The 55,801-nt window shown below is 68.3% G+C and carries 53 protein-coding genes and 1 pseudogene (2 of these 54 cut by a window edge); 28 read left to right on the top strand and 26 right to left on the bottom strand.

Features of this window, described 5'->3' with window-relative positions; all coding sequences use genetic code 11:
* The 12 genes from Q9R17_RS14610 to Q9R17_RS14555 form a co-directional block, all read left to right on the top strand.
* Positions 1 to 1,095, top strand: the final stretch of a protein-coding gene (locus tag Q9R17_RS14610) for a TonB-dependent siderophore receptor (protein WP_308155321.1). The gene continues 1,113 nt to the left of window position 1, outside the view; only the last 1,095 of its 2,208 coding nucleotides appear in the window; its start codon lies off the left edge, out of view; it ends in the stop codon at positions 1,093 to 1,095.
* A gap of 126 nt (positions 1,096 to 1,221) precedes the next feature.
* The gene (locus Q9R17_RS14605; RefSeq protein ID WP_308155320.1) at positions 1,222 to 2,340 is read left to right on the top strand and encodes a metallophosphoesterase; all 1,119 of its coding nucleotides are present in this window, start codon (positions 1,222 to 1,224) and stop codon (positions 2,338 to 2,340) included.
* 124 nt (positions 2,341 to 2,464) lie between these two features.
* Positions 2,465 to 3,136: a response regulator gene (locus Q9R17_RS14600; RefSeq protein WP_308155319.1), complete on the top strand. Its 672-nt coding sequence runs from the start codon at positions 2,465 to 2,467 to the stop codon at positions 3,134 to 3,136.
* Complete coding sequence (locus tag Q9R17_RS14595; protein WP_308155318.1) at positions 3,133 to 4,509, top strand: sensor histidine kinase; 1,377 nt, start codon at positions 3,133 to 3,135, stop codon at positions 4,507 to 4,509. Before Q9R17_RS14600 ends, Q9R17_RS14595 begins: the two co-directional genes overlap by 4 nt.
* Positions 4,510 to 4,589: 80 nt before the next feature.
* A complete protein-coding gene (locus Q9R17_RS14590) occupies positions 4,590 to 5,426 on the top strand; it encodes an alpha/beta fold hydrolase (protein ID WP_308155317.1) in 837 nt (278 codons plus the stop codon).
* The gene (locus Q9R17_RS14585; protein ID WP_308155316.1) at positions 5,426 to 5,785 is read left to right on the top strand and encodes an EamA family transporter; all 360 of its coding nucleotides are present in this window, start codon (positions 5,426 to 5,428) and stop codon (positions 5,783 to 5,785) included. Before Q9R17_RS14590 ends, Q9R17_RS14585 begins: the two co-directional genes overlap by 1 nt.
* Positions 5,782 to 6,180, top strand: a complete 399-nt coding sequence (locus Q9R17_RS14580) for a DMT family transporter (protein ID WP_308155315.1) — start codon at positions 5,782 to 5,784, stop codon at positions 6,178 to 6,180. The genes Q9R17_RS14585 and Q9R17_RS14580 overlap by 4 nt, the downstream gene beginning before the upstream one ends.
* Positions 6,177 to 7,382, top strand: a complete 1,206-nt coding sequence (locus Q9R17_RS14575) for a DegT/DnrJ/EryC1/StrS family aminotransferase (RefSeq protein WP_308155314.1) — start codon at positions 6,177 to 6,179, stop codon at positions 7,380 to 7,382. Before Q9R17_RS14580 ends, Q9R17_RS14575 begins: the two co-directional genes overlap by 4 nt.
* Before the next feature lie 432 nt (positions 7,383 to 7,814).
* A complete protein-coding gene (locus Q9R17_RS14570) occupies positions 7,815 to 8,501 on the top strand; it encodes an MtnX-like HAD-IB family phosphatase (protein WP_308155313.1) in 687 nt (228 codons plus the stop codon).
* A gap of 45 nt (positions 8,502 to 8,546) precedes the next feature.
* Positions 8,547 to 9,950, top strand: a complete 1,404-nt coding sequence (locus Q9R17_RS14565) for an aminotransferase class III-fold pyridoxal phosphate-dependent enzyme (protein ID WP_308155312.1) — start codon at positions 8,547 to 8,549, stop codon at positions 9,948 to 9,950.
* Positions 9,951 to 10,086: 136 nt separating this feature from the next.
* Positions 10,087 to 11,139 (top strand): GNAT family N-acetyltransferase, encoded by a 1,053-nt coding sequence (locus Q9R17_RS14560; protein ID WP_308155311.1) that lies wholly within the window; start codon positions 10,087 to 10,089, stop codon positions 11,137 to 11,139.
* A gap of 3 nt (positions 11,140 to 11,142) precedes the next feature.
* Positions 11,143 to 12,027 carry an arginase family protein gene (locus tag Q9R17_RS14555; RefSeq protein WP_308155310.1) on the top strand — a complete coding sequence of 295 codons (885 nt, stop codon included), beginning with the start codon at positions 11,143 to 11,145 and terminating at the stop codon, positions 12,025 to 12,027.
* A 55-nt stretch (positions 12,028 to 12,082) separates the two neighbouring features.
* Here the strand turns inward: Q9R17_RS14555 and Q9R17_RS14550 are convergent, their stop codons facing one another.
* Positions 12,083 to 12,700 carry a LysE family transporter gene (locus Q9R17_RS14550; RefSeq protein ID WP_308155309.1) on the bottom strand — a complete coding sequence of 206 codons (618 nt, stop codon included), beginning with the start codon at positions 12,698 to 12,700 and terminating at the stop codon, positions 12,083 to 12,085.
* 106 nt (positions 12,701 to 12,806) lie between these two features.
* Between Q9R17_RS14550 and Q9R17_RS14545 the strand changes: the two genes are divergently transcribed.
* The 7 genes from Q9R17_RS14545 (at position 12,807) to Q9R17_RS14515 (ending at position 20,172) form a co-directional block, all read left to right on the top strand.
* Positions 12,807 to 13,700, top strand: coding sequence for a LysR family transcriptional regulator ArgP (locus tag Q9R17_RS14545; RefSeq protein WP_308155308.1), 894 nt, complete (start codon positions 12,807 to 12,809; stop codon positions 13,698 to 13,700).
* An 88-nt stretch (positions 13,701 to 13,788) separates the two neighbouring features.
* Positions 13,789 to 14,277: a LuxR family transcriptional regulator gene (locus Q9R17_RS14540; protein WP_308155307.1), complete on the top strand. Its 489-nt coding sequence runs from the start codon at positions 13,789 to 13,791 to the stop codon at positions 14,275 to 14,277.
* Between the two features lie 43 nt (positions 14,278 to 14,320).
* Positions 14,321 to 15,382 carry a beta-eliminating lyase-related protein gene (locus Q9R17_RS14535; protein ID WP_308155306.1) on the top strand — a complete coding sequence of 354 codons (1,062 nt, stop codon included), beginning with the start codon at positions 14,321 to 14,323 and terminating at the stop codon, positions 15,380 to 15,382.
* A gap of 162 nt (positions 15,383 to 15,544) precedes the next feature.
* Complete coding sequence (locus Q9R17_RS14530) at positions 15,545 to 16,891, top strand: TolC family protein (protein WP_308158353.1); 1,347 nt, start codon at positions 15,545 to 15,547, stop codon at positions 16,889 to 16,891.
* Complete coding sequence (locus Q9R17_RS14525) at positions 16,884 to 17,897, top strand: efflux RND transporter periplasmic adaptor subunit (protein ID WP_308155305.1); 1,014 nt, start codon at positions 16,884 to 16,886, stop codon at positions 17,895 to 17,897. The genes Q9R17_RS14530 and Q9R17_RS14525 overlap by 8 nt, the downstream gene beginning before the upstream one ends.
* A complete protein-coding gene (locus tag Q9R17_RS14520; protein WP_308155304.1) occupies positions 17,882 to 19,066 on the top strand; it encodes an ABC transporter permease in 1,185 nt (394 codons plus the stop codon). The genes Q9R17_RS14525 and Q9R17_RS14520 overlap by 16 nt, the downstream gene beginning before the upstream one ends.
* Positions 19,063 to 20,172, top strand: coding sequence for an ABC transporter permease (locus tag Q9R17_RS14515; RefSeq protein ID WP_308155303.1), 1,110 nt, complete (start codon positions 19,063 to 19,065; stop codon positions 20,170 to 20,172). The genes Q9R17_RS14520 and Q9R17_RS14515 overlap by 4 nt, the downstream gene beginning before the upstream one ends.
* A 475-nt stretch (positions 20,173 to 20,647) precedes the next feature.
* Here the strand turns inward: Q9R17_RS14515 and Q9R17_RS14510 are convergent, their stop codons facing one another.
* The 3 genes from Q9R17_RS14510 to Q9R17_RS14500 all read right to left on the bottom strand — a co-directional run bounded on the left by Q9R17_RS14510 (position 20,648) and on the right by Q9R17_RS14500 (position 24,185).
* Complete coding sequence (locus Q9R17_RS14510) at positions 20,648 to 22,039, bottom strand: hypothetical protein (protein ID WP_308155302.1); 1,392 nt, start codon at positions 22,037 to 22,039, stop codon at positions 20,648 to 20,650.
* 138 nt (positions 22,040 to 22,177) lie between these two features.
* Positions 22,178 to 22,540 (bottom strand): glycine zipper 2TM domain-containing protein, encoded by a 363-nt coding sequence (locus Q9R17_RS14505; protein WP_308155301.1) that lies wholly within the window; start codon positions 22,538 to 22,540, stop codon positions 22,178 to 22,180.
* 97 nt (positions 22,541 to 22,637) lie between these two features.
* On the bottom strand, positions 22,638 to 24,185 hold the full coding sequence (locus Q9R17_RS14500; RefSeq protein WP_308158352.1) for an FAD-dependent monooxygenase: 1,548 nt from the start codon (positions 24,183 to 24,185) through the stop codon (positions 22,638 to 22,640).
* Positions 24,186 to 24,274: 89 nt separating this feature from the next.
* Between Q9R17_RS14500 and Q9R17_RS14495 the strand changes: the two genes are divergently transcribed.
* A complete protein-coding gene (locus tag Q9R17_RS14495; RefSeq protein ID WP_308155300.1) occupies positions 24,275 to 24,907 on the top strand; it encodes a TetR/AcrR family transcriptional regulator in 633 nt (210 codons plus the stop codon).
* 42 nt (positions 24,908 to 24,949) lie between these two features.
* On the opposite strand, the gene Q9R17_RS14490 is transcribed toward Q9R17_RS14495, so the two are convergent.
* The gene (locus tag Q9R17_RS14490) at positions 24,950 to 26,011 is read right to left on the bottom strand and encodes a TraB/GumN family protein (protein WP_308155299.1); all 1,062 of its coding nucleotides are present in this window, start codon (positions 26,009 to 26,011) and stop codon (positions 24,950 to 24,952) included.
* A gap of 122 nt (positions 26,012 to 26,133) precedes the next feature.
* On the opposite strand from Q9R17_RS14490, the gene Q9R17_RS14485 reads away from it, so the two are divergent.
* Complete coding sequence (locus Q9R17_RS14485; protein ID WP_308155298.1) at positions 26,134 to 26,796, top strand: HAD-IA family hydrolase; 663 nt, start codon at positions 26,134 to 26,136, stop codon at positions 26,794 to 26,796.
* A gap of 18 nt (positions 26,797 to 26,814) precedes the next feature.
* Here Q9R17_RS14485 and Q9R17_RS14480 read toward each other — a convergent pair whose 3' ends face one another.
* The gene (locus Q9R17_RS14480; protein WP_308155297.1) at positions 26,815 to 27,549 is read right to left on the bottom strand and encodes a DOPA 4,5-dioxygenase family protein; all 735 of its coding nucleotides are present in this window, start codon (positions 27,547 to 27,549) and stop codon (positions 26,815 to 26,817) included.
* Between the two features lie 109 nt (positions 27,550 to 27,658).
* Positions 27,659 to 28,057 carry a helix-turn-helix domain-containing protein gene (locus Q9R17_RS14475; protein WP_308155296.1) on the bottom strand — a complete coding sequence of 133 codons (399 nt, stop codon included), beginning with the start codon at positions 28,055 to 28,057 and terminating at the stop codon, positions 27,659 to 27,661.
* 100 nt (positions 28,058 to 28,157) lie between these two features.
* Here Q9R17_RS14475 and Q9R17_RS14470 point away from each other — a divergent pair, with 100 nt between their 5' ends.
* Positions 28,158 to 28,904 (top strand): SDR family oxidoreductase, encoded by a 747-nt coding sequence (locus Q9R17_RS14470; RefSeq protein WP_308155295.1) that lies wholly within the window; start codon positions 28,158 to 28,160, stop codon positions 28,902 to 28,904.
* Positions 28,905 to 29,081: 177 nt separating this feature from the next.
* Here Q9R17_RS14470 and Q9R17_RS14465 read toward each other — a convergent pair whose 3' ends face one another.
* Positions 29,082 to 29,405 (bottom strand): hypothetical protein, encoded by a 324-nt coding sequence (locus tag Q9R17_RS14465; RefSeq protein ID WP_308155294.1) that lies wholly within the window; start codon positions 29,403 to 29,405, stop codon positions 29,082 to 29,084.
* 390 nt (positions 29,406 to 29,795) lie between these two features.
* On the opposite strand from Q9R17_RS14465, the gene mutS reads away from it, so the two are divergent.
* From mutS to katG, 3 genes are all read left to right on the top strand, one after another.
* Entirely contained in the window at positions 29,796 to 32,432 is a 2,637-nt protein-coding gene (gene mutS, locus Q9R17_RS14460) for a DNA mismatch repair protein MutS (RefSeq protein WP_308155293.1), read from the top strand.
* A 138-nt stretch (positions 32,433 to 32,570) separates the two neighbouring features.
* On the top strand, positions 32,571 to 33,182 hold the full coding sequence (locus Q9R17_RS14455; protein WP_308155292.1) for a DUF937 domain-containing protein: 612 nt from the start codon (positions 32,571 to 32,573) through the stop codon (positions 33,180 to 33,182).
* Positions 33,183 to 33,325: 143 nt separating this feature from the next.
* Positions 33,326 to 35,563: a catalase/peroxidase HPI gene (gene katG, locus Q9R17_RS14450; RefSeq protein ID WP_308155291.1), complete on the top strand. Its 2,238-nt coding sequence runs from the start codon at positions 33,326 to 33,328 to the stop codon at positions 35,561 to 35,563.
* 488 nt (positions 35,564 to 36,051) lie between these two features.
* Here the strand turns inward: katG and Q9R17_RS14445 are convergent, their stop codons facing one another.
* The 3 genes from Q9R17_RS14445 to Q9R17_RS14435 all read right to left on the bottom strand — a co-directional run bounded on the left by Q9R17_RS14445 (position 36,052) and on the right by Q9R17_RS14435 (position 38,005).
* Positions 36,052 to 37,245, bottom strand: a complete 1,194-nt coding sequence (locus Q9R17_RS14445; RefSeq protein WP_308155290.1) for a cellulase family glycosylhydrolase — start codon at positions 37,243 to 37,245, stop codon at positions 36,052 to 36,054.
* A 109-nt stretch (positions 37,246 to 37,354) separates the two neighbouring features.
* On the bottom strand, positions 37,355 to 37,762 hold the full coding sequence (locus Q9R17_RS14440) for an RNA-binding S4 domain-containing protein (protein WP_308155289.1): 408 nt from the start codon (positions 37,760 to 37,762) through the stop codon (positions 37,355 to 37,357).
* A gap of 9 nt (positions 37,763 to 37,771) precedes the next feature.
* Entirely contained in the window at positions 37,772 to 38,005 is a 234-nt protein-coding gene (locus Q9R17_RS14435) for a hypothetical protein (RefSeq protein ID WP_308155288.1), read from the bottom strand.
* Positions 38,006 to 38,067: 62 nt separating this feature from the next.
* On the opposite strand from Q9R17_RS14435, the gene Q9R17_RS14430 reads away from it, so the two are divergent.
* Positions 38,068 to 39,540, top strand: a complete 1,473-nt coding sequence (locus Q9R17_RS14430) for an MATE family efflux transporter (protein WP_308155287.1) — start codon at positions 38,068 to 38,070, stop codon at positions 39,538 to 39,540.
* 66 nt (positions 39,541 to 39,606) lie between these two features.
* On the opposite strand, the gene Q9R17_RS14425 is transcribed toward Q9R17_RS14430, so the two are convergent.
* The 10 genes and pseudogenes from Q9R17_RS14425 to ffh form a co-directional block, all read right to left on the bottom strand.
* Positions 39,607 to 40,002, bottom strand: coding sequence for a DUF1801 domain-containing protein (locus Q9R17_RS14425; protein ID WP_308155286.1), 396 nt, complete (start codon positions 40,000 to 40,002; stop codon positions 39,607 to 39,609).
* Positions 40,003 to 40,082: 80 nt separating this feature from the next.
* Positions 40,083 to 40,463, bottom strand: a complete 381-nt coding sequence (locus Q9R17_RS14420; RefSeq protein ID WP_308155285.1) for a DUF6404 family protein — start codon at positions 40,461 to 40,463, stop codon at positions 40,083 to 40,085.
* Positions 40,464 to 40,554: 91 nt separating this feature from the next.
* Complete coding sequence (rplS, locus tag Q9R17_RS14415; RefSeq protein ID WP_308155284.1) at positions 40,555 to 40,962, bottom strand: 50S ribosomal protein L19; 408 nt, start codon at positions 40,960 to 40,962, stop codon at positions 40,555 to 40,557.
* Positions 40,963 to 41,118: 156 nt separating this feature from the next.
* Positions 41,119 to 41,877 (bottom strand): tRNA (guanosine(37)-N1)-methyltransferase TrmD, encoded by a 759-nt coding sequence (gene trmD, locus Q9R17_RS14410; RefSeq protein ID WP_308155283.1) that lies wholly within the window; start codon positions 41,875 to 41,877, stop codon positions 41,119 to 41,121.
* 8 nt (positions 41,878 to 41,885) lie between these two features.
* Entirely contained in the window at positions 41,886 to 42,398 is a 513-nt protein-coding gene (rimM, locus tag Q9R17_RS14405; protein WP_308155282.1) for a ribosome maturation factor RimM, read from the bottom strand.
* A 44-nt stretch (positions 42,399 to 42,442) separates the two neighbouring features.
* The gene (gene rpsP, locus Q9R17_RS14400; protein ID WP_005415733.1) at positions 42,443 to 42,703 is read right to left on the bottom strand and encodes a 30S ribosomal protein S16; all 261 of its coding nucleotides are present in this window, start codon (positions 42,701 to 42,703) and stop codon (positions 42,443 to 42,445) included.
* Between the two features lie 135 nt (positions 42,704 to 42,838).
* A complete protein-coding gene (locus Q9R17_RS14395) occupies positions 42,839 to 43,621 on the bottom strand; it encodes an aminotransferase class IV family protein (RefSeq protein WP_308155281.1) in 783 nt (260 codons plus the stop codon).
* Positions 43,622 to 43,677: 56 nt separating this feature from the next.
* Positions 43,678 to 43,803 (bottom strand): annotated as a pseudogene (locus Q9R17_RS14390) (nitronate monooxygenase); the annotation flags it as partial.
* 80 nt (positions 43,804 to 43,883) lie between these two features.
* Complete coding sequence (locus tag Q9R17_RS14385; protein ID WP_308155280.1) at positions 43,884 to 44,318, bottom strand: hypothetical protein; 435 nt, start codon at positions 44,316 to 44,318, stop codon at positions 43,884 to 43,886.
* A gap of 94 nt (positions 44,319 to 44,412) precedes the next feature.
* Entirely contained in the window at positions 44,413 to 45,792 is a 1,380-nt protein-coding gene (ffh, locus tag Q9R17_RS14380; protein WP_308155279.1) for a signal recognition particle protein, read from the bottom strand.
* Positions 45,793 to 45,913: 121 nt separating this feature from the next.
* On the opposite strand from ffh, the gene ccsA reads away from it, so the two are divergent.
* A complete protein-coding gene (gene ccsA / locus Q9R17_RS14375) occupies positions 45,914 to 46,708 on the top strand; it encodes a cytochrome c biogenesis protein CcsA (protein WP_308155278.1) in 795 nt (264 codons plus the stop codon).
* Between the two features lie 122 nt (positions 46,709 to 46,830).
* Here the strand turns inward: ccsA and Q9R17_RS14370 are convergent, their stop codons facing one another.
* The 3 genes from Q9R17_RS14370 to radA all read right to left on the bottom strand — a co-directional run bounded on the left by Q9R17_RS14370 (position 46,831) and on the right by radA (position 52,529).
* A complete protein-coding gene (locus tag Q9R17_RS14370; protein ID WP_308155277.1) occupies positions 46,831 to 49,143 on the bottom strand; it encodes a hypothetical protein in 2,313 nt (770 codons plus the stop codon).
* Positions 49,144 to 49,186: 43 nt separating this feature from the next.
* Positions 49,187 to 51,043 (bottom strand): ATP-binding protein, encoded by a 1,857-nt coding sequence (locus Q9R17_RS14365; protein ID WP_308155276.1) that lies wholly within the window; start codon positions 51,041 to 51,043, stop codon positions 49,187 to 49,189.
* A gap of 109 nt (positions 51,044 to 51,152) precedes the next feature.
* Positions 51,153 to 52,529 (bottom strand): DNA repair protein RadA, encoded by a 1,377-nt coding sequence (radA, locus tag Q9R17_RS14360; protein ID WP_308155275.1) that lies wholly within the window; start codon positions 52,527 to 52,529, stop codon positions 51,153 to 51,155.
* A gap of 146 nt (positions 52,530 to 52,675) precedes the next feature.
* On the opposite strand from radA, the gene Q9R17_RS14355 reads away from it, so the two are divergent.
* Positions 52,676 to 54,733 (top strand): bifunctional diguanylate cyclase/phosphodiesterase, encoded by a 2,058-nt coding sequence (locus tag Q9R17_RS14355; RefSeq protein ID WP_308155274.1) that lies wholly within the window; start codon positions 52,676 to 52,678, stop codon positions 54,731 to 54,733.
* Between the two features lie 181 nt (positions 54,734 to 54,914).
* Here the strand turns inward: Q9R17_RS14355 and cyoD are convergent, their stop codons facing one another.
* A complete protein-coding gene (gene cyoD, locus Q9R17_RS14350) occupies positions 54,915 to 55,256 on the bottom strand; it encodes a cytochrome o ubiquinol oxidase subunit IV (RefSeq protein ID WP_308155273.1) in 342 nt (113 codons plus the stop codon).
* Positions 55,256 to 55,801: the 3' portion of a cytochrome o ubiquinol oxidase subunit III gene (gene cyoC / locus Q9R17_RS14345; protein ID WP_308155272.1), read on the bottom strand. 93 nt of this gene lie beyond the right edge of the window; 546 of the gene's 639 nt are visible here — the last part of the coding sequence; its start codon lies beyond the right edge, outside the window; it ends in the stop codon at positions 55,256 to 55,258. The genes cyoD and cyoC overlap by 1 nt, the downstream gene beginning before the upstream one ends.

Below are 55,801 nucleotides of genomic sequence, written 5' to 3'. Positions count from 1 at the left end.
TTCGGCCGCAGCCACGAGCTGGTGCTGGGCATCAACCACTACGACCGCGACCTGGACACGATCCGCGCCGGTATCACCTCGCGCCCGTACAACCTCAACGCCTTCCCCAGCATCTACAGCTGGGACGGTGAGATCGGCCGGCCCACCACCTACAACGCGGGCATTCCGCTCAACACGGCCAACACCACCGAAACCGGCTACTACGCCGCCGTGCGCCTGAACCCGATCGACCCGCTGAAGATCATCGCCGGTGCCCGCTATTCCGATTACCGCACCGCCACCGACAATTTCGATGCCAACGGCGTGCTGACCAGCCGCAACGCACGCAGCACCGCCCACGAACTGACGCCGTATGTGGGCGTGCTGTATGACCTGTCCGGCAGCATCACCGCCTTTGCCAGCTATTCGGATGTGTTCCAGGCCACCGCCCGCCGCGACATCAACAACCAGCTGCTGGACCCGACCACCGGCGGCAACTACGAATACGGGTTGAAGGGCGAATTCTTCGGCGGCCGCCTGTACGCCTCGCTCAACGGCTTCTACATGAAGCAGGACAACGTGAGCACCGAAGACCCGGCAGGTGCCGGCATCAGGCTGCCCGATGGCAGCGTGCCGTACATCGCCAGCCGCGGCATCACCACCCAGGGGGGCGAGTTCGAGGTGTCCGGTTCGATCACCGACCGCTGGAGCATGACCGGTGGCTACACCTATGCCTACAGCAGCAATCCTGATGGCAGCCGCTTTGCCAGCACCAGCCCGATGCACCTGGCCCGCTTCAACACCACCTACCGCTGGGGCGACTGGACGCTTGGCGGTGGCTTCACCGTGCAGAGCGAAATCTTCCAGATGCAGCCCATTCCCACCGGGCGCTTCAACAGCAACGGCACGCCGGTCACCGCCGTCGGCAAGATGGGCCAGGGCGGCTACGTGCTGTTCGACCTGATGGGCCGCTACCGCATCAACGACACCTTCAGCGTCGGTGTCACGGTGACCAATCTGTTCGACAAGGTCTACTACCGCAACGTGGGTTTCTTCAATGCGGGTTACTGGGGCGAACCGCGCCGGGTCCTGTTCAACCTGCGCGCACGCTTCTGAACGGCCATGGCGCCTGACTCGGCAAAGCCGGGCCCACCTTCGGCCCATGCCGGGGCGCGCAGGCCGGCGTAGCATCACGGGCGGGCCTGCGGGCCCGCCCTTTTCATTGCCCCGAGGAACCCGCCGATGCTGCGCCGTGCCCTGCCCCTTTCCGCCGCCCTGCTGCTGGCATCACCGGCGGTGGATGCCCGCGAGGTGGCCGAACCGGCCGCGCACGTGGCCAGCGACGGCCCCTATGTCTTCCGCGAGGGCGACCAGCTGCGCGCGCAGTGGATCTGCAACGATGAGGTAACGACCCGCAGGGTCACCGCCCAGGCCGGGGGCACCGATCTGGCACCGCTGCCGGACTGCGGCTATGGCCACGCCCTGCACCTGCTGCCGGCGGCGGTGCCGGCACCGGCCGTGCTGCCGGCCGCCCGCCGCATCGTGGCCCTGTCCGACATCCACGGCCAGTACGGCCTGATGGTGCAGCTGCTGCGTGCCAACAAGGTCATCGACGCGCAGGACCGCTGGGCGCTGGGCAGCGACACGCTGATCATCGCCGGCGATGTCTTTGATCGCGGTCCGCAGGTGACCGAGGCCTTCTGGCTGCTGTACAGCCTGCAGCAGCAGGCGGCCGCAGCGGGCGGTGCGGTGCACTTCGTGCTGGGCAACCACGAAACCATGGTGCTCTACGACGACCTGCGCTACGTCAACCCGAAGTACCTGCGCAGTGCGCAGCTGCTGGGCCGCAGCTATCCGCAGCTGTACGGCGCCGATTCGGTGATCGGCCAGTGGCTGCGGACCCGCCCGGTGCTGCTGCGTATCGGCGATACCCTGTTCCTGCACGGCGGCATCTCGCCCGAAGCGGTGGAACTGGCCCTGGACCCGGCGCGCACCGATGCCGCCTACCAGGCCTCGCTGGGCACGCCCAAGGCCGAGGTGAAGGCCAACCCGGCCACCGCGCCGCTCTATGACGGCAAGACCAGCCCGATCTGGTACCGCGGCTACTTCGATGGCCGCCTGGACACGGCCGGCGTGCAGGCCATCCTGGACCGCCTGCAGCTCAAGCGCATCGTGGTCGGCCACACCTCGATGCCGCACGTCAGCACCTTCCATGGCGACCGGGTCATCGCCATCGACAGCAGCATCAAAAACGGCCAGAACGGCGAACTGCTGTTCATCGAGGACGGCGCGCTCAGCCGTGGCCTGCTGGACGGCTCGCGGGTACCGCTGGCGCCAGGCCAGATGGGCCTGGACGACTGAACGGGCGGCCATCGCAGGGAGGCCTTCGCCCGGGCCTCACGCCCACGGCGCTGCACTTGGCGTTACCCTGCGCGGTCATCGGGGGCGGCCTGGCGGCCGTCCCCCGCAGAACTGGAGCCAAGCCATGCGCGTGCTGATTGCCGAAGATGACCCCGATATCGCCTCGGGCCTGTGCGCCTCGCTGCGCCGGCAGGGGCACGTGGTGGACCACGTGGACAATGGCGCGCATGCCGATGCCGCGCTCAATTCCACCCCCTATTCCCTGCTGGTACTGGACCTGGGGCTGCCCAACCTGGACGGCCACGCCGTACTGCAGCGCCTGCGCCAGCGTGGCGATGGCCTGGCCGTGCTGGTGGTGACCGCGCGTGATGGCCTGAGCGATCGCGTGCAGACCCTGGACCTGGGTGCCGACGACTACCTGATCAAGCCCTTCGCCCTGGACGAGTTCGAGGCCCGCGTGCGCGCGCAGCTGCGCCGGGTCACCAGCAACGGCACCCCGGACATGCGCATCGGCCACCTGCGGCTGGACCTGCCCGGCCGCCGCGTCTGGCTGCGCGAGGAACCGCTGGAACTGACCGCCCGTGAATTCGGCCTGCTCTCGGCGCTGGCCGTGCGCCCGGACCGCATCGTCTCCCGCGGCCAGCTGGTCGAGGCCCTGTGCGACTGGGGCCAGGACCTGACCGACAACGGCCTGGACATCGCCCTGCACCGTCTGCGCCGCAAGCTGCAGCCCGGCGGCATGGGCATCCGTACCGTGCGCGGGCTGGGCTACATGCTGGAAGAAGTGAACGAATGATGCGCGGCCGCCCCAGCCTCCGCCGCCGGCTGCTGGCCTTCCTGGCCGTGCCGATGCTGGCCCTGCTCACGCTCAACGCGTTCCTGACCTACTACGTCGCCCTGAACTATTCCAACCGCATCCACGACCGCAGCCTGGTGGATGACACGGTGTCCTTCGCGCAGATGCTCGACACGATGCCGCTGACCGGCGACCTGTCCCCGCAGGCGCGCTTCCTGATCGAGTACGACTCCGAAGGCCACCGCTACTTCAACGTGCAGAGCCGGCGCCTGGGCACCATCAGCGGCAATGCCGATTTCAGCGCCTATGCGCCGTCGCAGGAATGCGCGCGCGAGGAACCGATGCTCTACAGCGGTACGCTCAACGACCAGCGCGTGCGCATGGCCACGGTCTGCACGCAGAGCGCGGACAACCCGGATGACCGGCTGGCGGTGACCGTGGCCGAAACCATGGCCGACCGGCGCCATCGCGCGCAGGAAATCCTGATGATCACCATTCCGCTGATGACCTCGCTGATCGTGTGCATGACCGCACTGGTCTGGTTCGGGGTCAAGCACGGCCTGCGCATCCTCACCCCGCTGACCAACCGCCTGGCCCGGCGCGAGGGCGAGCTGACCCCCATTTCCGATGCCGACGTCCCGGTGGAGATCGAACCGCTGATCAGCACCATCGACGGGCTGATCCACCGCCAGGCGGACATGATCGCGCAGCAGAACCGTTTCATCGCCGACGCTGCCCACCAGCTGCGCTCACCGTTGACCGGCATGGGCCTGCACGTGGAGCAGGCCCTGGCGCACGATGATCCGGCCACCGTGCGCGAATCGCTGCAGCACATCCGCCGCCTCAACGAACGCACCACCCGTGTCAGCACCCAGCTGCTGGCGCTGGCACGCGCGCAGGCGGTGCCGGACACGCTGCAGGCGATGGACCTGGGCACCCACGTGCCGGACTGGGTGGGCAGCCGGGTGCCCGATGCGATCCGTGCCGGGGTGGACCTGGGCTACCGCAGCGATGAGGGCCCCTGGTGGATCGAGGGCAATGCCGCCCTGCTGCAGGAGGCCGTGGACAACCTGATCGACAACGCCCTGCGCTACGCCGGCAAGGGCACCACCGTCACCGTCGGCCTGGACCTGCACGATTTCGAGGTCGAGCTGTTCGTGGAGGACAACGGCCCGGGCGTGTCGGCCGAGGTGATGCAGCGGCTGGGCGAGCGCTTCTTCCGTGCACCGGGCACCAGCGAGACCGGCACCGGCCTGGGCCTGGCCATCGCCCGCGAAGCGGTGGACCACATGGACGGGCGCATCGCCTACCTCCACGTGCCCAGTGGCGGGCTGAAGGTGGCCATCCGCATCCCGCGGCTGAAGCGCCCCTGACCCGGACAGGGGGATGAAAGGCTGGCGAAAACCCCGGTTGCCATCCTGCACTCCCCCCATGACGTGCCGGAGCCGTGACGGTGACCGCTTCCCATGAGTTTTTCTATGCCGGCGGCCCGCAGGGCGTGCTGCTGGTCCATGGCCTGACCGGCACCCCCGCGGAGATGCGGGTGCTGGGCAAGGGCCTGCATTCGGCCGGCTTCACCGTGCACGGCGTGCAGCTGCCCGGCCACTGCGGCACGGTCGATGACCTGCTGCAGACCACCTGGGAACAGTGGTACGAGGGCGTTGAAAAGGCCGCCGAACAGCTGCGCACGCGGGTGGACACCCTGTTCGTGGGCGGCCTGTCGATGGGCGCCGTGCTGTCCCTGGCCCTGGCCGCGCGCCGGCCTGAGCTGGTCTCCGGCGTGGGCGTGTACGGCGCCACCTTCCGCTATGACGGCTGGAACATCCCGGCCGTGGCCAAGCTGTCGTTCGTGCTGCCCTGGTTCAAGCGCCTGGGCATCGGCCGCGACCGCATGTTCATGGAAGAACCGCCCTACGGCCTGCGCGACGAGCGCCTGCGGGCACAGATCAGCGCGGCCATGCTCAGCGGCGACAGCGCCGCCGCCGGCCTGCCCGGCAACCCGTGGCACGCACTGGCGGAAATGGGCGCCCTGTCCAAGTGGACCCGCCGCCACCTGCACCAGGTGACCGCCCCCTGCCTGGTGGTGCATGCCCGCGAGGACGATGTGGCCAGCCTGGGCAATGCCGAGCTGGTGATGACCCGGGTGAGTGGCCCGCGCGAGCTGGTGATCCTGGATGACAGCTACCACATGATCACCATCGACCGCGAACGCCGCGAAGTGATCCGCCGCAGCGCGGCCTTCTTCACTGCCGTCTCGGCCGGCCAGCCGGCCCTGCCGGAGGTGGCCTGATGGGAGGGTTGGCGATCACCCTGTGGCTGGTGAACGTCGTGCTCGATACCGGCGGCCAGCTGGCCTTCAAGGCCGCCGCCACCGATCCGCAGGACGGTGAAGGCCTGCAGCGCTGGAAGCACATGGCGATGCGGCCGTGGCTGTGGCTGGGCGTGGCCTGCTACGTGTTCGAGTTCGTCGCCTGGATCGCCTTCCTGTCGCTGGTGCCGCTGTCGATGGGCGTGCTGCTGGGCTCGATCAACATCGTGGCGCTGATGATCGCCGGCCGCGTGCTGTTCCGTGAGCGGCTCACGCCGCTGCGCGTGGCCGGCATGCTGCTGGTCAGCGCCGGCGTGGCCGTGGTGGGGCTGGGCGCATGAGGCGGCTCTACCTCATCGGTTTCCCGCTGCTGATGGCCTTCGATACGCTGGCCCAGCTGTGCTTCAAGATGGCCGGTGATGGCGCCCTGCCGGTGGAAGCGAACATGGCCTGGGTCATGCGCGTGGCCTCGCAGCCGTGGGTATATGGCGCGATCATCGGTTACATCGGCGCATTCTTCACCTGGATGAGCCTGCTGCGGCATGCGCCGATCGGCCCGGCATTCGCAGCCTCCCACCTGGAGGTGGTGAGCGTGCTGCTGCTGTCGGCGTGGCTGCTGCACGAACCGTTGACCCTGCACCACCTGGTGGGGGCGGTGCTGATCGTGGTGGGCATCCTGTGCCTGGGCCGTGCCGAGGCCGATGACCCGCACGATGAGACTGCCGCGAAGGCATGATCACCCTGCCGCGCGAACTGCCGCCCACCGCTGGCCTGCCACTGCAGGCCAGCGATTTCCTGCCTGGCGGCGGTGACCTGTGCGCGGTGCTCGGTTCGCAGCTGGGCACACCACCGCTGCAGCTGGCCTGCTCGGGCACCGCGGCACTGCTGATCGCCCTGCGTACCCTGCAACAGCGCGCGCCGGAACGCGACACCGTGGTGGTGCCGGCCTACACCTGCCCGCTGGTGCCGATTGCCGTGCACGCCGCCGGCCTGCGCATGCGCCTGTGCGACACGCGCCCGGGCCACTTCGACATGGACCCCGATGCACTGCGTGCGGCCTGCAGCGAGCGCACGCTGGCGGTGCTGCCCACGCATCTGGGCGGCCGCGTGGCCGATGTGGCCTCGGCCGTGCAGATCGCACGCGACGTGGGCGCCTGGGTGATTGAAGACGCCGCACAGGCACTGGGCGCACGGGTGGATGGCCGCAGCGTCGGCCTGCAGGGCGACATCGGCTTTTTCAGCCTGGCCGCCGGCAAGGGACTGAGCCTGTTCGAGGGCGGCCTGCTGGCCTGTGCCGATCCCTCGTTGCGTGCGGCGCTGCGTGACAACGCCAGCGTGCTGGCGCCGCGTGACCTGCGCTGGGAACTGCGACGCAGCGCCGAACTGCTCGGGCTGGCGCTGTGCTACCGGCCCGGCCTGTTGCCGCTGGTCTATGGCCGCCCGCTGCGCCAGGCCCTGCAATGCAACGCATTGGAAGATGCCGTGGGCGATGTATTCCCGCTGCAGGTGCCACAGCACCGTGTCAGCCGTTGGCGGCAATCGGTGGGGGCACGTGCTGCACGCCGCCTGCCCGCCTTCCTTCAGGCCGCGCGCGAACGCAGCGGCTACCTGCGTGAACGCCTGCAGCGCCTGCCCGGCGTGACCGTGCTCGATGATGCCCCCGGCCGCGACGGTACCTGGCCGATGCTGATGGTGCGCCTGCCCAGCCAGCGCGCGCGCGATGCCGCACTGGCCACGCTGTGGCCGGCAGGCCTGGGGGTAAGCCGGATGTTCATCCACGCCCTGCCCGACTACAGCTACCTGCGCGGCATCGTGCCGCAGCGGGCCATGCCGAACGCGCATGACTTCGCCGCGCGCATGCTGACGGTCGGCAACAGCCCATGGTGGACCGAGGCCGATGTGGATGCCATCGTCAAAGGCCTGATGCCTCAGAAGTAGCGCCTTGAGCGGCGCATACCCGACGAAGCCACCGGCATGCACGCGCGTGTTGATGGTCGCCAGCGAATGCGCGAGCTGCCGCCCGACATCCCGGCGGCTGCGTCCCCACAGGTAGTCGCCATGGACGCCGGCCTGCCAGCGGCCGGCCCTGGCCAGCGGCAACGACAGGCCATCGGTAGTGGACAGTTCCGTCCCGTTGGCGGTTTCGATGTCCACATACGGAATGGCCTGCCATTGCAGGCCGCCCGCCCCCAGCCAGCGCGACAGCTGCTGCCGGCCGTTCCGACGTCATTCCGACGTCGCTGAACCATTGCCGTCCCTGTGCACCGGGCGAAAGGCAAGGAAAGGATCGGGAAAGGATGCCTTCCTACAGTGAGCCTGTCGCTGGTCCGTGGGCCCGTGGCGGTTCCCCCTTTTTCGATGGACATGGTCATGCGCTGGAGCATCCTGGTTGATTTCGACGGCACCATCAGCCTCGAGGACGTCATCGATTCGCTGCTGGACAAGTACGGCCAGCCCGGCTGGGAAGCGCTGGAAGACCAGTGGCGTGCCGGGCAGATCGGTTCACGCGAATGCATGCAGGGCCAGGTCCGCCTGCTCAAGCTGGACCCGGCCGAACTGGATGCGCACCTGGACCAGGTGAAGATCGACCCGGATTTCGCGGCGTTCGCTGCCGAAGCGCATCGCCTGGGCCTGCCGCTGAAGATCGTCAGCGACGGCCTGGACTACGCCATCCACCGCATCCTGGCCAACCACGGCCTGCCGCCGCTGCCGGTGGTGGCCAACCACCTGCGCTGGGCCGATGGCCACTGGGAACTGGAATCGCCGTACCAGGCCGAGAACTGCCGCAGTGGCACCTGCAAGTGCACCATCGCCTCGCAGTCGCGTGCCTACGATGCACCGCGCGTACTGATGATCGGCGATGGCGCCTCGGATTTCTGCGTTTCCGAACGCGCCGACTACGTGTTCGCCAAGCGCCGCCTGATCGATCACTGCAACAACGCCGGCATTCCGCATTCGCCCATCACCACCTTCGCCCAGGCCACCGCTCTGCTGCCGCGCCTGCTCGACGGCAGCCTGGTGCCCAGCGCCCTGCCGCGCATCCTGGCTGTCGCCTGACCTCCCCTTCGTTGTTTCGACATCATCCTCACGGAATCGAACTGAATGAACATCTTTGACAAGAACGCCGACGCAGCCGCCACCGACGCGCAGCTGCTGGCCGACGAAGCCCGCTACAGCTCCTTCGGCGATACCGTCCACTACGTCGACCCGCCGAAGATCTTCCAGCGCGGCGACGGCAGCTACATGTTCGACGGCGCCGGCGTGCCGTACCTGGACCTGCAGATGTGGTACTCGGCCTGCAACTTCGGCTACGGCAACCAGCGCCTGAACGATGCGCTGAAGGACCAGATCGACACGCTGCCGCAGGTGGCCAGCCAGTACCTGCACCCGACCCGCGTGCAGCTGGCCAAGACGATCGCCGTCGACATGCACGAGAAGTTCGGCCTGGACGGCCGCGTGCACTTCAACGTCGGCGGTGCGCAGGCGATTGAAGACTCGCTGAAGATCGTGCGCAACGCACGCGGCGGCAAGAGCCTGATGTTCGCCTTCGAAGGCGGCTACCACGGCCGTACCCTCGGTGCTTCGTCGATCACCTCCAGCTACCGCTACCGCCGCCGTTACGGCCACTTCGGCGAACGCGCGATGTTCATCCCGTTCCCGTACCCGTTCCGCCGTCCGAAGGGCATGACCGCCGACGAGTACTCCGACCACTGCGTGTGGCAGTTCGAGCGCCTGTTCGAAAGCGAATACAACGGCGTGTGGGATCCCAAGGTCGGCCAGGCCGAGTACGCCGCGTTCTATGTCGAGCCGATCCAGGGCACCGGCGGCTACGTCATCCCGCCGCGCAACTTCTTCACCGGCCTCAAGCGCGTGCTGGACAAGTACGGCATCCTGATGGTCGTCGATGAAATCCAGATGGGCTTCTGGCGTACCGGCAAGCTGTGGTCGATCGAGCACTTCGGTGTCACCCCGGACGTGCTGGTGTTCGGCAAGGCGCTGACCAACGGCCTGAACCCGCTGTCGGGCCTGTGGGCCCGCGAAGAGCTGATCAACCCGACCGTGTTCCCGCCGGGCTCCACCCACTCCACCTTCAACTCCAACCCGCTGGGCACCCGTCTGGGCCTGGAAGTGCTGAAGCTGGGCAAGGAAATGGACTACGAGCGTACCGTGCCGGAAAAGGGCGCCTACTTCCTCGATGGCCTGCGCGGCCTGCAGAAGCGCCACAAGGAAATCGGCGATGTCGACGGCCTGGGCCTGGCCCTGCGCGCCGAGATCTGCCAGGAAGATGGCTTCACCCCGAACAAGGAACTGCTGGACCGCATGGTCGACATCGGCCTGGCCGGCGACCTGCTGCACGACGGCAAGCGCATGGGCCTGGTGCTGGACGTGGGCGGTTGGTACAAGAACGTGATCACCTTCGCGCCGTCGCTGAACATCAGCTACGAAGAGATCGACCTGGCCATCACGCTGCTCGACCAGGCATTGACCAAGGCCAAGAAGGGCTGAGGCCGGCTACGTCGATGCAGGTTCGCCTGCCTACGGCATCCGGGGGCGTCCGCGCCTTCGGGTGCCGTCTTCTTTCCACGCCCGTGGGCAGCGGCCGGCCGGCCGCTGCCACCGCCCAGCACCACCGGGGCCACGCATGCATGAGATGGCCACCGCGCTGGAACCGCCGGCACTGCTGGACGCGTTCCTCGCCCACCCGCCGCAGGGATTCCATGCCAGCCGCCTGCCCAGCGGGCTGCCGACCTTCCGCGCGCCGCTGGACCTGACCACCACGCTGGATGAAGACGTGCATGCGCGCCTGCAGGCACTGCCGCTGGCCCGCCACTGGCGGCGCTGGCTGACCTGGGACACGCGCTTCATCGGCGCCACCAGCACTGAATATGCCCCGCTGCCGGCCGATGTCGATCCACAGGCACTGGCCGAGGATGTGCTGCGCCACGCTGCCGGTGACACCCGGCTGCTGATCGTCAAGGACCTGGCCATCGATTCGCCGCTGCTTGATGCCCGCGCCAATGCGCACAGCGCTGCCTTCCTGCAGGCGCTGGAACAGCGTGGCTTCGTCAGCATCGAGGGCATGCCGCTGGCCTGGGTGGCGATCGACTTCGATACCGTCGATACCTACATCGGCCGCCTGTCGTCCGGGCGGCGCAAGGACATCCGGCGCAAGCTGCGCTCGCGGCAGGTACTGGACATCCAGTGCGTGGCCACCGGCGATCCGGCACTGGCCGATCCGCGCCTGCTGCCGCAGCTGTACGCGCTGTACCAGAACGTGTTCCAGCAGAGCCAGGTGCACTTCGACCTGCTCACCCCGGCCTACCTGCAGCAGCTGCTGGGCGATGCGCGTTCCAATGGCCGGCTGTTCCTGTACCACCACGATGGCCAGCTGATCGGTTGGAACCTGTGCTACCTGCACGCCAACAAGCTGGTCGACAAGTACGTGGGCTTCGCCTATCCGCAGGCCCGCGAACACAACCTGTATACCGTCAGCTGGATGTACAACCTCGAATACGCACAGGCCCATGGCCTGGACCACTACGTCGCCGGCTGGACCGATTCACGCATCAAGGCCTACCTCGGTGCCCACTTCAGCACCACCCGGCATGCGGTGCACGCGCGCAACCCGCTGCTGCGCGCCCTGCTGCGGCGCTTCTCCGGCCTGTTCGCCGGCGAAGCGGACCAGGGAGGCTGAGCCATGGATGCACGTACCCCGATCCTGCTGGACCTTGATGAATCGGTGCTGCCGCTCACCGGCGCGCACGCCATCGCGCGCCAGGGCTGGCAGGACACATTGCGCTTTGCCTGCCGCCGCCGCGACCTGGCGCGCTTCTCGCATGAGGTGCTGGCGCAGCTGCCTGCCCAGCACGGTACCGTCATGCTGGGCAGCGGCGACTACCATCACCTGAGCCTGCCGCTGATCGAGCGCCTGCATGGCAGGCCGCCATTCCAGCTGGTGGTGCTGGACAACCACCCGGACAACATGCGCTTCCCGTTCGGCATGCACTGCGGCTCGTGGGTGCATGCCGCGGCCGCGCTGCCACAGGTCGCGCATGTGCATGTGCTGGGCATCACTTCCAACGACATCGGCCTGGCCCACGCCTGGGAAAACCACTGGGCACCGCTGCGCAAGGGACAGCTGACCTACTGGTGCACCGATGTGGACGTGCGCTGGGCCAGCCGGTTCGGCCTGGGCCATGCCTTCCGCCGCTTCGACACGCCCGAAGCCCTGGTGGCCACCTTCGCCGCCGAACAGGCGCGCCGTCCGCAGCCCACCTACCTGTCCATCGACAAGGATGTGTTCTCGCCCAGTGTGATCCGCAGCAACTGGGACCAGGGCCGGTTCCTGCGCCGCGATGCGCTGCAGGTGATCGCCGCGCTGCGCGCCGGCGGGCTGGTCGGCAGTGACATCACCGGCGAGGTTTCGCAGTACACCTACCGCAGCCGGTTCAAGCGCCTGCTGTCCTCGCTCGATGGCCAGCCGGACATCCCCAGCGCCACCCTGGCCGACTGGCAGCAGCAGCACCAGCGGGTGAACCGCGAACTGCTGCGCGCCATCGCCGAGCTGCCGGTACACGGCTGAGCCGTTGTACGGCCCTGCAGGGGGCACTGGCCGACAGCCAGCGCTCCCTGCCGTGTCATCCCAATGGCCGCAGCACCAGCAGCAGGGCCAGCACCAGCATGAACAGTGCCACCGCAGCGTCCAGCACGCGCCAGGCCAGTGGCCGCTGGAACACCGGCTGCAGCAGCCGCGCACCGTAGCCCAGCGACACGAACCACAGCACGCTGGACAGGCAGGCACCGGCCGCGAACGCCCACTGCAACGGCGGCGGGTAACGGGTGGACAGACTGCCCAGCAGCACCATCGTGTCCAGGTACACGTGCGGATTGAGGAAGGTGAAAGCCAGGCACGCCAGCAGCACGGCACGGCCATCACCTGCCGCCCCTTCGCCTGTTGCCAGCGCATGCCCGCCCTGCCAGGCACGCCGCGCCGCCAGCAGTGCATAGGCCAGCAGGAAGGCCGCCCCGCCAAAACGTAGTACCTGCAGCAGCAGCGGCCACTGCACCACCAGCGCCCCCATGCCGCCGACGCCCGCCAGGATCAGCGCGATGTCACCGGCCATGCAGGTCAGCACCACCCCGCCCACATGGCGGCGTTGCAGGCCCTGGCGCAGCACGAAGGCATTCTGTGCACCGATGGCGATGATCAGGCCGGCGCCGGCCAGCAGGCCGGACAGGACAGCGGACAACAGCATGCAGGCATCCCACCTCGGAAAGGACGCGCAGCGTGCGCCCGGCTCGCGATTAAGACAAACTGGTTTTTCTTCATTCCATGAAGCAGAACTGATCTGGAGCCGGGCAATGGACCTGATGCACCCGCAACTGGCCGCCTTCGCGGCCGTCATCGAGGAGGGCAGCTTCGAGAGCGCCGCGCGCCGCCTGTCGATCAGCCCGTCGGCCCTGTCGCAGCGGATCAAGGCCCTGGAAGACCGGCTGGGCCAGGTACTGGTGGTGCGGCAGGCGCCGTGCCGCCCCACCGGCGCCGGGCAGCGCCTGCTGCAGCGCGTCCGCCCGATGCAACAGCTGGAAGCGGAGGCCCTGGCGGAACTGCTGCCCGATACGGGCCACGCACCGTCCGCGCAGCCGATCCCGCTGGCGGTCAATGATGATTCGCTGGACACCTGGTTCGTGCCCGCCCTGGCCGAGCTTCACCAGCAGCACGGCTACCGGTTCGACATCCGCATGGATGACCAGGACCACACGCTGGACCTGCTGCGCGATGGCACCGTGCTCGGCGCGGTCACCGCCGAGGGCCGCCCGCTGAAGGGCTGCAACCTGCATCCGCTGGGGGCGATGCGCTACCACGCCATCGCCTCGCCCACCTTCGCCGCCCGCCACTTCGTGCACGGCATGGATGCCGCCAGCCTGGCCCTGGCGCCGATGATCGTCTTCAACCGCAAGGATGAGCTGCAGTGGCGCTTCATCCGCCGCATCACCCGTGCCCGCCTGGCACCGCCGCTGCACTACCTGCCCTCGTCCACCGGTTTCGTCGAGGCCGCCGCGCTCGGCCTGGGCTGGTGCCTGGTACCGGAAACGCTGCTGGCCCCGGCACGCGCCGCGGGCCGCATCACCGTGCTCGAACCCCGGCGCTGGCTGGATGTGCCGCTGTACTGGCAGCACGCGGCCGTGCGTTCGAGCACCCTGCAGCACATCACCGGTGCCCTGCACCGGGCCGCCGCCGGCTGCCTGCGCTGAAAGGCGCATTCAGCCGCCGTGGCTTGCGTGCACGGCACGACGCGCGCACGATGCCCACGCAGGGGTCGTCATCATGCAGGGAGCTCACATGAAACTGCTGTCCGCCGTGGCACTGTCCGTACTATCGCTGCAGGCCATGCCCGCCGTCGCGGCCGGCTCGCCCGCAGCGTCCTCCCCGCTGCTGGGTCGCTGGGCACTGGACATCGCCACGCTGCCGATGCCGCCGGAGCAGCGGCCACGCCAGGTCACCATGGAGTTCCGGCAGGGCGACGGCAACGCCTGGCATTCGCACGTGGACATCGTGCTGCACGACGGCAAGGCGCTGAACTCCGATGCGTCCCTCACCCTGGATGGCAAGCCGGTCACGCTGGAAGGCAGCTATTTTGCCGATGTCGCCACGGCGACACTGCCCGCGCCCAACACCCTGGTGATGCAGCTGGTGGACCATGGCACGCCCGCTTCCACCCGCATCTACAGCGTGGGGGCCGACCCGGAGACCATGATCGAGACCAAGGCCTTCTTCAGCCACGACGGCCAGCCGATCCTGCAGACCAACCACTTCAAGCGCCTGCCCTGAACAACGGTGTACGCTGCCTGCTGCATCCAGCGCAGAGGGCAGCATGAATTTCGGCAGCGACAACCAGTCCGGCGTTTCGCCACAGATCCTGCAGGCACTGGTGGAGGCCTGTGCCGGCACCGCCGCCTCCTATGGCAACGATCCTTGGACGCGTGAGGCCGAGGGCCTGCTGGCTGGACTGTTCGAGCACGACGTGCGGGCGTTCTTCGTCGCCACCGGCACGGCTGCCAACTGCCTGGCCCTGTCGGCGATCGCTCCCCCCTGGGGCGGCATCTTCTGTCATGCCCAGGCGCACCTGGCGTCCGACGAATCCAGCGCACCGGAATTCTTCACCGGTGGCGCGCGTCTGCTGCCGATCGCCACCGACAGCGGCAAGCTGACACCACAGGCGCTGCAGCAGGCACTGCAGCAGCTGCCTGATGCGCGCCCGCACGGCATCCGGCCCAGCGCACTGAGCCTGACCCAGGCGACCGAAAACGGGCTGGTGTACAGCCCGGACGAACTGCGCGCACTCACCGGCATCGCCCACCACCACGGCCTGCATGTGCACATGGACGGGGCCCGCTTCGCCAATGCCGTGGCTGCACTGGGCTGCACGCCCGCGCAGCTGGGGGCCCAGGCCGGCATCGATGTGCTGACCTTCGGCGCGTCCAAGGACGGCGCGCTGGCCGCCGAAGCCGTGGTGTTCTTCAACACCGCCCTGGCCGAGGATTTCGACCTGCGCCGCAAGCGCGCCGGCCAGCTGGTGTCCAAGGGCCGCCTGTTCGGCGCGCAGTTCTGCGGCTGGCTGCGCGATGGCCACTGGTTGCAGCTGGCACACCACGCCAATGCCTGCGCGACGGCGCTGGCCGATGTCCTGCGTGCGCACGCGCAGATCCAGCTGGCCTGGCCGGTGCAGGCCAATGAAGTATTCGTCGTGCTGCCGCGCTCCCTGCTGGACCAGCTGCATGAAGCCGGTGTGCAGTGCTACGACTGGTATGCCAGCAGCCTGCCAGCCTCGCTGCCCTTGCCGGCAGGACACGTGCCCGCGCGCTTCGTTACCTCCTGGGCCACCCGTACCGAGGAAATCGACGCGCTGCAGGCGTTGCTGCACCGCCTGCGGTAAGCGCGGCCAGCAGGGCGCGGCGACGGCGGCTTCACGTCGGCTCCACTACGTTTTGGCGGACGTTTTACGGAGGCTACCCGTCGCGTGAGCCCACCCCACTCTTTGGTGCCCCGCCTGGATGGACTGCGCCGCATCGGCCTGCGCGCCCTGGCCTGCAGCGGCCTGCTGGCGGGCACGGCGCTGGCCCAGGGGCAGCCCGCCCCTTCGCAGGTGCCCGCGCTGGACTGGGCCCAGGCCAGTGCCCGGCTGCTGCAGGTCTCCGACGCATTGGCAGCCGCCGACGCCTCGGTCCGCAACAAGGAAGACCTGCAGGATGCCACCCGCCTGCTGCGCCTGCCGGAGATCACCGGCGAAGTACGCCGCATGGAATTCCAGAAAAGCCTGTCGCTGCCGCTGGGATCGCTGGCGCCGGTGGCGGAGGCCTTCGGCATCGATTCACCGCTGCGCTTTGCCGAACGCGATTGGCGCACGCGCCCCATCGTCACCGCTGTACTGCCGCTGTACAGCGGTGGCCTGATTCCGGCCGCGCAGCAGGCTGCGGCGGGGGCCACCGCACAGGCCCATGCCGAACGCGATGCCCAGCAGCAGTCGCTGGCCGTACAGCTGGCCCAGGCCTATTTCGGGCAGCGCCTGGCCGAACAGGCGGTGCAGGTGCGCCGTGAGGTGCGCGATGGCCTGGACCGGCACCTGGCCGATGCACTGAAGCTGGAACGCGAAGGCTTTGCCACCCGCGCACAGCGGCTGCAGGCCAACGTCGCCCGTGACAAGGCCGAACGCGAATACCAGAAGTCCCTCAACGATCTGCAGACCCTGCAGGCGGCCCTGGCTACCCTGCTGCGCAGCGGGGGAGAAGTGCAGCCGCTGTCGCCGCTGTTCGTGCACCGGGTACCGATCGGCAACGTGGCCGAGTTCGAGCGCATCGCACAGTCGCGGCAACCACAGATCGCCCGCCTGCAGGCCATGGTGGCCCAGGCCGAACAGGGCGTGCGTGCACAGCAGGCCAAGCTCAAGCCACAGGTGTTCCTGTTCGGCACCTACGATTTCCGCCGCCGCGATGCATTGCTGACCGACCCGGACTGGGCCTTCGGTATCGGCGTGAAGTACACCTTCCTGTCGCCCAGCTCCCGGCCGGCACAGATCAGTGCGGCGCGCGCGCAGCAGGAACAGGCCGAAGCCGGCCTGCGCGAGGCCGGCAACCAGGTCGCGCTGGGCGTGCGCAAGGCCTGGAATGAACTGGAAACCGCACGCCACCAGTTCGTGCTGCTGGACAGCAGCATCGAACAGGCACGCGAGAACCTGCGCCTGCAGGAACTGGCGTTCCGCGAGGGACAGGCCACCTCGCTGGATGTCATCGACGCGCGGCTGGGCCTGGGCGGTGCACAGGTAGAGCGCGCGCAGGCGGCCTACCAGTACGACATCGCATTGGCGCAGCTGCTGGAGATCAGTGGACAGATGGACCGGTTCGATGAATTCCGCCGCCGTGCGGACGAGGTGATCGCGCATGAATGACACCCTGCAGTCCCCTGCCCCGGCCGCACCGGGTACACGCCGTCGCGGCCTGCTGATCCTGCTGGTACTGGCGGTGGTGGTGGTGCTGGGCCTGTGGCTGGCCTGGCGCACGCCGGCCCTGCAACTGCAGGGCATGGCCGATGCCGATACGGTCAACGTCTCGGCCAAGATCAGCGCGCGCCTGGCCGAGCTGAAGGTACGCGAAGGCGACCGGGTCAAGGCCGGCCAGATCCTGTTCGTGCTGGACAGCCCGGAAGTGGCGGCCAAGGAACAGCAGGCCCGTGGTGCACTCGACGCCGCGCAGGCGGTGGCGGACAAGGCCGATGCCGGTGCGCGCAGCGAGGACATCCGCGCCGCCGAGGCCAACTGGAAGCGCGCCCAGGCTGGCGCCAGCCTGGCCGATGCCACCTACCAGCGCGTGCAGAACCTGTATGCCGAAGGAGTGATGACCCGGCAGAAGCGCGACGAAGCGCAGGCACAGGCACGCAGCTCGCGCGAGCTGGCCAATGCCGCGCGCGCGCAGTACGACATGGCACTGGCCGGCGCACGCGAACAGGACAAGCGTGCCGCGCAGGCGCAGGTCCGCCAGGCACAGGGCGCTGTGGCCGAAGTGGATGCCGCGCGCGAGGAAGTGACCGGCCGCGCCCCGGTGGCCGGCGAGGTCAACAAGCGCATGTCCGATATCGGCGAACTGGTACCGGCCGGCTACCCGGTGTTCACCCTGGTCGACATCGACCGCATGTGGGTAGCGCTGAACCTGCGCGAATCGCAGATGCACGGGCTGAAGGTGGGGCAGCGGCTGAAAGGACAGGTACCTGCGCTGGGCCAGGACGCCGACTTCGAGGTCTATTTCATCAACCCGGCCGGTGACTACGCGACCTGGCGGACCACGCGCCAATCCTCCGGCTACGACGTGCGCAGCTTCGAGGTCCGGCTGCGACCGGCACGCCGCATCGAGGGTTTCCGCCCCGGCATGAGCGTGCTGTTCGCATGGCCGCAGGGCTGAACGTCCCCACCGGGACAGGTTTCCGGGGAGCGCTGCGGCGCGAGCTGCAGCACCTGCGCAGCGACCGCGCCGACCTGCTGCTGGTGGCCGTGCTGCCGGTGCTGATGCTGGCCCTGATGGCCTGGCTGTTTTCAGCGTCGGTGATGCGCGAGGTGCCCATCGCCGTGGTCGACCTGGACCACAGTGCCGAGAGCCGCCAGCTCACCCGCATGCTCGATGCCAGCCCCGGCGTGGCGGTGGTCGCGCAGCCGGCCAGCCTCGCCGACGCGCAAGGGCTGCTGCAGCGGCTGGACGTGTTCGCCGTGGTACTGGTCCCCCGCGATGCCACCCGCCAGGCCCTGCGCGGTACCCAGGCCACCGTGTTCGCCTACTACAACGCCACTTACCTCACCACCGGACAATCCGCTGCGCGCGACATCGGCGATGCCGTAGCCGCCTGGAACGCACGCCTGCTGGCCGAACGCATCGGCCAGCAGGTCGGCCCGGCCAAGCTGCGCGCCGCCCCCATCGCCGTGCAGTCGGACATCCTCTACAACCCGGCCCGCAGCTACGAACTGTTCCTGCTGCCCCTGATCTTCCCGGCGGTGCTGTCGCTGGTGCTGGCGTTGGCGGCCGCGGCCAGCATCGGCCGCGAATTGCGTGATGGCACGCTGGATGCCTGGCTTGGGCAGGCACCGTGGGCCGCCATTGCCGGCAAGCTGCTGCCCTACGTGGCCGTGCTGGCCCTGTATGGCACGCTGGGCGTGGCCTATCTGGCGTGGGTACGTGGCGATGGTGTCGCCGGCAGCGTGCTGGTGCTGCTGCTGGCCCAGCCGCTGTTCTATCTGGCCTGCGCGGCCTACGCCCTGTTCTTCGTCGGCGTCACCCGTGACATGGGCACGGCGCTGTCGGCCGTCGGCCTGAGCATCGGCACCGCGCTGGCGTTTTCCGGCGCCACGTTCCCGGTCATCGATGCCCCGTTGTTCACCCGTTTCTGGAACCTGCTGCTGCCGCTGACCGCCTACGTGAAGCTGCAGGCCCAGCAGCAGTTCATCGGTGCGCCCTGGACGGTATCGCTGTGGCCGCTGGGCACGCTGGCGGTGATGGTGCTGGTGGCCGGCGGCATCGGTGGCTGGCGCCTGATCGGCCTTGCCCGTGGCGCGGGCAACACCGCCGGGGCGCCGCGTTGAACGCGGTCTGGGCCAGCCTGCGGCAGACCGTGCGCGCGGTGCTCGGTGACCGCTATGCCCTGGTGGTGATGATCGGTGCGGTGGTGCTGTATTCGTTCTTCTACCCGGCCGCCTACCGCCACCAGGTGGCCGGCAACCTGCCCCTGCTGGTGGTCGATGAAGACCACAGCGCCACCAGCCGCGAACTGCTGCGCCGGCTCGATGCCCTGCGCGCGGCACGCATCGTGGGCCAGCCCGCCGATCTGGATGCGGCCCGGCAGGCCCTGCAGCGTGGCGACGCCGAAGGCATCGTGCTGATTCCCGCCAATCTGGAGCGCGACATCCTGCGTGGCCACCCGGCAAAGCTGGTCCTGCTCGGCAACGGTGCCTATCTGGGCCGCGCCAGCTGGATACTGGGCGGCGTGGCCGACGCCCTGACCGCCTTCGCGCGCGAGGCGGTTGTCACCCAGGCCGCATTCATGGGCGCGCCACAGGCGCCTCCCGTCACCCTGGTGCAGCGGCCGCTGTTCAACACCCAGGAGGGCTACGGCAGTGCCATCGTGCCCGGCGTGGCCGAGCTGATCGTCCATCAGACCCTGCTGATGGGCATCGGCGTGCTGCTCGGCACCCGCCGCCTGGCGCTGGGCCGGCGCCTGCGTTTCGACGCCCACACCCTGCTCGGCATGGCCTTGGGGTTCGGGCTGATCGGCCTGCTGGGCCTGCTGTACTACACCGGCTTCACCGCCTGGGTGCAGGACTTCCCACGCGGGGGCAATCCGCTGGGACAACTGCTGGGCGGCACGCTGTTCATCGCGGCCACCGTGGCCTTCGGGCTGTTCGTCGGCAGCTTCTTCCGCACGCGCGAGCGGGCGTTCCAGTACATCATCGCCTGCTCGATCCCGCTGTTCTTCCTGTCCAACCTGTCCTGGCCGGCGGTGATGTCACCGCCACCGCTGGTGGCGCTGGCACAGCTGCTGCCGACCACCGCCGGCATCAACCTGATGGTGCGCCTGACCCAGATGGATGCGCCCCTGGGTGACGTGTCACGCGAACTGTGGACACTGGCCGGGCTGCTGGTGCTGTACAGCGCGCTCGCGTTCTGGCGGCTGGGCACGCGGCGCCGTTGAACGGCCGCCACGCATGGCGTGGCGCTACAGGTTCATGCCGCGGCACCGGTAGATCCACGCCATGCGTGGATGCGCCCCGCTGGCCTCATACCGCCCGCGCGCATCATCGCCACGCATGGCGTGGCGCTACAGGTTCATGCCGCGGCACCGGTAGATCCACGCCATGCGTGGACGCGCCCCTTGGCTTCATACCGCCCGCGCGCATCATCGCCACGTATGGCGTGGCGCTACAGGTTCATGCCGCGGCACCGGTAGATCCACGCCATGCGTGGATGCGCCCCCTGGCCTCGTACCGCCCGCGCTCATCATCGCCACGCATGGCGTGGCGCTACAGGTTCATGCCGCGGCACCGGTAGATCCACGCCACGCGTGGATGCGCCCCCTGGCCTCATACCGCCCGCGCGCATCATCGCCACGCATGGCGTGGCGCTACAGGTTCATCACACGCCGCCGTGCACGACGGGGCGTTACCGGATTACGGCCCCGGTGCGTACCAGAACGGAATGCGGTAATCGCGTGCACGGTCGACCCCCTTGGCACCGCCGGCAGCGTTCCAGGTCAGCGCCAGATCGTGCCGCCCCGGTGCCAGCCCCGCCATCGGCAGGTAGCCCACCAACCCGCGCATGTCCAGGTCACGCCGCTCCATCGGCATGAAACCCGCCAGGTCAACCGGGACACCATCCAGCGTCACCGTCCACAACAGGGCCAGGCACTGCGTGGCCAACGTGGCCGCTGCCGGTCCGTGCGCGCGGTTGTCACCGCCGGGCAAGGCCGTGCAGCGCTCGCTGGCCAGGGCATTGTCGCGCTGCGGCCGGTGCGGAATGAACAGCCGCAGCTGGCTGCTGCTGATCGTGTCAGCCGGGATCATCGGAAGACGCAGCAGCTGGTCATGCGGGGACCGCAGCGATTCGTAATGCGCGCTGAGCATGCCGTTGTCCACGGCGTCCTCGGTCACCACCGTGTAGCGGTTGAACAGCGAGAACTTCATCGATCCGACGATCTGCAGCGCGCCCAGCGACATCGCGAAGGTGATGCCGAGCAGGTAGACGATGGAGAACGTGTGACCCTTCAGATTGCTCTGCAGCGTCAGCTGCATCGACTGCAGCAGGCGCAGCATGGGCATGCGCTGTTGCGCGGCCAGCATCCATTCCAGCCGCTGGCGCTGCGCGGTGGTGTCCCGGCCAAGCGCTGCGCTTCGCGCAATGCGCTTTTCCAGCAGTATCGGCAGCATCACGAACAGGGCAGCGCCGATGAAGATCACCGCCACCAGGCCCATCGCGATGCGGTCAACGTTGCCAAACGCCGCACCCAGCAGGCCCACCATGGCCAGTGACACGATGCCCAGCACCAGACTGCCGGCCAGGGTCAGCACACAGATCAGCGTTCCGGAAAACAGCAGCGATGACAGCCGGTCCGCCCGCCCGATCGCACCGTCAAGCCCACTGCCCTGCCGCTGGTAGAACGCGCGGGTCACCGGCCCGACCGATTTCAGCCGGTCCCAGTCAACGCCCTTGGGAAAGTGCGATTTCAGGCCGATCAGGCCGATCCAGTACGCCCGCACCGCCAGATGCGCGATCAGGGCCAGGGCCAGCACGTAGCACATGCCCACGGCCGTGGAAAACGCGAAGGTCAGCGCATGGAAGTGCAACCCTGCGGTATGCGCGCTGCTGCTGGCCCACAGGTCGAACAGGCGGTCCGGTACGGCAAGCAGCGCGAACGCCAGCAGGCCCGACAGGAACAACTCCAGTTCGTCGGTGCGGTCACGCACGCGCTCGAAACGGGCTGCCCCTGCCTGCTGTTCGCTCTGGGCATCCCCGTCACCGGGTGGCGGGACAAGGGCATTCGACGGGGCAGCTGATTCGTTCACTTCGTGTTCATCCCTGGAGGTCGGCGCAGTATACGCACGCCATCACCGCCCCGGAATGCCCGCCGTCAACAACGAACGCCGGCCCAGGGGCCGGCGTTCGATGACTGCATCAACGGATGTGGAAGGGGAGCAGTGTCTTCAGCGGTAGACGCGTTCGCAGCGGCGCTCGACCACACGGTCGCCATTGCGTTCCTGCGAACGGCCCTGCACGTTGCGGCCCACCGCACCACCGGCGACAGCACCAGCCACCGTGGCCAGCTTCTTGCCGTTGCCGCCGCCGACCTGGTTGCCGAGCAGGCCGCCCACGACCGCACCGGTGGCGGTACCGGCAATACGATTGGGATCGCGGGAATTGCGCTGGACTTCAACGTTCTTGCAGACCACGCGGCTGCCATCATTGAACTTGCGCCCTTCATCGCGCGGCCCGTAGGTCTGCGCCGATGCAACGGCGGATACCGCCAGCAGGGAACCCAGGCACAGCATGTGGATGCGCATCTTCATGATCGTGTCCTCGCGGTATGACGGTGACGAGTCTCCGCCGGTGCGCGGCAACCACAGGTGAAAATCCGTGCAGGGCGCATGAAACCCGCACGCACGTTCAGCCGGCAGCCGGGTGCACCGCTGCAGATGGCACGCCGAACCAGTGCACCAGCGCGTCATGCAACGCTGCCTCCTCCAGCGCGCCCTCCTCGGCCGCCCACGCCACGATGCCATCCGGGCGCACCAGCATCGCCTGCAGGCCGAAACGCTCGACGGCCTGGCAGTCACAGGCCGCCACGCGATCTGCCCATGGCTGCAGGCGTGCCAGCAGCGAGGACTGCGGGCCGAAGGTGATCAACAGCCCCTGCCCCGTGCGCAGATGCTCGCCGAGGCGGCTGCCGTCGGCGAAGGCGATGTCCGGTGCGCTGCGACCGCACCAGGCATGCCCCGCGCCCCATGCATACTGCTGGCCCACGCCCCACACGCGCTCGGCGAAGTAGCTGGCGCCATCGGGGCTGTCGGCCAGTGCCGCCACCACCGTGCGCAGCGCCTGGATGCCGGGGTCCGGGCGCATCAGCGCCACCTGCGCGCGCGACCATTCCAGTACCGCCGCACCGAGCGGGTGACGCTCTTCGGCATAGCTGTCCAGCAGGGTGTCGGCATGGTCGCCGCGCACCACCGCCGCCAGCTTCCAGCCCAGGTTCATCGCATCGCCCAGGCCCAGGTTCAGGCCCTGCCCACCGAGCGGCGAGTGCATGTGCGCCGCATCACCGGCCAGCAGCACGCGTCCCTGCCGGTAGCACGTCGCCTGCAGCGCGCGATCGGTCCACGTCGTCACCTGGCGCAGCACGCCGATGCCCACCGCCGTGCCCGACACGCGGCGCAGCACCGCCTGCACGTGTTCGACCGTGGGTTCGTTGCGGTGGAACCGTCCCCCATCGAAATCAACCAGCGCGATCATCGACGGCGGCGTGAACGTGTACATGCCCGTCTCGGTGAAGTGGCGTCCCGGCTGCAGCAGTGCCGCATCGTCCAGCGCCGCCTCGATCGAGTAACCGGTGAATTCCGGTGCGGTGCCTTCCACGGCAAAACCACACGCCTTGCGCACCACGCTGCGCGCGCCATCGCAGCCCACCAGCCAACGGCCGTTGAACACCTGCCCGCCAGCCTGCACCCGCACGCCGTCGGCGGTGGCATCGACGGCGTGCACCGCGTACCCGCGCCGCACCTGCACGCCGAGTTCGGCCGCGCGCGCCGCCAGCACCTGCTCGATGGAAGCCATGTCGGTCGGCATCTGGTTGCCGCCGGGCCCGGCCTGCCGCCAGGGCCAGCGGGTGGCATCCACGTTGTCCAGGTAGAACTGCAGGCCGGCAAAGTGGCCGGCGGATGCCCGTTTCTGCAGCAGCCAATGCGCGGCCACCGGCGCATCGGGCTTCTTCGGCGCCAATGGCTGCAGGGCCTGCAGCGGTGCCAGCAGCCCGCGCCGGTCCAGCGCATCCAGGGTCGGTGCGTTCAGCCCGCGCAACCCGAACGGCAGCCGCTTCAATGGCGATTCCGGATCCTCGGCCTGCTCCAGCACCAGCACCGAACACCCGCCCAGCCGCAGCTCGCAGGCCAGCAGCAGCCCTACCGGGCCGGCCCCTGCCACCACCACGTCGTACTTCACTTCGTCTTGTGCCACGACCCACGCTCCATGGCCACGGGATGCGGCCATAATGTTACACTGGGTGCAATTATTGGATCAGGACACCGCCGATGTCAAAACCCCTGGGACGACGGGAGCAGAAGAAGGCCGACACCCGCCAGCACCTGTCCAACGTGGCCACGCTGCTGTTCATCCGGCACGGCTTCGAGAATGTGTCGGTGGCCGACATCGCCGACGCCGCCGGGGTGTCGCGCAAGACGGTGTTCAACTACTTCCTGTGCAAGGAAGAGCTGATGTTCGACCGCGAAGAAGAAAGCCGCACCCTGCTGCGGCAGGCACTGCTGGCCTCGCCGGATGCACCGCTGCCGACCCTGCTGGCCCTGCTGCGGCGATTGCTGGAGGACGGCCATCCGCTGTTGCGGGTCAGCGTGCGCGCGCGCCGGTTCTGGAAGGCGGTGGCGGCCAGCCCTGCCCTGTCCGCCCATGCGCGGCAACTGCAGATCACCCTCGGCGATGATCTGGCCGAGCTGCTGCTGGAGGCCGCCGCCGAGCCGGTGGACCCGGCATTGGCACGGCTGGCTGCCGCCATGGTGATGTCCACGCTGGTGATCGGCTATGGCCAGGCCATGGCGGCCGACCGCCGCCGCGAACCGCCCGTGCCGGCCTTCGCTGCGGTGATGGAGCGCGGCTTTGCCGGCGTCACCGCCGCGCTGGCGGGCAGCCCATTGGCCGCGCGCCATTGATCGCACGCACGCGCCGGCAGCGCGCGCATGCCGATGGAAGACTTACTCCGGCGGCGCTTCCAGCTGGTAGCCACGGGCGACCAGCGCGTCGATGTAGTTGGACGGCCCCACCAGCAGGCTGACCGGCACGGTCGCAAACGTCTGCGCGTGCGTGGCCAGAGCGGCATCCACCTTCGCCAGCCACTGCGCCTTGCCACGCGCTTCCAGGTTGGTCCAGCCACGGCGGCGGGCGATGCTGGAATCTTCGATCGATTCCACGCAGGTACGCACGGTCTCGGCCATGGACAGCCGGCGCAGCGCCGCCACATCGCCCAGCGCCCACGCGTTGGCGCGCTCGCGCAGCACCGGCGCCTGGAACTCCACCACGTCCAGCGTGCGCTCGAAGCACGCGGCATCGTCCAGGTCGGTCGCCTGCATTTCCTTCAGCGCCGCCCGTGCATCATCGACCTTGAGCTTCAGGCGGGTGTCCTCGGATTTCAGCCCCCGCGCCTTGTAGGCCGCCTTCAGCGCATCACTGACCTCGCTGCCGTTGCGCAACCCGTTGCCCTTCAGGAAGGCCGTGTACAGGCGTCCGGAGGCGATCATCGGGCGCTCCTTCTCCACCCCGCGATCGCGGCCCAGGTAGGACTGCTTCAAGCCCTCCCAGCGCGCGTAGGTGGCCGCAGGCAACTGCTGCTGAAGCGTCCGGCCCTCCGGGTCACGCATGGCGCTGCGCGCCAACGGCAGCAACGTCAGCCCCTTGAAGAAGCCCACGTCCATATCCAGCGTCCAGCCCGGTGAACCCAGCACATGGTCGGCCCCGGCGATGGCCTGGCGCACCTCGTCCGAACGCCACTGCACGCCTGCCGGAATGGGCGTCACCGTGCCCAGGATCGACAGCACATGGCCCTGTGGCGTGGTGACCTTCCACAGCCCCGGGCCCGGTTGTTCACCGGTCACCTGCAGGGTCGCCAGATCGACCACCGGTGGCACAACGGCAGGCGGCACCGCCGGTGGTGCCGGTGTGGGAGGCGCCGCCGCCACCGCGCCGGCCAAGGCCAACTGCAGCGCCACCGCCCATGCGCCGGCCGGCGCCGTCCATCTGCTGCTGATGCGTCCGTGCATGCTGCCCCCGCGTGAATGATGGCGAACTCTACCCAGCCGTTGCAGGCTTTGCGTAAAGCGATTGTTAGACCTGCCGCCCGCAGTGGCACCATGGCGTGTCACCCGCCCCCACTCAACCCGCCATGCGCCCCTCCTCGTTCCGCGCCTTCCTGTTCGACATGGACGGCACCCTGCTGACCTCCATCGAAGCCGCCGAACGGGTATGGGGCGCATGGGCACGACGGCACGGCATCGATCCTGCCGTGCTGCTGCCGACCATCCACGGCGTGCGCGTGGAAGAAACCATCGCCCGGCAGCAGCTGCCCGGCATCGACATCGCACGCGAAGCGCGCGCCATCACCGATGCCGAACTGGATGACATGCACGGCGTGCACGCCATTGAAGGTGCTGCGGCGTTCCTGCGGTCACTGCCGGCCGATGCCTGGGCCGTGGTGACCTCCGCCCCTCGCCTGCTGGCCGAACGGCGGATGCAGGCGGCCGGGCTTCCCCTGCCTGCGGTGATGGTGACCGCTGAGGATGTCCGCGTCGGCAAGCCTTCGCCCGAGGGCTATCTCAGCGCGGCGGCACAGCTGGGCGTCGAAGCGTGCGACTGCCTGGTGTTCGAGGACGCACCGGCGGGCATGCAGGCCGGCGAAGCGGCCGGTGCCACCGTCATCGTGGTCATGGCCACCCACGCCACGGGTGCGCCACACCAGGGACTCCATATCACGGGCTACACCGGCGTGCAGCTGCATGCCGACGCCGGGCGGTATCGGTTGTCATGGCCGGACGGCAGCGCCGGATAACGGCGGCCACGCTGCGGTTCACACCTCCAGCGGCACGCTCGGCACGATGTTCGGGTAGATGCGTTCGATGGCTTCGTCCGCCGACGTGTTCCAGTTGTACGCATTGACCGGCTGCGAGCGGTTCACCCACAGCGCGTAGTACAGGTGGTCGGCACGGCCATCGCCGGTATTGGGGTGCAGCAGGATGGTCAGACCCAGGCTGTTGAGCTGCAGCCAGGGCAGCACGATGGGCAGCAGTTCGTTGGTGAAGCCGAAGTAGAACGAAGGCGTGACATGCGGCCCGCGCGGCTCCAGGTTCCAGTCCCCCAGTTCGACCGGGAAGCGCTCGGCCACCCAGCGGCGCAGCAGCGCGGCCTTGGGGTAGCTGTCTTCGTCGAAGTAGATGTGGGCGTGGTAGCTCTGGATGGCGGTGTAGGCGCGCGGTGCCTGCGGCAACGTGCGCTCACCAGGGCGCACGCCCGGCGGCTGCCCGGTCGCCTGCGAGGCGGTGGCATACCCCCATGGGCTCTGCCCGGGCTGCGGCGCCTTGATCGGTGCCAGCACACCGCCGCGGTTGAACAGTCCGTTGGCCGGCCCGGTGGTGGCCGCTGATGCGCCCGGTGCGGCCAGCGTGGCCGACGCAGCGGCCCCGGCCAGGCCGGTGGTGACCAGCAGACGGCGGCGCGTCGGCGAAAGCAGGTCAGCCCAGCCCTGGTCGCTGAGGGCAACGTCGGCAGCGGGCAGGGAATCAGGCTCAGGGGGGATGGAAGGCATGGGCGCTACGGCACGTTCGGGCGGAACGTGCATGCTCGACCGGCGTATTCACCCGCGCCAATTGTGCTTGGCCATAACCAGATAACCGCCACCGGCACGCGCCGCCCGCTCAGCGCGCTGCGCGTGTACCTGGGGCGGTGATGGCATCAGGCAGGCCTGCCGTCGCCACCTGCCGGCGTGCAACGACACGCTCGACCTCGGCTTCATGGCGGGTGCCCCATTCGCACAGCGGCCCGAACGATTCAGCCAACGAGCGCCCGAACGGCGTCAGCGCGTAGTCCACGCGGGGAGGCACTTCATGGTGGTCGGTGCGATCAACCAGACCATCGGCCTGCATTTCCTTGAGCTGCTGGATCAGCACCTTGTCGCTCACGCCGCCAATCGCGCGGCGCAGCTGTGCATAACGATGCGTTCCATGCGCAAGATGATAGAGCGCCAGCAGCTTCCATTTCCCGCCAAGTACCGCCAGGACAACGTCCAGGCCACAGACGAAACGACGTGAGGACATGACCCGTTCTCCGCAGAGGTGCACTTACCAAAAGGTGCATACTTGTTAGAAGGATAGCAGGCCCAGAGCATGAAGACTCCATCACCAACGGGGTCTCCCCATGAGCAAGCTTGCAGGAAAAGTAGCTGTGGTCACCGGCGGCAACAGCGGCATCGGCTTGGCGGCGGCCAAGCGTTTCGTTGCCGAGGGCGCCACGGTCTTCATCACCGGTCGCCGTGAGGCGGATCTGGCACGGGCCGCGCAGGACATCGGCGGCAACGTCATTACCGTGCAGGGTGACATCGGCATGCTGGCCGATCTGGACCGCCTCTACGACACCGTGCGCGAAAAGGCCGGCCACATCGACGTGCTGTTCGCCAACGCCGGAGGCGGCTCATTCGCGCCGTTGGGCGGCATCACCGAAGCGCACTTCGACCAGATCTTCAACACCAACGTGAAGGGAACCCTGTTCTCGGTGCAGAAGGCGTTGCCGCTGCTGAAGGATGGCGCATCGATCATCATCACCGGTTCCACCACCTCGGTCATGGGCACACCTGCCTTCAGTGTCTACAGCGCCACCAAGGCGGCTGTGCGCAACTTCGCCCGCAGCTGGGTGCTTGACCTGAAGGAGCGGAAGATCCGCGTCAATGTCCTCAGCCCCGGCCCAGTGGTGACGCCGGGCCTGCTGGGCGTGGCGCCCGCGGGGCAGGCCGATGCCCTCGTGGCCGCCTTCGCCGAGCAGATTCCGCTTGGCCGCGCTGGTGATGCTGATGAGATCGGCAAGGTCGCCGTGTTCCTCGCTTCCGACGACAGCTCCTTCGTCAACGGCGTGGAACTGTTCGCCGATGGTGGCCTGGCGCAGGTCTGACCGACCTGCTGCAGGGAATGTCCGCAGCGCCGGCCTGCGCTGCGGACATCGGCGGGGCACGTTCCTGACGCCACCGGCCGGCTGGCCTGCCTGGCCAGGTATACGCATGCGCCCGTCGGGACACCGCCCCCCATGGCCTGGCCAATGCCGCTCGCTGCGGCTGGACGGCGGCCTACATCAGCGAAACGATACCTGCGCGCCTTCCACCACCTCACCCGCCTTAACCCGCCCTTCCAACTCCGCCAGACGTCGATAGATTTTCCGCCAGTGGAAAATCCATTGCATCAGCAAGGGAAGACCAACGAGAAGATAACTGGCCATACCGATAAACACAGCCGCGGAAACCTTGCCGGGGTGCAACCAAAGCCATATTCCGGCCAGAAGTGCGCTAAACACAAATCCGCCAGCAGCTGCAGCAAGCACCGAACGTGAACGCATGACCGCCACGGCCTTGCGGGCCTCGAAAAGATCCTCAAGCGTGATGTGATCAGCGCTGTTCATAATGTCAGTCACAGCCTGTAAACGTGCCCAGGAAAGGGCTCCTACAACCTCCGCATGTCACGAGAGGCGTGAGTTTTTGATGGGTCTCGCTGGAGATTAGTCACGCGGCTTGCGGCTGACAAGCCGGCACGTCGCGTAGCTATCGGTGTACTTGAAGGCTGACCCGCTTGTCTACGAAGGGTCTCAGGCCGACAACCACGAGCCTGGAAATGAGATCAGCCCCCCCCTCCCCCTGCCCATCGGCCACGCCAGGTTGGCGGATTTGCCGACGGCTCGGCTTAAACTGGGTGTCTGTGCGAAGCGGGGCATCTGCCCGCATCGCTGCAACCGTCTCCCTGATCGATCCGGCCTGCGCCCCGGACCGAACGCGACAACCCGTAGGAAGCTCTCTTGCAAACCGCTGATTCCAAAATGAAATCCCCGTCGGCCAAGGCCAGTGCAGAACACACCCCGCTGATGAAGCAGTTCTTCGCCGCCAAGGCCGACTACCCGGACCTGCTGCTGTTCTTCCGCATGGGCGATTTCTACGAGCTGTTCTACGACGATGCGCGCAAGGCGGCACGCCTGCTGGACATCACCCTGACCCAGCGCGGCAGCTCCGGCGGCGCGCCGATCCCGATGGCCGGCGTGCCGGTGCACGCCTACGAGGGCTACCTGGCGCGCCTGGTGGCGCTGGGCGAATCGGTGGCGATCTGCGAGCAGATCGGCGACCCGGCCCTGGCCAAGGGCCTGGTCGAGCGCAAGGTGGTACGCATCGTCACCCCGGGCACCGTCACCGACGAGGCGCTGCTGGACGAGCGCCGCGACACCCTGCTGATGGCGCTGTCGCGCAGCAAGCAGGGCTACGGCCTGGCCTGGGCCGACCTTGCCGGCGGCCGCTTCCTGGTCAACGAAGTGGACAACGACGACGCGCTGGAAGCCGAGCTGGCGCGCCTGGAGCCGGCCGAACTGCTGGTGCCGGACGAAGAAAACTGGCCCGATTTCCTGCGCCAGCGCACCGGTGTGCGCCGCCGCGCGCCGTGGCTGTTCGATCCGGACAGTGGCCGCCGCCAGCTGCTGGCATTCTTCAAGCTGCATGACCTGAGCGGCTTCGGCATCGACGACAAGCCGCGTGCCACGGCCGCCGCCGGCGCGCTGCTGGGCTACGTGGAAGAAACCCAGAAGCAGCGCCTGCCGCACCTGACCTCGATCGCGATGGAAACGGCCAGCGAGGCGATCGCGATGAACGCCGCTACCCGCCGCCATCTGGAACTGGACACGCGCGTGGATGGCGATACCCGCAACACCCTGCTCGGCGTGCTCGACAGCACGGTGACGCCGATGGGCGGCCGCCTGCTGCGCCGCTGGCTGCACCGTCCGCTGCGCCTGCGCGAGGTGCTGGCGCAGCGACACCATGCAGTGGAAACGCTGATCGACCGCGGCAGCGATGCCGACATCCGCGAACAGTTCCGCCGCCTGGGCGACATCGAACGCATCCTCACCCGCGTGGCACTGCGCTCGGCGCGCCCGCGCGATTTCTCCACCCTGCGCGATGGCCTGGGCCTGCTGCCGGACGTGCGCCAGGTGCTGGCACCGCTGGATTCACCGCGCCTGCAGCAGCTGCACCAGCTGCTCGGCGAACACGACGAAAGCGCGCACCTGCTGGCCAGCGCGATTGCCGAGATGCCGCCGCTCAAGCTCAGCGACGGCGGCGTGCTGGCCGATGGCTATGACGCCGAGCTGGATGAGCTGCGCCGCCTGTCCACCCATGCCGACCAGTTCCTGATCGACCTGGAACAGCGCGAACGCGAAAGCAGCGGCATTCCCACCCTGAAGGTGGGCTACAACCGCGTGCACGGCTACTACATCGAGATCAGCAAGGGCCAGTCCGACCGCGCGCCGGTGCACTACACCCGCCGGCAGACGCTGACCAACGCCGAGCGTTACATCACCGAAGAACTGAAAGCCTTCGAGGACAAGGTGCTGTCCGCGCGCGACCGCTCGCTGTCGCGCGAGAAGTTCCTGTACGAGCAGCTGCTGGACACGCTGGCCGAGCAGCTGGAACCGCTCAAGCAGTGCGCCGCCGCGCTGAGCGAGCTGGATGTGCTGGCCGCCTTCGCCGAACGCGCGCAGGCGCTGGACTGGGCACGCCCCGACCTGCAGGACGCGCCCTGCCTGAAGATCGAACGCGGCCGCCACCCGGTGGTGGAGGCGGTGCGCGAGCAGCCGTTCGAACCCAACGATCTGGACCTGCACCCGGACCGTCGCATGCTGGTCATCACCGGCCCGAACATGGGCGGCAAGTCGACCTACATGCGGCAGAACGCGCTGATCGTGCTGCTGGCCCATATCGGCAGCTTCGTGCCGGCCAGCCGCGCGGTGATCGGTCCGATCGACCGCATCCTGACCCGCATCGGTGCCGGCGATGACCTGGCGCGCGGGCAGTCCACCTTCATGGTCGAAATGGCCGAGACCAGCTACATCCTGCACCATGCCACCGCGCATTCGCTGGTGCTGATGGATGAGATCGGCCGCGGTACCTCCACCTACGATGGCCTGGCGCTGGCCGATGCGGTGGCCCGCCACCTGGCCTTCCAGAACCGCTGCTACACGCTTTTTGCCACCCACTACTTCGAGCTGACCGCGCTGGCCGATGAGCAGCATGAAGGCGGCCGCAGCGGCATCGCCAACGTGCACCTGGATGCGGTCGAACACACCGACAAGCACGGAGGCGAAGCGCTGGTATTCATGCACGCGGTGAAGGACGGCCCGGCCAACCGCAGCTTCGGCCTGCAGGTGGCCGCGCTGGCCGGCCTGCCGCGGGCAACGGTGGCGCAGGCGCGCCGGCGCCTGGCGGAACTGGAACAGCGCGGCGGCGAAAGCCATGCCGCCGGACTGGCACCGCAGGCGCTGGATGCCCCGCAGCAGTTCGGGCTGTTCACCGCTCCTTCCAGCAAGGCGCAGGAAGCCCTGTCGGCCATCGACCCGGATGAGCTGACGCCCAAGCAGGCGCTGGAAGCCCTGTACCGGCTGAAGGCGCTGCTGTAATCCAGCCGCCGGGCACGGCCCGGCGCGACCAGCTTCCCTGTCGCCGGGGTCCTCCCGGCGTCGTGAAGCCTTCGCATTTCCGTCGTGACGGCGGCGCTATGCTCGGGCGGTGTTCCCTTCACCGACCCGGAGTCCGCCGTGAATACGCAATCACTTGCCGCATCGCTCTTCCAGCAGCTGCAGCAGGGTCAGGGCCTGCAGCAGGTGTCCCAGCAGCTCGGCCTGGACAGCAGCCAGACCACCCAGGCGGTGGGCAGCGCGTTGCCGCTGCTGCTCGGCGCGATGGGCCAGAACGCCAGTGAACCGCAGGGCGCGCAGTCACTGCTGAACGCGCTGCAGCGCGACCATCTGGGCGGTGGCGGTGGCGGTTTCGACCTCGGCGGTCTTCTCGGCGCCGTGCTCGGCGGCAGCGGCAGCGGTGCGACCGATGGGGCCGGCATCCTCGGCCACGTCTTCGGCGGCCAGCAGCCCCAGGCGGCCGAGCTGCTCGGCCAGAAGACCGGCCTGGACAGCGGCACCTCGGGCAAGCTGCTGGCCATCCTCGCCCCCATCGTCATGTCCTTCCTGGCCCAGCGCTTCGCCCAGCAGGGCAATGCCAGCGAACTCAGCACCGCCCTCGGGCAGGAAGCCCAGCATGCCGGCAACGGCGGCATCGGCAGCCTGCTCGGTGGCGTGCTCGACCAGGACGGCGATGGCCAGTTCGGGGCCAGTGATCTGCTCAAGCTCGGTGCGGGCCTGCTCAAGCGCTGATCGCGCAATGCACTCCCCGCCCCTCCAATAGGCCAGCACTATCGCATCGGTTGAATCAATCAAATTTACCCATCGGTAGGCGCCGCCTATGGTGGTTGGGCCTCCCCCGATTCCACCTTTCGCCAGTCCACAGGTAGACACCCATGAAAAGCGAAGCCAAGTGCCCCTTCAACCATGCCGTCGTCGGCGATGCCACGACCAACCGCGACTGGTGGCCGAACCAGTTGCGGGTGGATCTGCTCAACCAGCATTCGTCGCGCTCGAACCCGCTCGATGCGGGCTTTGACTACGCAAAGGCCTTCAAGGGCCTGGACTACGCTGCGCTGAAGGCCGACCTGAAGGCACTGATGACCGATTCGCAGGACTGGTGGCCGGCCGACTTTGGCCATTACGGCGGCCTGTTCATCCGCATGGCCTGGCACAGCGCCGGCACCTACCGCATCGGCGACGGCCGTGGCGGCGGTGGCCGCGGCCAGCAGCGCTTCGCCCCGCTCAACAGCTGGCCGGACAACGTCAGCCTGGACAAGGCGCGCCGCCTGCTGTGGCCGATCAAGCAGAAGTACGGCCAGGCCATTTCCTGGGCCGACCTGCTGATCCTCACCGGCAACGTCGCGCTGGAATCGATGGGCTTCAGGACGCTGGGCTTCGCCGGTGGCCGCCCCGATACCTGGGAACCGGACCAGGACGTGTACTGGGGCCGCGAGACCACCTGGCTGGGCGGCGACGTGCGCTACAAGCACGGCTCCGAAGGCGTGCAGGAAGACCATGGCGTGCTGGTGTCCGACGATGATGCCGACGGCGATGTGCATTCGCGCACGCTGGAAAACCCGCTGGCCGCGGTGCAGATGGGCCTGATCTACGTGAACCCGGAAGGCCCGGACGGCAACCCCGATCCGGTGCTGGCCGCGCATGACATCCGCGATACCTTCGGCCGCATGGCGATGGACGACGAGGAAACCGTCGCCCTGATCGCCGGTGGCCACAGCTTCGGCAAGACCCATGGCGCCGGCCCGGCCGACAACGTCGGCAAGGAACCGGAGGCCGCCGGGCTGGAAAGCCAGGGTCTGGGCTGGTCCAGCACCTACGGCAGCGGCAAGGGCGGTGATGCGATCACCAGCGGCCTGGAAGTGACCTGGACCCGCACCCCCGCGCAGTGGAGCCATGACTTCTTCGAGATCCTGTTCCAGCACGAGTGGGAACTGACCAAGAGCCCGGCCGGTGCGCACCAGTGGGTGGCCAAGAATGCCGATGCGGTGATTCCCGATGCGCATGACGCGTCGAAGAAGCACCGCCCGACCATGCTGACCACCGATCTGTCGCTGCGGTTCGACCCGGCCTACGAAAAGATCTCGCGGAAGTTCCTGGCCGACCCGCAGGCCTTCGCCGATGCCTTCGCCCGCGCCTGGTTCAAGCTGACCCACCGTGACATGGGCCCGCGCGCCCGCTACCTGGGCCCGGAGATTCCGGCGCAGGAATTCATCTGGCAGGACCCGATCCCCGAAGCGAAGCACCCGCTGGTCGACGCCAAGGACATCGCTGTGCTGAAGCAGAAGATCGCCGCCACCGGCCTGAGCGTGGCCGAGCTGGTGTCCACAGCCTGGGCATCGGCCTCGACCTTCCGCGGGTCGGACAAGCGTGGCGGTGCCAACGGCGCGCGCATCCGCCTGGCCCCGCAGAAGGACTGGGCGGTGAACCAGCCGCAGCAGCTGGCCAAGGTGCTGGCGGCGCTGGAAAAAGTGCAGGCCGAGTTCAACGGCGGCGGCAAGCAGGTCTCGCTGGCCGACCTGATCGTGCTGGCCGGCGGCGTGGGCATCGAGCAGGCCGCCAAGGCCGGCGGCCATGAGGTCAGCGTGCCGTTCACCCCGGGCCGCACCGATGCCAGCCAGGACCAGACCGATGTGGAATCGTTCGCGGTGCTGGAGCCGGCCGCCGATGGCTTCCGCAACTACCTCAAGGGCCGCTACAGCGTGCCGGCCGAAGCACTGCTGATCGACCGCGCGCAGCTGCTGACCCTGACCGCACCGGAGCTGACGGTGCTGGTCGGCGGCCTGCGCGTGCTGGGCGCCAACGTCGATGGCAACAAGGACGGCGTGTTCACCGATCGCCCGGGCACGCTGAGCAACGACTTCTTCGCCCACCTGCTGGACATGGGCACGCAGTGGAAGGCCACCGGCCGCGAAAGCTACGCCGGCAGCGACCGCAGCAGCGGCGCGCCGCGCTGGACCGCCAGCCGCGCCGACCTGGTGTTCGGTTCCAACTCGGTGCTGCGCGCCGTGGCCGAGGTCTATGCCAGCGGCGATGGCGAGAAGAAGTTCGTGCAGGATTTCATCGCCGCCTGGACCCGGGTGATGGAACTGGACCGCTACGACCTGCACGGTTGAGGTGACCCGGTAGCTGCCAACCTTGGTTGGCACACGACACAACGCCCACCAAGGTGGGCGACTACCAAAGCAGCCACGTCATGACCCGGTAGCTGCCAACCTCGGTTGGCACGCGACACAGCGCCCACCAAGGTGGGCGGCTACCAAAGCAGCCGCGTCATGACCCGGTAGCCGCCAACCTTGGTTGGCACACGACACAACGCCCACCAAGGTGGGCGGCTACCAAAGCAGCCGCGTCATGACCTGGTAGCTGCCAACCTTGGTTGGCACACGGACCACGCCCACCAAGGTGGGCGGCTACCAGAGCAGCCACGTCATGCACCCGTCGCTGCCAACCTCGGTTGGCACGCGACACAACGCCCACCAAGGTGGGCGGCTACCAAAGCAGCCGCGTCATGACCTGGTAGCTGCCAACCTCGGTTGGCACACGGACCACGCCCACCAAGGTGGGCGGCTACCCGAGCTACCGCGACACAACGGCGGTGGGTTCAACGCGCCCCCGCCTTCAACCGTTCCAGGATCGGCGTGAACAGCGGCGCCTGCATCGAACGTGGCGGCTGCACCGCCTTGCCCTTCTTTACCGCCTGCCAGTACGACCACGGCAACGCCTTGTTGCCCAGCTCGTAATCCATGCCGTCCCAACCATCCTCGCGGAACGCATAGAACGCCCAATGCACGCGCTGCTGCTCGGCCACCGCCAGTACGTCGCGCAGGTAGGCCCCGCAATCGGGCCAGCGGCGCATGCAGCCGAACTCCCCGATCACCATGCGGTTGGCGCCGATGCCATGGCTCCTGGCCCAGTCCATCGGCTGCTGCAGGTAGCCGCGCACGCGCGCCGCATCCCAGTGCACCTGCTCGCCACCGAACGGCACCGTGGCGGGGTAGCGGTAGGGGGTGGCCCGCGTCTGGTTGGGGGCGCTGGTGGCCGCGTATGGTTCATACATGTGCACGCTGTACAGCAGGTTCGCGTCATCCAGCGGCGCAGGCCAGTAATCGAACGCATCGGCCGCGGCATACCAGCCGGCATCGAGCATCAGCGGCATGTCCGCATCCACGTCGCGCACACGGGCGATCAGCCCGCGGTAGAGCACCCGCAGATCCCGCGGGCCACCCTGCACGCCCGCATACCAGTGCTGCATGGCCGCAGCCGGCGCGTGCTCGGCCAGCGTGGTGCCGTACTCCGGTGCCGGCTCGTTGATCAGGTTGTAGGCAGCCAGCGCCGGATGCCCCTTCAAGGCCGTGGCCAGGTCGTGCCAGAAACGCTGGGCCGGTTCATGGTTGTCCAGCGACTGCCACAGCCGCGTATCGACCACGCCGCCGTTCTTCTGCTTCCAGCGCAGCAACGGGAGCGACAGCGGCACCAGCACCACCTTCAGACCCGCCGCCCCGGCATCGTCCAGCACCCGGCGCAGGGTGACCACATCGGCCGCCACCAGCCCCTGGTAGTCGTCGGCGTTGCCCATCAGGAAATCGCGGCCACCGGCGCTGCGCCACTTGTCCGGCGTCAACCGGACCCAGGTCGCCCCGGTGCTGCGCAGGGCCTGGAAATAGGCGCGGTCAGGGGGCGTCTCATTGAAGCTGTTGCCCCCGCGCTGTGGTGTATCCCAGAAGGTGATGTCGGCGGCGGACACGGGGGCAGCGGCAGCAAGGGCCACGCACAGCAGGCTGCGGTGAAGGAGCATGGCGATCTTCCATGAAAAGGAAGGCCCAACGTGAGGGACGCCAGCCGAACGGCGGATGAGCGTACCGGTTACGGCATCCGTGGGTGCCGGGCCATACCCGGCGAAAACGTCAAAGCGCGTCCAGGTCACCCAATGCACGGATCAACCGCCGCGCCCGCTTGTCCGGGCGATGCTCCGGCGGCTGGAAGCCATCACGCGCGGCGATACGCAACGCGCGCTGCTCGGCACGGCGCAGGCGCGAGGCCTCGCTTTCGACATACAGCTGCTGCGCCACCGGTGCCGGCCCGCGCTGATCACTGAGCCCGGTCACCCGGATCTCGAAGTGCTCCTCCCCGCGGTCCACCTGCAGCTGCTCGCCCACGCGTACCGCACGCGAGGATTTCGGGCGTTGCCCGGCCACGCTGACCTTGCCGGTTTCGATCGCCTGCTTGGCCAGGCTGCGGGTCTTGAAGAAACGTGCGGCCCACAGCCAGACATCCAGGCGGACACTGGGCTGCACAGGGGAAAGCTCGGACATCGTCGGGCGTTACTCCGGGGGTTTGTAGAGGTTCTTGGGATTTGCCGGATCGGCGCGGCAGCCGGTACCGCCAATCAGTGGCTGGACATCGCGCATGTCCTTGCGCTGGCTGCCCACCAGGCATTCAGCACGGTCGGTCGGCCGCACCTGCGTGTCGGCCCAACGGTCATTGGCTGAACATGCGGCCAGACCGACCGCCATCACGACCACCCCGATTCCTTCCGCCCGAATCCATTGCCGCATTGCCACATCCCTCTGACCGGCTTGGTGGTAGTGTGCGCCTCCCGCTGCCTGATCTCCACCCCATGGCCAAAGCGCCGCTCGACCTGACCTCCGGACCCATCGGCCGCAACCTGCTGCTGTTCTCCCTGCCCATCCTGGCCGGCAACATCGCCCAGTCATTGAACGGCTCGGTGAACGCGGTCTGGGTTGGTCGTTTCCTCGGCGAAGCGGCGCTGACCGCCACGGCCAACGCCAACAACATCATGTTCTTCCTGATCGGCTCGGTGTTCGGCTTCGGCATGGCCTCCACCATCCTGATCGGCCAGGCCATGGGCGCACGCGACGTGGCACAGGCGCGCCGGGTGGTCGGTACCAGCGCCACCTTCTTCATCGGCATCTCGGTGATCATCGCCATCGCCGGCTGGTTCCTGGCCCATCCGCTGCTGGCAGCGATGGGCACCCCGGCCGCCTCGCTGCCGCTGGCCGAGGCCTACCTGCGCATCATCTTCCTGGCGATGCCCACGCTGTATGCCTTCGCCTTCCTGACTGCGGCCCTGCGCGGTGCCGGTGATTCGCGCACGCCCTTCCGCTTCCTGCTGGTGTCGGTGGCGCTGGACATCGCACTGAACCCGGTGCTGATCTTCGGCCTCGGCCCGTTCCCCGCGCTGGGCATTGCCGGTTCGGCGTGGGCCACGCTGGTGGCGCAGACGCTGTCGCTGGCCGGCCTGCTGCTGTACATGCGGCGCAAGCGCCATGTGCTGTGGCTGGGCCGCGCCGAGATGCACCTGTTCAAGCTGGACATGACGATCCTGCGCGCGCTGGTGGTCAAGGGCGTGCCGATGGGCCTGCAGATGGTGCTGATCTCGCTGTCGGTGATCATGCTGATGACCATGGTCAACCAGTACGGCACCGACACGGCGGCCGCGTATGGTGCATCGCTGCAACTGTGGAACTACGTGCAGATGCCGGCGATGGCGATCGGCGCGGCCTGTTCGTCGATGGCCGCGCAGAACGTGGGTGCCCAGCGCTGGGACCGCGTGCGCGGCACCGCACGCCAGGGCATCCTGTTCAACTTCCTGCTGACCGGCGCGCTGATCCTGCCGCTGGTGCTGCTGGACCAGTACTCGCTGGCGCTGTTCCTGCCGCAGGGCAGCGAGTCGCTGCAGATCGCCCGGCACCTGAACCACGTGGTGATCGGCTCCTTCCTGTTCTTCGGCGTGAGCTTCGTGATTTCCGGCGTGGTGCGCTCGACCGGCGCGGTCATTCCGCCGCTGCTGATCCTGGCGGTATCGCTGTGGGGCGTGCGCGTGCCCTTCGCTGAGTTCCTGCAGCCGTACTGGGGCGCCGACGCCATCTGGTGGAGCTTCCCGGCCGGCTCGCTGGTGTCGATGCTGCTGTCGCTGGCGTATTACCGCTGGGGCGGCTGGCGCAAGGCGAAGATGATGGCCACGCCGGTGCATGCCGAGGAACTGGCGACGCCATCGGAGATTCCGGCGTGCCCGCCGTCACCGGTGGCCGACCCGGATGCAGCGTTGGAATCGGCGCCGCCACGCTGACCCGTCTTCGCGCCGCGGTACTCGCCGGGCCTGGCCCGGCGCTGCCGGGCGCTTGGTGACCGGGCGCTACCGCTTCTTTCTTTCCGCGTTGTGCTTGGCCGCTGCGCGCAGCAACGCCTTGAGCGCCGCGGCATTGGGCAGCGCATTCTCGCGGATGTCGATCGCGCGCCGGGTGTTGCCCTCCAGGCTGGCGTTGAACAGGCCTTTCGGGTCCGGCAGGGCCGCGCCATGGGCAAAGGTCAGCTTGACCACCTGCGTGTAGGTTTCGCCGGTACACAGGATGCCGTGGTGCTCCCAGACCGGCACGCCGCGCCATTTCCAGGTTTCCTCCACGCCCGGCACCGCCGCGTGGACCAGGCCACGCACCCAGGCCAGGGTGTCGCCACGCCAGTCGCCAAGTTCGGCGATGCGGGCATCGATCAGGGCAGCAGGATCAGCGGCAGCAGCAGGCGTGCGGGGCATGGTCGTGGCACCGGGCAGGAGTTGCCGAAGCCTAGCGCCGGACCGGCTCGCGGTCACGGCGCGGTGCGCCATGGCCGCACTCAGGCCGGCGGCGTATCCGGCAGGTCACGCCACAACGGCAGGCGGTGACGCAGGCGCAGGCCACGCATGAGCGCCGCCATCAGCAGCCCGAACCCCGCACCGGCCACCAGCGCGGCAAACACCGCCATGGCCGACGACAGCGTGCTGCCACGCCACAGCAGCAGCCACATCAGCAGGCCCCAGGCGAAGGCGAACCAGACGCCCATCAACAGGGTATTGGCCGTCATGCTGGCCAGCATCGGCGGGGCAACGGTAACGCCGCTGCGCCACAGCACGCGGTGCAGCAACGGTGCCGACTGCCGCCGCGGGACGCCAGCGGCATCAAGGTGGCGCAGGGCCAACTGCACCTTGGCCGGATACTTCTGCTCAGGGGTATTCATGCGGTTGAACATACCGCCGCCAACCGCGCAAACGCAAACGGCCGCCCGAAGGCGGCCGTTGCGGCAACACCGTGAGGTGCTGTCGGGGACCTTACTCGCCCTTTTCGGCGGCCAGGCGGGCAGCCTTGGCCTGCGCAGCGGCAGCCAGGTCTTCCTTGATGCGGGCAGCCTTGCCTTCCAGGCCACGCAGGTAGTACAGCTTGCCGGCGCGGACCTTACCACGACGCTTCACTTCGACCGAGTCGATGATGGCGCTGTGGGTCTGGAAGACGCGCTCGACGCCGTAGCCGTGCGAGATCTTGCGGACGGTGAACGAGGAGTTCAGGCCGGCATTCTTGGTGCCGATCACGACGCCTTCGTAAGCCTGCACGCGCTCACGGTTGCCTTCCTTCACCTTCACGTTGACGACAACGGTGTCGCCCTGGCTGAACTTCGGCAGTTCGCGGGTGATCTGGGCGGATTCGAATTCCGCGACGATGGACTTGTTCAGCTTGCTCATTGGGTTACACCGATTCTTGTTCGGGTGGGCGTGTCGTTTCGACAACGTAGGCTGATGCAGTCACTGGACTGTGCTGCACGTTTGTTGTGGGTACTGCGCGCGCCGGCCGAGGGCTGGCGGGAATTGGCCATGATAGCCGATCAGGCGCCCCCTGCGCTAGGGGGCGTCCGTGCGGGAACGGGCCTGGCGGGCCTGCTCCAGCAGCTTGCGGTCGGCCTTGCCCAGGCTGGCCTCGTCCAGCAGGTCCGGGCGGCGTTCCGCGGTGCGGATCAAAGACTGCTGCCGGCGCCAGGCGGCGATGGCGGCATGGTTGCCCGAACGCAGCACCTCCGGCACGTCACCCAGCGGGTGCTGGGCCGGCTGGCTGTAATGCGGGCAGTCGAGCAGGCCCAGATCACCCTCGAAGCTGTCCTGGGCCGCCGATTCAGCATCGTTCAGCGCCCCGTCCTGCAGCCGGGCCACGGCATCGATGATGACCGCCGCGCCCAGTTCGCCGCCGGACAGCACGTAGTCGCCGAGGGAAATCTCCTCGTCGACATGGGCTTCCAGGAAGCGTTCATCGATGCCCTCGTAACGGCCGCACAGCAGCACCACGCGGGGCAATACCGCCAGCTCGCGCACCTTGGCCTGGGTCAGCGGCGCCCCCTGCGGGCTGAGGTAGATCACCCGGGCCGGGGTCGGATCCGCGTCACGGATGGCCTGCAGGCAGGCCTGCAGCGGCTCGATCAGCATCACCATGCCCGGGCCGCCGCCGAACGGGCGGTCGTCCACCCGGCGGTAGTTGCCCTCGGCATGATCGCGGGGGTTCCAGCCGTGCAGGCTGAACAGCCCCTTTTCCTGCGCACGGCCGACCACGCCCAGGCCTGCGGACTGGGCGATGAATTCCGGGAACAGGGTGATGACGTCAAAACGCATCGCGCGACTCAGAAATCCGGGTCCCAGTCGACCACGACCAGGTTGGCGTCGAAATCCACCGAAACGACAACGTCCGGCTGGATGAACGGAATCATGCGCTCACGATCACCGCGCACGACCACCACATCATTGGCGCCGGTGCTGAACAGGTGCGAGACCTGGCCCAGGGCAACGCCCTCGACGGTCTTCACGTCCAGGCCTTCCAGATCGACCCAGTAGTACTCGTCCGGCTTCGGCGGCGGCAGCGCGCTGCGGGCCACGAAGATCTCGGTGCCGTGCAGGGCTTCGACCGTGTCGCGATCCTCGATGCCCGGGAAACGGGCCACCAGGTGCTTGCCGCTGTCGCGGCCACGGGCGCCTTCAAGCGTCGATTCCTGCCCGGCAGGGCTGCGCAGGATCCACGGCTGGTAACGGAAAATGGCGGAACGCGGCTCGGTCCAGGACTCGAGCTTCAGTTCGCCGCGCACACCAAAAGCGCCGACAACCCTGCCCAGCAGGATGCGGCGCTCGATATCTTTCATCTGCTTCAACCAAGAGGGCCACGCCGAAGCGTGGCCCGTCAGGATCAGGCCGCAGCGGCCTGGGACTTGGTCGCTTCCTTGATCAGGTTGCGGACCTTGTCGGTCGGCTGGGCGCCGTTCTTGACCCAATGGTCAACGCGGGCCAGGTCCAGCTCGATGCGCTTCTCGGCGCCCTGGGCGACCGGGTTGTAGAAGCCAACGCGCTCGATGTTGCGGCCGTCGCGCGCGCTGCGCACGTCGGTCACGATGATGTGGTAGAACGGACGCTTCTTGGCGCCGCCGCGGGTCAGTCGAATCTTGACCATGGTGGTTTTTCCTATGTTGCCCAGTCGCCAGGATGGCGCGGTAAGCGGGCGATTATAGCGGCAGCGGCCAGCTGCGCCAACCCCGCCTGTTCAGGCGCTCCAGTACGCTCGCCGGGCATCTGCCCGATCCTTCGTTCAGGAAAGTGCCTGCCACGGCACCCCGGCCAGCACCGCCCGGCCCTGGACGGCCAGCTCAGCCGACCCCGCCAGCGGGTGGGCGTCGATGGCTTCCAGCGCCCAGATGCCACTGGCGTTGCAGGCCAGCGCCGCATGCATTCCCCCAAGCTCCGCAAGCGCGACCGGCCGCACCACCTGTGGACCGGGCCAGTGCGCCTGCAGCAGCGCCTCGGCGGTCCCGCGCAGGGCCGGGGCCTGCGGCCAGATCAGCTGCTGCCCATCATGCAGGGCCAGGTTCCAGGTGGTGCCCTCGCTGATCTCGCCAGCAGCATTCACGAACAGCGCATCGTCGAAGCCCTCGGCCAGCGCGGCGCGGCGCTGGGCGAACAGGCCGAAGGTGCCGACATGCTTGATCTGCGGCAGTTCGCGCTGCCAGATCACGCTGCGCACCCGTTTCGGGGCCACCAGCGTCACCGGCGCGGACACCGCCACCAGCACGTCGACCGGCACCGGCGCCAGCGGATCACGGAAATCGAAGTGGCGCGAGTACACCGTCACCCGCAGCGAGGCATCGCCCTGCCCCGCCTGCTGTAGCGCCTGCGCCATCCAGACCTGTACCTGCGCCGCATCCAGCGTGCTGCCGAACAGTTCGCGCGTGGCCTGCGACAGTCGCGCCAGATGCAGGTCCAGCCCCTGCACCGCGTACCCGCGCACCTGCAACGAGGTGAAGTGGCCGTAGTTGACCAGTGCCGGCAGCAGATCCCCGACCTGCGCGGGCCTGCCGTTGCAGGTCACCGTCATCGCAGCAGCGCCTGCGCCTGTTTCCACATCCCGCGCAGCACGCCGGCCGCTGGCTGTGCCGGGGCCATCCACGCCGACGGCACCGGGCAGGCGCCGGCCATCGGTGCCAGCAGGATCGGAAGCTGCAATGAAAAACGCCGACAGAAGGTGTCGGCGCGCTCAAGAATCGGCGATGCGTTCACGCGACATACCTGTGGGAGAAGTCACCGCCCAGCATACGCCAGTGGCCGCGACCGGATCCGCAGACCCGGTCGCGCAAGGATCAGCGCGCCACCACCGCGTAGGTGCGCACCAGCTGGCTATCCATTTCCTCGTTGAACTGGAAGGTCACATAGCGCGCGTCGTCTGCGGCGAACTCCACCTCGGCCGTTGCACGGCCGATCTCGGTGCCGTCTGCGTCCAGCGCGCGCGCCACCAGCTTGCCCTTGAAGGCCTTGTCGGCCACCACATACACCGCCGCCTCCTTGGAACCCATGCCACGGCTCTTGCCCAGGGTCACGGTCAGGCCATGTGCGGCCAGACCCGGATCAGCCTGCAGCGTCACGTTCATGCGCTTGTCCACGCCCTCGCCCAGGCCCGCAACGAAATCAGCCGCCGTGCCACTGATGGCACTGCCGGCCTTCTGCGACACCGAGGTGTCGTCCTTGCATGCAGTCAGGCCCAGGGCCAGGACCATCACCACGATCACTCTGTTCATGAACATTCCCTTGTCAGATACGGCGGGTAGTCAAGCAATACGGACCGGGACACGCAAGTGCCGATCCAGGCACCTGCGTCCGCCCTCACGTCGATCAACGGAACGGCAGGCCGCCACGGCCCCCCATCGCGCCCATCATGCCCTTCATGCTGCGCAGCATGCCCTTCATGCCGCCGCCGGCCATCTTGCTCATCATCTTTTCCATCTGCATGTACTGCTTCATGAGCTTGTTGACGTCGGCCGGGGTCACGCCCGAGCCCTTGGCGATGCGCGCGCGGCGCGAGCCGTTGAGCAGGTTCGGGTTGCGGCGTTCCTTCTTGGTCATCGAGCCGATGATGGCGATCATGCGCGGCACTTCCTTGCCCTGGCTGACCTGCTGCTTGAGGTGGTCCGGGATGTTGCCCAGGCCCGGCAGCTTGTCCATCAGGCCGCCGATGCCGCCCATGTTCTGCATCTGCTCCAGCTGGTCACGCATGTCATTGAGGTCGAACTTCTTGCCCTTGGCGACCTTCTCGGCCAGCTTCTGCGCCTTGTCCTTGTCGACCTGCTGCTCGACCTGTTCCACCAGCGACAGCACGTCGCCCATGTCCAGGATGCGGCTGGCGATACGGTCGGGGTGGAACACATCCAGGCCGTCGGGCTTCTCGCTGACACCGACGAACTTGATCGGCTTGCCGGTGATGTAGCGCACGCTCAGCGCGGCACCGCCACGGGCATCACCGTCGGTCTTGGTCAGCACCACGCCGGTCAGCGGCAGCGCATCGCCGAAGGCCTTGGCGGTGTTGGCCGCGTCCTGGCCGGTCATGGCATCGACGACGAACAGCGTTTCGGCCGGGTTGACCGCCGCGTGCAGGGCCTTGATCTCGGCCATCATCGCTTCGTCGATGGCCAGGCGGCCGGCGGTATCGACCAGCAGCACGTCCACGAACGACCGGCGCGCATCGTCGATGGCCGCGCGCACGATGGCTTCCGGCTTCTGGTCGGCGCTGGACGGGAAGAACAGCACGCCCACCTGCTCGGCCAGGGTCTTGAGCTGCTCGATCGCGGCCGGACGGTAGACGTCGGCCGACACCACCATCACCTTCTTCTTGCGCTTTTCCTTCAGGTGCTTGGCCAGCTTGCCGACCGTGGTCGTCTTGCCGGCGCCCTGCAGGCCCGCCATCAGGATGATGGCCGGCGCCGGCACGTTGAGGTTCAGGTCGCTGGCGGCGGCGCCCATGACGGCGGTCAGCTCGTCGCGCACGACCTTGATCAGCGCCTGGCCCGGGGTCAGCGACTTGAGCACTTCCTGGCCGACCGCACGCACCTTGATGCGCTCGATCAGCGCCTGCACCACCGGCAGCGCGACATCGGCCTCCAGCAGGGCGATGCGCACTTCGCGGGTGGCTTCGCGGATGTTTTCCTCGGTCAGGCGGCCGCGGCCACGCAGGCGCTCGATGGTGCCGGAAAGACGCTGGGTCAGGGACTCGAACATTGCGGTGCAACCTGTCTGGAACGGGGACAATAAGGCAGACAGTATACCGGTTCGTCCCCCGGCCCCGGGATGCGCTGCGGCGGGCGTCGCCAGCCATGCAGGGGTATGCGAAACTGCCACGATGACAATCGTTCTCATCGCCGCCCTGCTCTACCTGGCCGCCGCCGGCCTGCTGGTACGCGCGCTCAGCCGCGACGAGGCCGGCGCTTCCCCGGCCTGGCTGTGGCCGGCCCTGCCGGCGATGCTGCTGCATGGCATCTACCATGTGCTGGTGGCCGTGCGCACCAGCGGCGGGCCGGACATGCATTTCTTCGCGGCGCTGTCACTGGTCGGCCTGGGCATGGCCTGGCTGACTTCGCTGGTGGGCGCGCGTGGGCGCATGGCGACCCTGGGCGTGGTGGTGTTCCCGCTGGCGGCCCTGCTGCTGGCCGCCTACCACGGCTATGGCCACGAACCCAGCAAGGTGCTGGGCTGGCGCCTGGCCAGCCATGCCTGGCTGGCCCTGCTGGCCTATGCCACGCTGAGCATCGCCGCGCTGCTGGCCATCATGCTGTGGCTGCAGGAACGTGCCCTGCGCCGTCGCGACTTCCGCCCCTGGCTGCGCGCCCTGCCCCCGCTGGCCGACCTGGAATCCCTGCTGTTCCGCGTCATCACCGTGGGGTTCGCACTGCTGACCCTCACCCTGGTCACCGGCGTGCTGTTTGTCGATGACCTGCTGGCGCAGAAGCTGGTGCACAAGACGGTGCTCAGCGTGCTGTCGTGGATCGTGTTCGGCGTGCTGCTGATCGGCCGCCGCCGCTACGGCTGGCGCGGGGTGAAGGCGGTGCACTGGACGCTGACGGCGATGGTGCTGTTGCTGCTGGCGTTCTTCGGCAGCCAGTTCGTGATCGAGCTGGTGTTCGGGCATACGCGCTGACGCGCGGAGCCGGCAACTGCATCCACGCATGGCGTGGATCTACGAGAAGCCGCTCATCCACGCAGGGCGTGGATCTACCCGAAGCCGGGTAGCGGACCGGGGTCCGCCCCCTTCTTCCGCCGTTACAGGCCGTACTGCTCGATCACATCCAGATGCGGCTGGCGATCCTGGTCACAGGCTTCGGCCAGGCGCAGCCAGCACAGCGGGTGCGCCCAGCCGGCGGTGGCCTGCTGCAGGAACCGGTGCAGGGCCAGCGGTGCGTGGTCCTGCGGCTGGGCAACGGTGAACAGCAGGCCCGGCAGCGTGTCCTGCTCCTCATTCCCTGCAGGATCGGTGACGGTGTAATCAGCCTGGCTGTGCGCCCAGGCCTGCCAGCCCTGCGCCTCGGCCGCTTCGACGAAGGTGTTCCAGGCCTCTTCGCCGGGGTGTGCACCATCCACCAGCCAGCTGCGCGCGTAGCCACCGCGCTCCAGCACATGCACCCGCGTATAGGTGGGAATGAACTGCCGGCGCGCCTCTTCGTCCTCCGGCGCCGGATGCACCAGCGCGGCGTCGAACACCACCCAGTCACCTACCTGCTGCGCACGGTGGGCCGGTGCGTTCTCGACGATGCGCGCGGTCACCGGGCCACTGCGGCGGGCGTAGTAGTCCACCGGCTCGCCCTGTTCGTGGCTGCGGATGATCACCCAGCCCCACGGTTCTTCGACCACGCCGTCCTGGCTGGATAGCTCCATGCCGATGGCTGCGGCCGACTGGCGTACCGCCTCCCAGTCACCGGCGGCGCTGGCGGCACTCATGTGGTCCCAATGGGCGGCGTTGGGCTCTTCCAGCAGACCCACCAGCTGCGCGTAGCAGGCCTGTGCCTCGGCGAAGCGGCCAGTATCCATGTACATCCGCGCCAGCGTGCCGCGCGCGCCGTGGGAACCGGGCGACAGCGCCAGCAGCGCCTGCGCGGCCTGTTCCAGCGCGGGCCAGTCCGCGACGTGCCGTGCACGCTGCACGTCGCACCAGTGCGCGAACACCGGCACCGTGCCACGGAAGACATCGGCGAGTCGGCGCAGGCCATCGTCGTTGCCCTGCTCGGCCAGCAGGCGCATCAGGCTGTAGGCCGGGGCACCATCGTCCTGCGCATGGCCCCGCACGAATGCCCACAGCAGCGCCTGCGCGTCGTCCCGCGCGCCACAGGCATTGAGCGCGGACGCGGCGACATCGGCCAGGCCGGCATCATCGGGGCACTGCGCATGCGCCTGCAGCAGCCACTGCGCCTCCCGCTCGGGATCACGCGCCTGTGCCTGGGCGCCCTGCGCTTCCAGCCAGGGCAGCAGTTCGGCCGCCGCCACCGGCAGCGGCGTGATCTCCGGCAATGCATCGATGCGGGCAGCCAGCGCCGCGATCTGCGCCGCAGCGCCGCGGTCCTGCCGCAGCAGGGCCAGGTGGGTGCGGGCCAGGCCAAGCTGGCGCTGCGCCACCCAGCGCGCGCCGCGTTGCAGCGCAAGCGCCAGGCTGAGCGATGCGATCTCGATCACCAGCCGGTGCGCGCCGACCTGCGCGAAGTGTTCCAGGATCGTGTTGAAGCGCGTGCCCAGATCCCAGGTGTTGCGCGCCGGATCACGCTGGCACAGCGCTGCCGCCGCCTGCGCCCACAGGCGCCAGTAATTCGGGGTCAATTCGGCCCAGGGCACCAGTTCCTGCAATGCTTCTTCATCACGTTCCAGCTGCGCCAGTGCCCAGGCTTTGGACAGGCGGCGCGGCACGGTGCAGTTGGCCGGCTCGTACTCGCCCGCCGCAGCCACTTCGGCCTCACGCTGCTCGATCAGCACCAGCGCCTGCGCGGCCTGCCCGGTGGCGAGCAGGATCTTGATCTTCATTTCCGGGAAGCTGTCGAACACGTCCTTGCCGCAGGCCTCCACGGCATCGGCCTGCTGCTGCAGGTACGCCAGCGCCTCCCCGCCACGGCCATCATCGAGCAGGGCATCGGCCTTCTCGCAGCTCAGGCACTGGAAGCAGGCCCAGCTGGGATCGATGCGCCCCAGCGTTTCGTCGCAGACCTCGATGCGCTCGGGCACCCAGCCCGGGCCATCGATGTTGCCGTAGCAGGCGGCCAGATCCTGGGTCACGCAGATCGACTGCGGGCATTCCAGGGTGTCTTCGCGGTGCGCGCGCTCGAACAGCGCCACCGCATCGCCCAGGGCGCTCTCGCCTTCCACGCGGTTGCCCACGCGGTTGCGCAACGCCCAGTGGCCGACATAGACATCGACCCAGGGGTTGTCCAGCGCCTTGCCCAATGCGCGCGCTTCGGGCAGCAGCGCATCGACGCGGTCCACCTGCAGTTCGCTGACCTCGTCGGCCAGCCGGGTCAGCAGCTGTGCGTTCTGTGCCTGGCCGGCCTGACGCAGGTCGTCCTGCAGCTTTTCGACCCAGTTCCAGATATCCATGGGGAAATACTCCTGTCTAGCGAAGGCTGGATGAGAGGGAAATTCAGCGCAGCATCTGCTGCAGGGCGGCGGCGATATCGGTGAAGGCCGCATTGAGGTCCGGCCCGGCCGCAGCCGCATCACGCGCCAGCGGGCGCCCCTGCGCGGACACGATGACCTTCAGCGAGCGCAGCAGCCGCGCCGCTGCCATGGCCTGCGGGTGGCCTTCGCGCTGGGCCTGCAGCAGCGCCTGCACGGCCGGGTTGTCCAGGTTGAGGTACAGCCGCGAGGGCGCCCGTGCCTGGATGCGCGCGGTGAACTGGCGCGCCAGCCGCAGCGCGGCCATCGACACGCGCTTGTCGTTCTCGTCGTCTTCCAGGCGCTGCTTCAGCTCCGCCTCGCGGTCGGGCACCACCACCACCGGCAATGCTTCGGGGCTGAAGCGCGCCGGCAGCAGCTGCTCGCCGTCGCCCAGATGCTCGCGCAGCCAGGCCAGCTGGCCATCGTCCAGACTGTCATCGGCACGGAACAGCGCACGGTTGCCCTGCTCGGTGCCCAGTTCGACCAGGCGCAGGCCCTTGGCCTGGGCCCAGCGGCGCAGGAACGGCACCACCGCGTAGCGATGGCCATGGGCGACCGGCACGCCCATCGCACGGAACAGCATTTCCTCGAAGCCGCCGCCACTGTCCAGGATCACGTGGACCGCACCACGCGCCGGCAGCGCGCTGGCCGGCAGGTCGCCCTGCGAGGTAGGCACGCGCACGTGCTCCAGCAGCAGGTCGAACAGACGCTCGTCGCACAATGCCGCGCCCAGCAGCGCCTCGTTGTGGCGGGCCAGCACGCGCCGCCAGGCTTCCGGCTGCTGCCGCGCGACCTCCACCAGGCCGTCGATCAGCGCCTCGAGCAGCGCATGCTGCACCGCCCGGTACTGGTCATCGCGCTGCAGGTCCTCGCGGCTGGCGGTCGGGGTCAGCCGCGAGGACTCGATCACCCCGCCGACGAACCCGGCCCACGAGGGCAACAGGTCGCGCGCATCGTCATCGAGCAGCATGCCGCGCACGAACACGGACAGGTTGCGGTTGTCGCTGGTGCCATAGGTCGCCCCGTCCTGCACCCACAGCAGGCCGGTGGCATCGCTGAGGCCATCGGCCTGCAGCGGCAGGGTGGCGATGGGCTCGAAGTCATGCTCGAAACGGGCGGCGAACTGCAGTGCCTGGCGGCGTGCCTGCACCGGATGCAACGCGACATCGCCGGCCGCCCGCCACGGTGGTGGCTCGGGGTTGATCGGTTCGGCGGCCGCGCCGATGAAGATCGGCTCGGACAGCAGCGCGCAGTAGCGGCCCAGCACCTCGTGCAGGCGCGCCTCATGGGCCAGCGACAGGAAGTCCGGATGCAGTTCCAGTTCCACCTCGGTGCCGATCGCCCGCGCTGGCACTTCGCTGACGGTGTACTGCTCGGCATTGCTGGACACGTACAGGTGGCCCAGCTCCGGCGTCTGGTAGGAGGTGGTGCGCACGCTCACCTTGCGTGCCAGCACGAACGCCGACAGGAACCCCAGGCCGAACATGCCGATCAGGCCATCTTCATCATCACCGCCCTGGCGCAGGCCACGCGTATAGCCGACGCCGACGGTGGCCAGGTAATCGTGGATTTCCTGGCGGGTCAGGCCGGCACCGGTATCGATGATGCGCAGCACGCCGGCCACGCTGTCCACCTGCACCGAAATGCGCGAAGGCGGTTCGGTACCCGGCTGTTCCAGGCGACGGCGGATGATCGAGTCGTGCGCGTTCTGCACCAGCTCGCGCAGGGCCACCACCGGGGTGGAATACAGGTGCTTGCCCAGCACCGTCATCAGGCCATTGAGATCGACCCCGGCACGACGGATTTCGGCGGCGGGAAAGCTGAGCGGCGTGTCCTGCATGCGATCGGTTACTCCTTGCCACGGAAGGCGCCACAACCGCCTTCATCGAGCCGGGAAAACTAGCACAGGCCAGCTGAGCGGTGTCGTGCCGGCAACCGCATTCCCCCGGTCAGGCCGCGTCGATGGCCTCGGACAGGCGCTCGACCGCAATCACTTCCATGCCCTTCACGCTTCCGCCCTTGGGGGCATTGGCCTTGGGCACGATGGCGCGCTTGAAGCCATGGGTGGCAGCTTCGCGCAGGCGGTCCTCGCCATTGGGCACCGGCCGGATCTCGCCGGACAGGCCGATCTCACCGAAGGCAATGGTCTTCTCCGCCAGCGGACGGTCCTGCAACGAGGACAGCACCGCCAGCAGCACCGGCAGATCGGCAGCGGTCTCCTGCACGCGGATGCCGCCGACCACGTTGACGAACACATCCTGGTCGCCGACCAGCACGCCACCATGGCGGTGCAGCACCGCCAGCAGCATGGCCAGCCGGTTCTGTTCCAGGCCCACGGCCACGCGGCGCGGATTGGACAGCGGCGAGGCATCGACCAGCGCCTGGACTTCCACCAGCAGCGGGCGCGTGCCTTCGCGGGTGACCATCACGCAGCTGCCCGGCTGGTGGGTACTGCCGCCGGACAGGAAGATGGCCGACGGGTTGGAGACTTCCTTCAGGCCCTTGTCCCCCATGGCGAACACGCCCAGCTCGTTGACCGCACCGAAACGGTTCTTGAACGCGCGCAGCAGGCGGAAACGGCTGCCGCTTTCGCCCTCGAAATACAGCACCGCATCGACCATGTGCTCCAGCACGCGAGGCCCCGCGATGCCGCCCTCCTTGGTGACATGGCCGACCAGGAACACGGCCGTGCCGGTCTCCTTGGCGAAACGGACCAGCCGGGCCGCACTCTCGCGCACCTGGCTGACCGAGCCGGGTGCGGCGGTCAGCGATTCGGTCCACAGGGTCTGCACCGAATCGGCCACGATCAGGCGCGGCCCCGCCTTGGACGCATGCTGCAGGATGGATTCGATACCGGTCTCGGCCAGCGCGTTGACGCCGTCCAGCGGCAGTTCCAGCCGGTGCGCGCGGCCAGCCACCTGCGCCAGCGATTCCTCGCCGGTGACGTACAGCACCGGCAGTTCGGCGGCCATCTTCGCCACCGCCTGCAGCAGCAGCGTGGACTTGCCGATGCCCGGGTCGCCACCGACCAGCACCACCGCGCCCTCCACCAGGCCGCCCCCCAGCACGCGGTCGAATTCACCGATGCCGGTGCTGACCCGGCGGTGTTCGGTCTGTTCCACGTCCTTGAGCGCCGTGATCTTCGGCGGGTCCACCTTGCCCGCCCAGCCGCTGCGCCGTGCCGCCGGTGCCTTGGCCGCGGCCGCCGGCTCCAGCACGATTTCCGACAGCGCGTTCCAGGCATTGCATTCGGTGCACTGCCCCTGCCACTTGCTGTACTCGGCGCCGCATTCATTGCAGACATACGCGGTGCGGGCTTTGGCCATCGGGGAGTTTCCTGCTGCTGGGGGGTGCGTGGCAGGATAGCCGAGCCCGGTCGCAACCGCTGCGACCCTCAAGGCCCCGCCCTTTCCGCCGATAGCGGGGGCGGACAAGCGCCCCGGCGCCCCTTTTTCCCGAACCTGGAACCCTGATGACTGGCAGCTACAGCCAGAGCCTGGTCGCTTTTTCCCTGCTGGTGGCGATCCTGGCTTCCTACACCGCCCTGGACATGGCCGGCCGCCTGGCCACCAGCACCGGCAGGGTCGCCCGCTGGTGGCTGGCCGGCGGTGCCGCCGCGATGGGCCTGGGCATCTGGTCGATGCACTTCATCGGCATGCTGGCCTTCGACCTGCCCATTCCGGTGGGTTACGACCTGGCCATCACCGGCTATTCGCTGCTGGTCTCGATCGGCGCGTCGGCCTTCGCGCTATGGCTGGTCTCACGCCCGGTCCTGCCCCGGCGCCGGTTGGCGGCCGGTGCGGTGCTGATCGGGCTGGGCATCGCCTGCATGCACTACCTGGGCATGGCCGCCATGCGCATGCAGCCAGGCATCGACTACCACCCGGGCTGGTTCATCGCCTCGATCGTGGTGGCCATGCTGGCCGCTGGCGCCGCGCTGTGGATCGCGTTCCGGCTGCGCGTGGAAGCACGCAACACCGTGCGCCTGCGCGCACTGGCATCGCTGGTGATGGGCCTGGCCATCGTCGGCATGCACTACACCGGCATGGCCGCCGCCCGCTTCCCGGCGGGCAGCATCTGCGGCGCGGTCGGCGATGGCGGCCTGGATGCGCAGTGGCTGGCCGTGCTGGTGATCGTCACCACGGTCGCCACGCTGGGCATCGCACTGGTGGCCTCGCTGTTCGACCGGCAGATGCGCATGCGTACCGGCGTGCTGGCCGATTCGCTGGCCAGTGCGAACCACAAGCTGCTGCAGGCGGCACTGCACGACCCCCTGACCCAGCTGCCCAACCGCATGCTGCTGCAGGACCGCATCGAGCAGGCCATCGAGGAAGCGCGGCGCCAGCAGCATGCCGTGGCGGTGATGTTCTGCGACCTGGACGGTTTCAAGGCGGTCAACGATGCCTACGGGCACCAGATCGGCGACCGCCTGCTGGTGGCGGTGGCGCGCCGCGTGGGCGCGCTGCTGCGGCCGCAGGACACCTTCGCCCGGCTCGGCGGTGACGAGTTCGTGATCGTGCTGGCCATCGAGGCCCCGGACGATGCGGTGGTGGTGGCCGAACGCCTCATCGCCGCCGTGGCCGAGCCGTTCGTGGTCGATGCGGCCGAACTGCAGGTCAGTGCCAGCCTGGGCATCGCCCTGTACCCGGACGATGCGGCCGGGGAACGCGAGCTCATGGCCCATGCCGATGCGGCGATGTACCACACCAAGCAGGGCGGCCGGAACGGCTACACCTTCTTCACCCCCTCGATGCAGGTCAGCGCCAACCGCCAGCTGCGCCTGCTGCAGGACCTGCGCCGCGCGATCGCCCGCAGGGAACTGCTGCTGCACTACCAGCCTAAGTTCCCGGCGGCCGGCCTGCCCACCACCGGGGCCGAGGCCCTGCTGCGCTGGCAGCACCCGGAACTGGGGCTGCTGACACCGGATGTGTTCATTCCCATCGCCGAACGCAGCGGCCTGATCCTGCCGATCGGCGACTGGGTACTGGACCGTGCCTGTGCCCAGCTGCGCTGCTGGCATGATGCAGGCCACCCGGAATGGACGATGGCGGTGAACCTGTCACCGCTGCAGTTCACGTCCCCTTCGCTGCTGGACAGCGTGCAGGCCACGCTGCAGCGGCATGGCATCGCCCCGCAGAAGCTGACGCTGGAAATCACCGAAACCACGGCGATGCGCGATGTGGAGGCCAGCCTGGCGATCCTCAATGCCCTGTCGGCGATGGGCGTGCACATCGCCATCGATGATTTCGGCACGGGCTATTCGAGCCTGCTGTACCTCAAGCGCATGCCGGCGACCGAACTGAAGATCGACCGCGCCTTCGTGCACGACCTGGAACGCAACGAGGAGGATGCCGCCATCGTGTCCTCGATCATCGCGCTGGGCCGCACGCTGCAGTTGCAGGTCGTGGCCGAGGGCGTGGAGACCCAGGCACAGCGTGATTACCTGAGCGCGCTGGGCTGCGACCAGCTGCAGGGCTACCACCTGGGCCGGCCGATGGCCGCGGACGATTTTCTGCGCACGATGGGGTAAGCCTGCCAGGCATGGCCTGGCACTACCGGGCGCCATGGCCCGGAACGACCGCGGCCGGGCGCACGCACTGGTAGATCCACGCCATGCGTGGATGCTCTCGCCCCAACGCCAACAGGAAACGTCCCACAAACAGAAAGGCCGCCCGGAGGCGGCCTTTCTGCGTGGCAACGTCGCAAGGACGTCAGTGCATCATGTGCACGTTCATGTTGTGCATGACCCACAGGGTGCCGGCCACGATGATGCCGATCACCACGACGGTGAAGGCCGCCGCGTTGACGTTCCAGCGGCTCTCCGAGGAGCGGTCCAGGTGCAGGAAGAACACCAGGTGCACCAGCATCTGCAGCACGGCGGTGATCGCGATGACCACGCCGTTGACGCCTGCGGAGAAGTTGCCCGACATCACCATCCAGAACGGGATGACGGTCAGCACCACCGCCAGCACGAAGCCGATCAGGTACGACTTCACGCTGCCGTGGCTTTCGCCGCCGGCGCCATGGTCGTGTGCATGGTTGTCATGTGCCATTACAGCGCTCCATTGAGGTAGACGACGGAGAACACGCCGATCCAGATCAGGTCCAGGAAGTGCCAGAACAGGCTCAGGCACGCCATGCGGGTCTTGTTGGTGGGCGTCAGGCCGTACTTCTTCAGCTGCACGAACATCACCAGCAGCCACAGCAGGCCGGCGCTGACGTGCAGGCCGTGGGTGCCGACCAGGGCGAAGAACGCCGACAGGAAGGCACTGCGGTCCGGACCGTAGCCCTGATGGATCAGGTGATGGAATTCATAGACTTCCATGCACATGAAGCCGAAGCCCAGCAGCCAGGTGATCGCCAGCCACAGGTACATCTGGCCGACCTGCTTGCGGTGCAGGGCGATCATGCCCAGGCCGAAGGTCAGCGAGGACGTCAGCAGCAGTGCGGTTTCCCACGCCACGAACGGCAGTTCGAACAGGTCCTTCGGACCCGGGCCGCCGTCGGTGCCGCCCATCAGCACCACGTAGGTGGCAAACAGCGAGGCGAAGATGAGGCAGTCGCTCATCAGGTACACCCAGAAACCGAAGACGGTGTT

The organism is Stenotrophomonas sp. 24(2023) (genome assembly GCF_030913365.1).
Taxonomy (GTDB): domain Bacteria; phylum Pseudomonadota; class Gammaproteobacteria; order Xanthomonadales; family Xanthomonadaceae; genus Stenotrophomonas.
Note: the sequence above shows the minus strand (reverse complement) of the source record. Positions and strands in the feature narration are given on the sequence as shown.

What these genes read in the sequence shown, in the direction of transcription:
- Q9R17_RS14445 (WP_308155290.1), bottom strand. Translation starts at nt 37,245, where the DNA reads ATGCTCCTTCACCGCAGCCTGCTGTGCGTGGCCCTTGCTGCCGCTGCC.
- Q9R17_RS14480 (WP_308155297.1), bottom strand. Translation starts at nt 27,549, where the DNA reads ATGCCTTCCATCCCCCCTGAGCCTGATTCCCTGCCCGCTGCCGACGTT.
- Q9R17_RS14535 (WP_308155306.1), top strand. Translation starts at nt 14,321, where the DNA reads ATGAATTTCGGCAGCGACAACCAGTCCGGCGTTTCGCCACAGATCCTG.
- rpsP (WP_005415733.1), bottom strand. Translation starts at nt 42,703, where the DNA reads ATGGTCAAGATTCGACTGACCCGCGGCGGCGCCAAGAAGCGTCCGTTC.
- trmD (WP_308155283.1), bottom strand. Translation starts at nt 41,877, where the DNA reads ATGCGTTTTGACGTCATCACCCTGTTCCCGGAATTCATCGCCCAGTCC.
- Q9R17_RS14440 (WP_308155289.1), bottom strand. Translation starts at nt 37,762, where the DNA reads ATGTCCGAGCTTTCCCCTGTGCAGCCCAGTGTCCGCCTGGATGTCTGG.
- Q9R17_RS14565 (WP_308155312.1), top strand. Translation starts at nt 8,547, where the DNA reads ATGAACATCTTTGACAAGAACGCCGACGCAGCCGCCACCGACGCGCAG.
- Q9R17_RS14420 (WP_308155285.1), bottom strand. Translation starts at nt 40,463, where the DNA reads ATGAATACCCCTGAGCAGAAGTATCCGGCCAAGGTGCAGTTGGCCCTG.
- Q9R17_RS14490 (WP_308155299.1), bottom strand. Translation starts at nt 26,011, where the DNA reads ATGCACGGACGCATCAGCAGCAGATGGACGGCGCCGGCCGGCGCATGG.
- Q9R17_RS14605 (WP_308155320.1), top strand. Translation starts at nt 1,222, where the DNA reads ATGCTGCGCCGTGCCCTGCCCCTTTCCGCCGCCCTGCTGCTGGCATCA.
- Q9R17_RS14560 (WP_308155311.1), top strand. Translation starts at nt 10,087, where the DNA reads ATGCATGAGATGGCCACCGCGCTGGAACCGCCGGCACTGCTGGACGCG.
- cyoD (WP_308155273.1), bottom strand. Translation starts at nt 55,256, where the DNA reads ATGGCACATGACAACCATGCACACGACCATGGCGCCGGCGGCGAAAGC.
- ffh (WP_308155279.1), bottom strand. Translation starts at nt 45,792, where the DNA reads ATGTTCGAGTCCCTGACCCAGCGTCTTTCCGGCACCATCGAGCGCCTG.
- Q9R17_RS14355 (WP_308155274.1), top strand. Translation starts at nt 52,676, where the DNA reads ATGACTGGCAGCTACAGCCAGAGCCTGGTCGCTTTTTCCCTGCTGGTG.
- Q9R17_RS14365 (WP_308155276.1), bottom strand. Translation starts at nt 51,043, where the DNA reads ATGCAGGACACGCCGCTCAGCTTTCCCGCCGCCGAAATCCGTCGTGCC.
- katG (WP_308155291.1), top strand. Translation starts at nt 33,326, where the DNA reads ATGAAAAGCGAAGCCAAGTGCCCCTTCAACCATGCCGTCGTCGGCGAT.
- Q9R17_RS14525 (WP_308155305.1), top strand. Translation starts at nt 16,884, where the DNA reads ATGAATGACACCCTGCAGTCCCCTGCCCCGGCCGCACCGGGTACACGC.
- Q9R17_RS14385 (WP_308155280.1), bottom strand. Translation starts at nt 44,318, where the DNA reads ATGAACAGAGTGATCGTGGTGATGGTCCTGGCCCTGGGCCTGACTGCA.
- radA (WP_308155275.1), bottom strand. Translation starts at nt 52,529, where the DNA reads ATGGCCAAAGCCCGCACCGCGTATGTCTGCAATGAATGCGGCGCCGAG.
- Q9R17_RS14505 (WP_308155301.1), bottom strand. Translation starts at nt 22,540, where the DNA reads ATGAAGATGCGCATCCACATGCTGTGCCTGGGTTCCCTGCTGGCGGTA.
- Q9R17_RS14430 (WP_308155287.1), top strand. Translation starts at nt 38,068, where the DNA reads ATGGCCAAAGCGCCGCTCGACCTGACCTCCGGACCCATCGGCCGCAAC.
- Q9R17_RS14570 (WP_308155313.1), top strand. Translation starts at nt 7,815, where the DNA reads ATGCGCTGGAGCATCCTGGTTGATTTCGACGGCACCATCAGCCTCGAG.
- Q9R17_RS14540 (WP_308155307.1), top strand. Translation starts at nt 13,789, where the DNA reads ATGAAACTGCTGTCCGCCGTGGCACTGTCCGTACTATCGCTGCAGGCC.
- Q9R17_RS14470 (WP_308155295.1), top strand. Translation starts at nt 28,158, where the DNA reads ATGAGCAAGCTTGCAGGAAAAGTAGCTGTGGTCACCGGCGGCAACAGC.
- Q9R17_RS14425 (WP_308155286.1), bottom strand. Translation starts at nt 40,002, where the DNA reads ATGCCCCGCACGCCTGCTGCTGCCGCTGATCCTGCTGCCCTGATCGAT.
- Q9R17_RS14495 (WP_308155300.1), top strand. Translation starts at nt 24,275, where the DNA reads ATGTCAAAACCCCTGGGACGACGGGAGCAGAAGAAGGCCGACACCCGC.
- Q9R17_RS14370 (WP_308155277.1), bottom strand. Translation starts at nt 49,143, where the DNA reads ATGGATATCTGGAACTGGGTCGAAAAGCTGCAGGACGACCTGCGTCAG.
- Q9R17_RS14595 (WP_308155318.1), top strand. Translation starts at nt 3,133, where the DNA reads ATGATGCGCGGCCGCCCCAGCCTCCGCCGCCGGCTGCTGGCCTTCCTG.
- Q9R17_RS14600 (WP_308155319.1), top strand. Translation starts at nt 2,465, where the DNA reads ATGCGCGTGCTGATTGCCGAAGATGACCCCGATATCGCCTCGGGCCTG.
- Q9R17_RS14550 (WP_308155309.1), bottom strand. Translation starts at nt 12,700, where the DNA reads ATGCTGTTGTCCGCTGTCCTGTCCGGCCTGCTGGCCGGCGCCGGCCTG.
- Q9R17_RS14555 (WP_308155310.1), top strand. Translation starts at nt 11,143, where the DNA reads ATGGATGCACGTACCCCGATCCTGCTGGACCTTGATGAATCGGTGCTG.
- rplS (WP_308155284.1), bottom strand. Translation starts at nt 40,962, where the DNA reads ATGAGCAAGCTGAACAAGTCCATCGTCGCGGAATTCGAATCCGCCCAG.
- Q9R17_RS14580 (WP_308155315.1), top strand. Translation starts at nt 5,782, where the DNA reads ATGAGGCGGCTCTACCTCATCGGTTTCCCGCTGCTGATGGCCTTCGAT.
- Q9R17_RS14545 (WP_308155308.1), top strand. Translation starts at nt 12,807, where the DNA reads ATGGACCTGATGCACCCGCAACTGGCCGCCTTCGCGGCCGTCATCGAG.
- Q9R17_RS14585 (WP_308155316.1), top strand. Translation starts at nt 5,426, where the DNA reads ATGGGAGGGTTGGCGATCACCCTGTGGCTGGTGAACGTCGTGCTCGAT.
- Q9R17_RS14475 (WP_308155296.1), bottom strand. Translation starts at nt 28,057, where the DNA reads ATGTCCTCACGTCGTTTCGTCTGTGGCCTGGACGTTGTCCTGGCGGTA.
- rimM (WP_308155282.1), bottom strand. Translation starts at nt 42,398, where the DNA reads ATGAAAGATATCGAGCGCCGCATCCTGCTGGGCAGGGTTGTCGGCGCT.
- Q9R17_RS14575 (WP_308155314.1), top strand. Translation starts at nt 6,177, where the DNA reads ATGATCACCCTGCCGCGCGAACTGCCGCCCACCGCTGGCCTGCCACTG.
- Q9R17_RS14465 (WP_308155294.1), bottom strand. Translation starts at nt 29,405, where the DNA reads ATGAACAGCGCTGATCACATCACGCTTGAGGATCTTTTCGAGGCCCGC.
- ccsA (WP_308155278.1), top strand. Translation starts at nt 45,914, where the DNA reads ATGACAATCGTTCTCATCGCCGCCCTGCTCTACCTGGCCGCCGCCGGC.
- Q9R17_RS14520 (WP_308155304.1), top strand. Translation starts at nt 17,882, where the DNA reads ATGGCCGCAGGGCTGAACGTCCCCACCGGGACAGGTTTCCGGGGAGCG.
- Q9R17_RS14485 (WP_308155298.1), top strand. Translation starts at nt 26,134, where the DNA reads ATGCGCCCCTCCTCGTTCCGCGCCTTCCTGTTCGACATGGACGGCACC.
- Q9R17_RS14395 (WP_308155281.1), bottom strand. Translation starts at nt 43,621, where the DNA reads ATGACGGTGACCTGCAACGGCAGGCCCGCGCAGGTCGGGGATCTGCTG.
- Q9R17_RS14435 (WP_308155288.1), bottom strand. Translation starts at nt 38,005, where the DNA reads ATGCGGCAATGGATTCGGGCGGAAGGAATCGGGGTGGTCGTGATGGCG.